The organism is Loigolactobacillus bifermentans DSM 20003, assembly GCF_001434575.1.
Taxonomy (GTDB): domain Bacteria; phylum Bacillota; class Bacilli; order Lactobacillales; family Lactobacillaceae; genus Loigolactobacillus; species Loigolactobacillus bifermentans.
Genome location: NZ_AZDA01000039.1, coordinates 1 through 51,311 on the forward strand (window position 1 = coordinate 1; position 51,311 = coordinate 51,311).

The following is a 51,311-nucleotide window of genomic DNA, read 5'->3' on the forward strand; positions in this document are numbered from 1 at the left end:
GGTCCAAAATTGTGCGGTATGCCGATATTAAACCTCGTATGAATAATTCGGGATTACGTATTTTATCGGGAGTTTGTTCGCGCACTAGAAGGAAGGACATTAATGTGTTAATGAAAGCAATTATGCCGCGTAAAGCGAAAAAAGAAAAAATGACAATGGCAGAACGGTCCAATACCTTACGTGCAGGTGTTTTAGGCTCAAATGATGGTATTTTAACGGTTGTTGGGGTGCTGTTCTCAGTTGCCGTTGCCACCACCAACCAATTTACGATTTTTATTGCAGGCCTGTCAGACCTACTTGCCTGCGCCTTTTCCATGGCATCTGGTGAGTACGCTTCTGTCAGTTCACAGAAAGATACTGAAAAGGCTGTTGTGGCTGAAGAAGAACGTTTATTGGCAACCAATTACGAACTTGAGCTAGACCGAGTGGTTGCTTATTATGAGGCCCGTGGGGTCACGTCAGAAACAGCCCATGAAATTGCCACTGAATTAATGGCACAAGATGCATTGGGTACTGTCGTTCGGGTCAAGTATGATTTGGAATTAGGTCATTATATGAGCCCTTGGCAGGCCGCTTTTTCTTCGATGTTTTCGGCTGCCGCTGGTGGGTTGTTTCCATTGATGGCTATGACCTTATTGCCAGTTGGTACGCAGTGGCCTGGCACAATTATTGCAGTGACCTTGTCGGTTGCGTTAACTGGGTATTTAAGTGCAAAACTAGGGGACGGCTTGGTCAAAACGGCCGTCATTCGGAATGTGTTGGTAGGGTTAGTCACCATGTTCATTCACTTTTATGTCGGGCAATTATTATAATGCAGCCAACAAAAAATCGTTTCAATCGCACTGAAAAGTGTGACTGAAACGATTTTTTTGTTTAATCAGCGATCATTTGGACCACAAGTTTGCCTTGGGTATGACCCGCTTCACTTAAACGATGGGCAATGTTTAAGCCTAGTTCTGAAAATGGCAACGTACGGCTTACCGTTACGGTTAAGTTGCCGTTAGCGACTAAGTCTGTGACCGTTGCGAGGTCCGTGGCGTTGGGCTTACTCCAGATTTGGCGCCCAGTTAATTGGTTTTGTTGTAGCCAAGCTTCAGGTAGTGGTTTGGTCAATGACATGATCCGACCACCCGACTTTAGGCAAGCTGCTAGTTCGTCTAAATCAGCGCTAGCAGCTAGGTCTAGGGCAGCATCATAATCATGGATCACATCGGCTAAACGAGTATCATGATAATCAATCACCGTGGTGGCGCCTAACTGTTTGAGAAAATCAGTACGATCAGGACTGCCGGTAACTGCAATGATTGCGCCGGTTTGGGCGGCTAACTGGACCGCCAAATGGCCAACACCGCCAGCGGCTGCGTTGATCAAAATGTGTTCGCCAGCTTGTAGTTTAAGGTGATCACGCAACGCTTGTAAGGCCGTGATGCCAGCCAATGGTAAGGCGGCTGCAGTGGTAAAGGACAATTGTGCCGGTTTATGAATAATGGTTTTACCGTGGGTCGTCAGCACTTCCGCATAAGTGCCTTCGCGAGTCGGTGGCAAAGTCCCCATCACAGCATCGCCAACTTTAAAAGCGGTCACATCGGTGCCAACCGCTTGTACCACACCTGCAAAATCACTGCCTAATGTGATTGGAAAGTGAAATGGATAGGACTCTTGGTGCCGGCCTTGACGTAACTGGCAGTCAAAGGGATTGATTGCTGTGGCATGTATGGCGATCTGCAGCTCATGAGCACCAACTTCAGGTACGGGTAGCGTGGCCGTTTCAAATTGTTTGGCATCCCCATAATGGTTGATAACGATTGCTTCCAAAAATAAAACCCCCTCTATCGCGCGTACAAGCAAGCGGTTGTACACAGTTCTCGTTTATTATAGCATTTTTGGCAAAATAGATAACTGAATTTTAGATTTGTGAAGAATTTGTGAAGGGAAAGTGAAAATGACACGAAATTGTATGCTTTTTCACAATTAAATTTACTGTTCTATTACATTAAGCGTTTTCTTATTGCCAACATTAGAAAATTATACTAAATTTAACTTATGGAATTCATAAGAAAGAGGGTATAAACATGACAACCGTAAGTTTAAACAAACAGTATTTACAATGTGTGGCATTTGTAATGGCAAGATTACAAACTTTCGATCAAAGTTTTCGAGATTATGAATTAAAGCATTATCAAATGGTTCAACAGCAAACTGATTCGCAAGCAAACTGGGAACGCAGTCGGCAAAACTACTTACAGCTGGTGACCCGCTTTGAAACCTTAGATTGTCCAGCCTGTTATGCCACCGTTCATGCGGCGTTAACGACTGCGTTAACCGAGTATGCGACGGTTACAGCGGAACTCATGCAAGTGGTCACAACGCCACAACAGACAACCTATCAGGCCATTGGGCAACGGCGTCAGGAAATTTTACAATCGATCTTAGCCTTAGTTTCGCAAAATCCAGCTGTCGCATCGGCTTCGTAAAAACTTAAGCTTTGAACCAGATGAAATAGGGGAATTCTTCACCGTTGGTTGTGATTTTCGCTTATAATAGATGCAATAAAGAATTCATAAAGGGTGAAAAACATGACGAACGAGCAAGATACAATTGAGCGGCGCATCGCCAGCTACTTACAATGGAACCTACCAGTAACAGTAGCCGTTGATGGCCAACGTTTGACCACAGACGGGTTGATGGTGAACGCACAAATTTATATTCCATTAAAGGCCTATTTCCGAGCACTGGATCAAAAACTAAACGCTGGTGGTTTCAATGTTTCAGGCACTTATTTAGGGGATCAATTTGAATTTACGTTAGGCACAAAAACCTTACGGATCAATGGCCAAGGCTTTCCCTTGGACCAAGCACCATTTGGAAGTAATCAAGAAATTTATGTGACAGCGGCTTTTGTTGCGGTATTGACTCGGCATACGTATGAATGGGCAGCCAGCGAGCGTGTCATTATGTTTTTGCCACTAGATGACGCTGAATTTGAAGTGTCGATTGCGGAGTTTTCACCATTTTCGGTGTTACCGCGTAAGTTTCTCAGTCAGGATCTGGGGGGCGATGGCGAAATTCCAAGTTTATTTTGGGCCAACGCACCTGAAGGAACGAAAAGCTTTGCCGTCTTCTTAGGCGACGAACATCCCATCAATGCGGGTTATAGTTATTGGAATGTGATTGGGATCCCTGAAGACTGGACGAGTGTCACCGCACAGGATGATCTAACGGCTTATACGCAACGGAAATACCGTGGTGTTGCGCCGATGCAAAGTTCTGGTTATCATGAATATTTATTTTATGTCTTTGCGTTAGATGCTGAAAAGGTGCCATTTACAGGCGCCATTAATTCAATTGATGATGCGAAAACAGCTTTAGGGCAGCATACATTGGATATTGGTTTGTATCCTGTTTTTGCGCAACTATAGCGGCCACTTTTGAATCCAAGTGGTAAAACCGTTATAATAGCCTTACTTTATTTGAAAGGTGCGGCAGTATGCAAATTATCCAGCAACTTTATGGTCCCTTCTTTAATTTAGACGCCTGGCGTGACGTGTTAACGTCAGGCGCTGACTGGGCAATTATCTTTTCGCTGATTCTCATGGAGTGTTTACTTTCCGTAGACAATGCCGTGGTATTAGCGGCCCAAACGCAAAGCTTACCAACCCTGCGACAACGTGAAAAAGCGCTGATTTATGGCCTATGGGGGTCGTATTTATTGCGCTTTTTGATGATTGGTTTAGGCACATTTTTGATTCATATTTGGGAAGTCAAAGTCATTGGTGCACTGTATTTAGCGTACCTTGTGTTTCACTTTTTCTATCAACGGTATCATAAATCACGTCAGCAAACGGATGAAAAGCCGAAAGGAACGGCGAAGTTCGGGCAAGTGGTTTGGCAGATCGTGTTTATGGATGCTATTTTTTCAGTGGATTCTGTACTTGCAGCGCTGGCGGTGTCCACAAAACCAATCATTGTTTTGATTGGTGGCTTGATTGGGATCCTCATGATGCGTGGGGTTGCAGAAGTCATTATGGCGCTGATGCAAAAAATTCCTGAACTGGAACCCATGGCCTACTATTTGATTGCCATCATTGCGGTGAAACTATTCTTAACGATTCCACAGATCGATATTGAAATTCCAGCCAGTTTGTTTGTGCTGATTTTGATTGCCGCCATCGGGATCACACTGGCGATCCATTTTTATCGTGCGAAGAAAAACGATTAGGTGAAATTTATGCAAGTAGCAGGTTTAAAACAAGCACTAAAATTAGAATATGTGTCACTACTGTGGATGGTCATTGAATTTAGTGTCGGCCTACAGGCTGGTTTAAAAGCCCATTCTATTTTGTTAGTGGCGTTTGGACTGGATAGCCTTTTGGAGATTTTTTCCGGTGGTGTGCTGATCTGGCGGTTGCACAAGCAACAACGGACGGTTGATGCGCAAGAAATTCAACGCGTTGAACAATTCGCGACCCGCTTAGTCGGTGGGGTACTATTGTTGCTAGCTGTTTACGTGGTGTTCACAGCAGGCTGGAATTTATGGCAGCACCAAGCAGCTGATTTAAGTTGGTCAGGCTTGACGTTATCCGTTTTGTCACTGATTTTAATGCCTCTTTTAGCCGTTGCCAAACGCCGCTTAGGCCGGCAGTTACATTCAGCGGCCTTAGTAGAAGATGGTATGTGTAATATTACCTGTGCGTATATGGCCGGCACGGTTCTGATCGGGGCACTGCTAACCGCCTTGTTTGGTTGGTGGTGGGCCGACTCAGTAGCAGCCTTGGTTTTGGTTTATTTTATTGTTCGTGAAGGCTTAGAAGGTTTACGGGGAGATGCTGATTAAATCAGTATCTTTTTTATTAGAAATTTCGTATACTATGCTTAACATAATAGTTTCATTTTGAAAGGATTTGATAATTTAAATGACAGCAACAGAAAATAACCCTGGTCAGCAGCCCAAGCCACAGCGAGTGTGGCAAGCAAGTTCAGCCGAATTGACCCAACAGTATCAAACAGATCTTGAACAAGGGCTTACCGAAAAGCAGGCTGCCGCCCGACTGAAACGCGATGGCTTTAATGAGTTAAAGGCTAAGCGCCAGTCAAATTTGATACGGTTTTTAAAACAGTTTAATAACAGTATCATTTATATTTTGGCGGCTGCTGCGTTGTTAACCTTAAGTTTACAACATTATTCGGACTCGGTCGTGATTGGGGCCGTTATTATCGCCAATGCGTTGATTGGTTTTTTTCAGGAGCGCCAGGCGGATAATGCGTTGGCTCAGATCTCACGGTTATTGGTCACTGAGAACTTTGTGATTCGTGACGGTGTGAAGCAGCATTTACCTGCACGACAGTTAGTGGTTGGCGATCTGGTCTTACTAGAAGCCGGCGATGCAGTGCCGGCAGATCTACGCTTGATTTCGGCTGACAGCTTAAAAATTCAAGAATCGATTTTAACTGGAGAAGCTGATTCAGTTGAAAAAATCGAAACAGCGTTGACAGCTGACGAGATTCCGTTGGCAGAACGGGCGAACTTAGCGTTTGCTTCGACGGCTGTGACCCAAGGTTCTGGTATCGGCGTGGTGATCGCCACGGCCACTGAAACAGAAATTGGCCAGATCCAGCAAAATGTCAGTCAGGTGAAGGAAAAACCGACGCCGTTGATGCAAAACTTGAATCAATTAGGGTTTGGGTTATCCGTAGCAATTGTGATTGCTGCTGTGTTGTTATTTGTTTTAGGGTTGATCACCCGAGTTTATAGTTTACCCACGTTGTTGATCGCAGTGATCACCATGGTGGTTGGCTCCATGCCAGAAGGGTTACCCGCTAGTACATCCATGGTCTTGGCCTTAGGCGTTCGTAAGATGACGGCTGAAAAGGCCATTGTTAAAACGCTGCCAGCAGTTGAAACCTTAGGGGCCGTGGACATTGTTAACACGGATAAAACTGGTACGTTGACAAAAAATGAAATGACTGTAACAGAGATCATGACGCCACAACAGGCTTATCAAGTCACCGGGGTTGGGTTTACCAAGGCCGGTGCACTTGATTTAAGTGGTGAATTGCAGGTCCAAGGGCAACCCGTAACCGGCACCGATGATGTAGATCTACAATGGTTACTGGAAATTGCCGGGCAAACCACCGATGCGATGTTGGTTGAAAATGACGGCCAATGGGAATTGAATGGTGAACCGACAGATGGTGCTTTAACGGGGTTGTATTACAAACTAAAAGGCCATCAGCCTGAAGTGCAGGAAATTGATTCTCTGCCATTTGATTCCGCGTGGCGTTACAGTGCCCGTTTAGTAGACCATGACAGTCAACGGTATTTATTTGCCAAAGGGGCACCCGCTACGTTGTTGAAACAAGCGACATTACCGGCTGATACTTGGGCCAAGCAAGAACAACAGTTGACGGAACAAGGCTTACGTGTGGTGGCATTTGGGTATCAGGCGGTTGCCAATGATGTGACCGATATTCAAACCGTGCCGATTGACGCCACCTTTAAGTTAGTCGGGTTAGTCGGGATGATCGACCCGCCGCGTGAAGAAGTGAAGCAGGCGATTGGTGACTTACGTCAGGCCGGGGTGCAAGTCAAAATGATTACCGGGGATCACCCTGTAACGGCCAGTGCCATTGCACGCCAACTGGATTTATCGACGGATATTCAGGCCATTACAGGGCCAGAGTTGGCAGCGTTAGATGATGCTGAATTGGCCAAAAAGATTGATCACTATAATGTGTTTGCCCGCACCACACCAACGGATAAGCTCCGAATCGTGCGCGCCCAACAAGCGCGCCGACACGTGGTGGCGATGACCGGTGATGGTGTTAACGATGCGGCAGCTTTAAAGCAGGCGGATATTGGTGTGGCCATGGGGATCAAAGGTACCGAAGTCGCTAAAGCCGCGGCCAATATGGTTTTAGCAGATGATGATTTCACCACCATTGTTAAAGCCGTTAAAGCCGGGCGCCATATTTTTGATAATATTCGGAAAACCATTCGGTTCTTGCTACCAACGAGTTTTGCGGAAGGCTTGATCGTGGTCCTAAGTATTTTATTGGGTCAAGAATTACCACTGTTCCCAACGCAGTTGCTCTGGATCAACATGGTATCGGCGTTAACGATTCAGTTTGCGTTTATTTTTGAGCCACCTGAACACGGTCTGATGCGCCGTGGACCACGGGATGTTCGGACCGGGTTGTTGCATAAACCTGATGTGATCGAAATTGGCTTGGTTTCTTTCCTAATTGCAGGGTTAGGTTTAATTGCTTTCCATTTCGGTGTAACCAATGGCCTCAGTGCAACGTTAGGCAGTACCATGACTTTAAACATTGTGATTTTTGGTAAGATTTTCTATTTGTTCAATTTACGAAATCAACAACCGTTGTTCTCAAAAGAGTTCTTCCAAAATAAAATGGCGTTTCTCATGATTGCCTTGTTGATCGTTTTACAATTGATCATTATCTATGTGCCGATTTTCCAAACGGTATTCCATACCACAACGATTGGCTTACTAGAAGGTTGGTTGATCCCAGTCGGTGCCGGTATCATTGTGGTGACGGTGGTGGCACTGTTTAAACGTTATTTGTATCACTTGTTGCATAAGAACCAAACCTTAATGTCTAAATAATGACGTTCAAAAGAAATCGGCAAGCCGGTTTCTTTTTTTTAAAAAACCAAAATAAGGGATACCTAAAAATATATTAAAATGATATAATAAAACCGACGCAGACGCCCCTACTTCTCTGGCAGAGGTAACAATAAATCTGAAAAGCGAGGCGGTACAATGCTTGCACCAAGTCAATTAGAACAGATTTTGCGGAAAACGTTAGATGAGCAAAAACGTAAAATCCTCCGGATCCACCAATTAACCCGTTTAACGTTTGAAGTACGCGAAACAACTGGCAGGTTTGTTTATCGGTTCGATTGCGACCGACAACTGATTAAACGCTATCGTGTTTTGCCGATTACCGAAATCTCAGGGATATCACGTTATCAAGCAAGCTTTCCTTATCATCAAGTCATAAAAAGTCGCTAAAAGCATCAATGCGTCTACGTCAAAAAAACGCTGTTCTCAGGAAGTGGGTGTCCTGAAAACAGCGTTTTTTGTGTGGAATCGCAATTGAAAAACGGGCTTAAAAAACAAAAATGTATTTTGCGACGGCTTCATTGACCAAAAAATCGCGTTTGTTTGCGTCAGTAAGACACATGGTTTCGGTGGTAGGATCGATACTTTGCAAGGTCAGTTGTTGCCCGAGATAAAGGCCCATGTGTTGAATATAAGTAACGGACTGCCGGGTTTCTAGATAGCTCTTTAGGGTATAAGTTTGGCCAATTTTGATTGTGGCTAAGGCGCGACTGCCATCGTCCAATAAAGCAGGTCCTGTTAACGCACCACCAAAGGGACTGACAGTTGGTTGTGATAAGTAAGCCATTAATTTATCAGTTAAAACGGGGCTTTCAAAATCAGATAATTGCCAGGCTTGCTCGGGAATCTCAGCTAAGTCAAACTTGAAGTCTTTTAAAAGCCACAGTTCACAAAGACGATAACGCTGCATAATCGCCTGAACTCGGCGCTGCCCTAGCGCGCTTAAAACGATACCGCCATAAGGTTTCTGGCAAACGAAACCAGCATCACGGTAGCTGGCAATGGCGGCACTAACAGAACCAGGCGCCACATTTAAAAATGTGGCAATTTGCTTATTGGTCGCGATTTTTCGGGTAAAACTACATTCATAAATGGTTTTAAGATATGTTTCAATTGTTTTGCGCAAAATGTTCCCACCTCAATTTTAAAAGTTATATCTGCCTAAAAACTATTTTAATATTTTAAATTATATTGTACAATGGTGTCGGTTCAAAAATATTGGACCACAAAATTACGAGGAGGCGTTTTGTTTGTCAGAAGATAAGAACAACTCACGCAAGCATCATTTGATCGAGTATGCCAATGGTCCTTCACTAGAAGAAATCAATGGCACAGTAGAGGTTCCAAAAGGAAAAGGGTTTTGGCGCACCTTATTTGCCTACTCAGGGCCCGGTGCATTGGTTGCCGTAGGGTACATGGATCCCGGCAATTGGTCGACATCAATTACCGGTGGGCAAAATTTCCAATACTTACTGATGTCCGTGATTTTAATGTCAAGTTTAATTGCAATGTTATTGCAGTACATGGCAGCTAAACTTGGCATTGTAAGTCAAATGGATCTGGCGCAAGCCATTCGTGCTCGGACCAGTAAATCATTGGGAATTGTCCTTTGGATTTTAACGGAATTAGCCATTATGGCGACAGATATTGCCGAAGTTATCGGTGCTGCCATTGCCTTATACTTGTTATTCCATATTCCATTAGTGATTGCCGTCTTCATTACTGTATTTGACGTTTTGTTATTGCTATTATTAACGAAGATTGGTTTTCGGAAGATCGAAGCAATTGTAGTCTGCTTGATTTTAGTGATTTTATTGGTATTCGTGTATCAAGTAGCGTTATCAAGCCCTAACTGGGGCAACATTGTTGGCAACTTGATCCCTGGTGCTAAAACTTTTGCTAGCTCACCAAAAATTGGTGGCGACACACCATTATCTGGTGCCTTAGGGATTATTGGGGCTACAGTGATGCCACATAATTTGTATTTACATTCTGCGGTTTCGCAAACACGTAAGTTAGATCATAGCAATGAGGAAGATGTGGCCACAGCCGTTCGGTTCTCAGCTTGGGATTCTAACATTCAGTTGAGTTTGGCCTTTGTTGTCAACTCCCTGTTATTGATCATGGGGGTTGCCGTTTTCAAAAGTGGTGCGGTAAAAGATCCTTCATTCTTCGGTTTATTCCAAGCATTATCTGATACATCGATGTTAAGCAACGGGATTTTGATCAGTGTGGCAAAATCTGGTATTTTATCCATCTTGTTTGCCGTTGCATTGTTGGCTTCTGGTCAAAACTCAACGATTACTGGAACTTTAACCGGACAAGTCATCATGGAAGGCTTCGTTCATATGCGGATGCCATTGTGGTTACGGCGGTTAGTCACCCGTTTGATCTCCGTTATTCCAGTGTTGATCTGTGTGTTAATGACCAGTGGTAAAAGTGCGATTCAAGAGCATGAGGCGTTGAATACGCTGATGAATAATTCGCAGGTCTTCTTAGCTTTTGCTTTGCCATTTTCGATGTTGCCATTGTTAATGATGACCGATAGTACCTTAGAAATGGGGAAACGCTTTAAGAATGCACTTTGGGTGAAAGTTTTAGGTTGGATTTCTGTGATCGGGTTAACTTACTTGAACATGATTGGGTTGCCAGCACAAGTTGAAAGTTTCTTCCCAGCGAGTATGAAGGGCACAGCCGATGTGATCGCGTATATCTTAGTCTTTGCCGTTTTGGCCTTATTGGCGTGGACGATCTATGATTTGTTTAAAGGGGATCAACGTTTAGCTGCCAAAGTACAAGCACATCAGGAGGCGGAAATAAATGAATAAAGATGATATGGATTTTAAACGGATCTTAGTTGGGGTCGATGATTCGGCCGATGCGCTGTTGGCCTTTAAATATGCGATTCATCGTGCTAAAACGGATCAGGCTGAGCTGGTGATCGTTTCAATTTTGGAAAACGATGAGATCAATGTTTATCAGGCTTTGAATAAAGATTTCGTGCATGGGAAGCGGGATGATCTTGAAAAGCATATTCTTGAATATCAACATGAGGCACAAGCGGCTGGGGTGCCGAAAGTGCGGACGCTGATCTCAGAAGGTGAACCAGGTGAAGTGATTGTTAAAGATGTGATTCCACATATTGAACCAGATTTATTGATCGTCGGTTCTGAAGCTAAAAAAGGCATTGCCAAGCGCTTTGGGAGCCAGGCCGCCTATATGGCAAAATATGCACCGATTCCAGTGCTAGTGATTCGGTAACATAAATGATGTGTGGGTGTCACATCAGCATAAAAGTGTGCACATGTTGCACACTTTTTGTTTTTCGATACATCTCGAAAGAAGTGATTTTAATGAATTATGGGATGCTAACGCTGACTTTTTTTAGTGTCAATTTAGACTTCTTTTTCATGCTGATTTTTCTACTTAAAAAATATCGACTGCATCAAGTGATGTTAGGGTATTTATTGGGTAATTTGATCTTATTAGTCGCCAGCTATTTGATTGGCCGCACCCTGACGCTATTTTTACCGGAGTGGTTACTAGGAGTTTTAGGCTTTTTGCCAATTTATTTAGCTTTTCACGATGACGACGATGACGATGCGCAGCAAGCCCATCATCGAACGCCAATTTTGGCGGTGATGGTCACTTATCTGTCGGTTTGTGCAGGGTGTAATCTCGCTATCTTTTTACCTGTTTTGGTAGGTGAAACAGGGTTACATTTCTTAATGACGTTAGGGTTTATCGGGGGATTAACCTTACTGGTCGTTATTTTAATCAATTTTATTGCTGAAATATCAGCTGTTACAAAGCTGATGACGCGTTATGGTGAAAGCTTAATGAAGATTTGCTATGTTTTGATTGGGCTGTACGTCTTTTGGGACAGTGGCCTGATCCGCCATTTGATTGCTTTAGTCTAAGCTCAGGCAGGTTGACAATAGTGGGTGATACAGCAAGTTTAGCAGAACGCTATAGCGGGTAGGCAATATGAAATGCCGATCAATGCTTTATTTCATAACATATCGCGCAGCTGATGGCTTGGGTGTCATGAAATAAAGGGTAACCAGATGTCAAGAAAATAAAAAAGCGACAAACCAGCATTTCTAAATTTGGAAATGCTGGTTTGTCGCCATGCTGAGCCTGGCGATTAGCCAGGCTTTTTCAGTGTTGTCCATTAACTGGTTTCCGTATCTGTGACCACTCGATTACGGCCGGCGCGCTTGGCCTGATAAAGATTGGCATCAGCCCGGGCAATCACGGCTTTGTTTTCCGCATCTTTGGCCGTGATTTTGGTAATGCCAGCTGAAACTGTGATTTGAATATTTTGGGTCGGTGTTTTTACGAAAAATTGTTTCAATTGCATGCGATAACCAGCAATGATTTGTTGGGCCTCGCGTTCGGTAGCGCCGCCAGCAATAATAATGCTAAATTCTTCCCCACCGGTGCGGTAAAGGGTGCAGGGAAAGGGAATCGTATCCAAATAACCCTCGCAATTTTGCACAAAGGCTTGCAACACATCATTCCCAATTAAATGGCCATAAGTATCATTGATCTGTTTAAAATGATCAATGTCGATCATGACTAAATGAACGGCCGGCACCTGACCTTTTAAAGAAAGATGATGGTAACGAGAAAAGTCGCTGGTAAATTTTTTGAGACTGCGGCTACCAGTTAACGCATCATGCTGGGTATCATAAACCAGTTCGTGGGTTTGCTGTTTGCGATAGCGCAAGAGATGATCATATGAATGTGCTAATAGCATGACGACGATAAAACAGCTCGTAACGCCGATTGTTTCATCCAGGGCATAGCCGTATGATAGCATATCAAACGACCAGAATATCACACTGGTGACGACTAAAGTGAGACAAAGGTGCCAGTTTTTCTGGTGGATCCAGTGCCGCCAGTATTGTAATAGGAGTAACAGACCTAACGTTCCCGCAAAGCCTAAGGCAGACCAGATGTTGAAATGCCAGTAAGGCCAAAACGAAAGAAAGGTCGCGCCTAGTAATACTTGTAAGCCTTTTGGATGATCCAATTTGGTGCTGATATAGATCAAAGCCCCATTTCGCAACGCATTTGCCGTCCAAGTATAGGTGGTCCCGAATAAACGCAACAGTCGAATAAATAAAATAATCAGGATCACATAACCCACAATTAACCAAATCGCGTCAATCTTATGTTTAAAAATCCGTTCCGCAAATTGTGGCCCCACATCCTCGAGAATCTCAAGGGAGGCAATAAAGCCGATCATGAAGAAAAAGGTCCAAAAAAAGGTATTTCCCAATAATGTCATATTGAAGTGCCTCTGTTAAAAGTTTATGAAACTCTCTTTAGCGTACCTTATTTTGAACGAATAAACGAGGAAAAATTGAGATTTTTTTGAAATCATTTAGGTGTTTTCTGGAAAATTATTTTCGGTTAAAACGCGGTTGGTTAAAACCTTAAAATGCTGTTGTTGTTCAGGCTTCGTCGGGTCATCATGCAGGGCCATTTCGGCTAATGCCCAATAGACCAAAGTTTCTGTAACCGCTAAGGGTTGTTTGGCAATGGTTAACGTGTACTGTTGACCTAAAAGTTGTTGTAAGTGTTCAAAACGCTGTTGATTGGCGACTTGGTAAAATTGTTGCTGCGTTTTGGGTTGGACCGCACGGTAGATCAGCAAGGGATTTGTGGCAGCAGCCTGCTGCATTTGCTGTTTTAATGATTGCATTTGTTGGGGTTCAAGGGGCATAAGACCACTTCCTTATATTTTTGTTAAGGCGAATCAGCACCGGTCAGGTTTAAGCTTATTTTATGGCACGCTATGCTAAAATAGCTCAATGAGAAAAGTAGGTGATCGTGTGCGTTTTCAACGTAAAGGCTATTTAAGTGAGCCAAATTTATTAATTTTATTACGCGTGGTGATCCTGATCGCAGGACTGGGGATTTTGATCGTAGGCCTGCACCAGTTTACCAATCGTCAAAAAATCACGATTACAGCGCCTGCCATTATACTACGGCAACAAGCAACGCCGAGTAGTAGCGCGGTGACCACGATCAATGGCACCAAAACTGTGACGAAAGTCGGCGAAAAGAATGGTTGGTACCATGTGATCGTCAGTGGTCATCGTGGATGGGTGCCGTCATGGCTGATCCACAGCAATTATAACGCAACCAGCACCAGCAATCATCTGGCTGAAGAAACCATCGTCATCGATGCGGGCCATGGCGGCAGTGATTCAGGCGCACTATCAACCAGCAATGCTATGGAAAAAACGTATACGTTAAAAATGGCATTGGCTCTCCAACAACAATTAAAAAATCAATATACTCGGGTGATCATGACGCGTAGTAGTGATCAAACCGTGGCCTTAGCCAGCCGGCCGGCACTTGCGAACAAAGATGGTGCCAATTTATTTATTAGTTTCCATTTTGATTCCACGGACACTGCCAATACGGCCTCAGGCTTTACCGCTTATTACTACCATTCGTTTAGTAAAAGTCTGGCAGCTACGTTGTCGAAAAGTTTAAACGCCTTAGCCCTAACGAACCGTGGGACTGCTTATGGCAACTTCCAAGTGATTCGGGACAGTACCATGCCAGCTGTGTTACTCGAAATGGGTTACATTAACAGTGATACCGATTTTACTTACATTCAATCGGCTAATTATCAAAAAGTGGTGGCCGAATTAGTCACGGATGGGCTAAAGACTTACACGAAATCATGAGATAACATGCAATTTTAAGCCAAACCCTTTATAATTAAAGTAGCAACAAGTTGTGAAAGGGGCTGACAACCATGTTACAAGAATATCATAATATTTTAGTACCAGTTGACGGGTCTAAGGAAGCTGAACTTGCCTTACACAAGGCCGTCGATGTCGCAAAGCGGAACGGGGCACATTTGGATGTGCTGGATGTTTTAGCCACGCAACAGTTTGAGGTCAGTTATTCAAGCTTTGTCGATGGGGACGTCATCTATAAAATGTCGGAAGATGTTAAGACTTATTTGGATCGGTTGGTCAAAGAGATTCGCGAAAAGCAAAACTTTACTGATGTTGCGATCCACATTCGTTTTGGAAATCCGAAAACCGTTATTGCCAGAGATTTCCCAGCAGAGCACAAGAACGATTTGATCATGATCGGGGCGACTGGCTTAAATGCCGTTGAACGGGTATTAGTGGGTTCAGTAGCATCCTATGTCAATCGGAATGCAATCACAGATGTGTTGGTGGTTAAAACCAACCTTCAAAATGAACAACTTCAGAAAAAAGCTTAACATAAACCGCAGGTAGGTTGACTACTTGCGGTTTATTGTTGTGGAGGCATGTATGGAAAAATTTAAGCGTTGGCGTCGGGGTTATTTGTGGCGCGCACTGGTCGGTGGTTGGTTGGCGGTATTGCTGATTGCTGCCGGCGTTTACGGGTTATTCAGTTGGACCCATCCTGAGATCAAAGGGCTGGATCACTTGTTACAACAAGCCTTTCGCAATATCACCCCAACAACGGGTTGGCCCTTGGTTTGGCAAATCTTACGCCATAATGAGCTTGCGGCATTGGTTGTGATTTTGGTGGGTTTGATCCCGTTGCCATTTTTATATTGGTATAATTTAACGTTAACAGCTGGGAGTATTGGGCTGGTGCTGTACTTAGCACAAATGCAACATCAAGCGCTGGGCCATTTGATTTTAACGGGTTTATTACCCCATGGCCTGATTGAGATTTCCTGTTTGGCCCTAGCAGGGGGCATTGCCAGTGAATTAAATTATTATATCCGCAGTCGCAGTGAAAATTGGCGACGTCACCAGAATGATTGGGTAGGACAGTTGCCATTACGGCCATTTTTAACGGCCCTAGGGCGCCAATATTTATTGATCGTCGTGCCAGGTTTAGTGATCGCGGCAGTGATTGAAGGCTTAATTACACCGGCATTGTTGAAATAGAAAGAGGATGAGGCGACATGCCATTGATCGATGCGCATTGTCACAGCGAAACAGCGCAGTTTGTACAGTATTTAAAACGACAGCGAGTCTACGCCACATTAAATTGTGGCACACCAGCTGAATTTGAACAAAATCAACATTGGGTTGAAAAGGCGCCCCACATTCAGTTATCAGCCGGCATTCATCCCTGGCAAGCTGATCAGCTGACGTTTGCCGAGATGCAACCGATTTTGGATCAAGTGGATATCATCGGTGAGATCGGTTTGGATAATGTTTGGACGAAAGTGCCTTTGACACAGCAACAACCGATTTTTACACAACAATTGGCTTATGCTGAAAAGCAACATAAACCGGTGATCATCCATACCAAAGGGCCTAATGAGCTCACGCTGCAAACCATGCGGGCTTATTTTAATACCTATTTGATTCATTGGTATGATGATCTAACGGGTTTAAAGCAATTGATTGATTTAGGCTGTTATTTCAGCATTGGACCGTCATTTAGCCAAGAGGCTGCGATTCAAACGTTGATTCAAAAGGTACCGTTAACGCAGGTGCTCATTGAATCAGATGGTCTTGGCGGGATGAGTTGGGCGCTAAATCAAGAATTAACGTTAAAGGCTTATACAGAACGGTTGCAAGCCGTCACCCAAGTCTTAGCGCAGCGCCATCATTTATCAGTGCCAGTGATGCAAAAGCAATTGATTCAAAATTTAACACGGTTTTGGCAAGGCCAACCAGGAAATGAAGGGGATTAAATGTTAAAAGTTGGTGTCCTTGGGTTAGGTGGTATCGCACAAAAGGCCTACTTACCCGTTTTTGCAGGGCTACAGGATCAAGTCGACTGGTATTTATGCACGCGCAATCAAGCTAAATTAGACCAGCTGCAACAACGTTACCACTTTCCGCACAGCACCACCAATGTGGCGCAACTGGTAGCAGAACCGTTGGATGCCGTGTTTATTCATACGCCAACTGCAACGCACGGTGCGTATGTGCGTCAATTTTTGGAAGCTGGTGTGCATGTTTACGTGGACAAACCTGTCAGTGAAGATTTTGCGGAAGTACAGGCCCTTTACGCATTGGCAGACCGAAAGCAGTTGTTGTTAACGGCAGGTTTTAATCGGCGGTTTGCACCATTAAACCAGCAATTACAGCAACAGGCATTTCAAAGTAATCAAATCATGGTTCAGAAAAATCGTCAAAACGATGTCGGGCCTGTCAAATACATGTTGTTTGATCTCATGACGCATGTGGTCGATACAGCGGTTTATTTGGCCGATCTCACCAGAACAGACCTGACACACGCCACCTATCAATGCAATGTCACCGCTGGTCAGTTACAACGGGCGCGAGTATTGCTTGACACGCCGCAACGAACCGTTTTGGCCAGTATGAATTTGCAAGCAGGCAGTAATACTGAAACGGCTACGTTACAAGGTCCTAGTGGTATTTGGCAAGTGCAGGATCTCGCTCGGTTAACACAGCAACAAGGGCCACAACAGCAGCAAACAGTCTTATCGGACTGGACGCCAACGTTGGAGCAGCGTGGCTTCGCGCCATTGATCAACGCCTTTTTAAAGGCGGTGGCTCACGGGACTGCTAATCCAGTGTCGCCAACCAGCAGTCTATTAACCCATCAAATTTGTACGCAGCTTTGGCAAAGCGCTGGTTCAGTCGATTAGGCGACCGACGCTTTTTGCTAGAAAAATAATGGCTTTTTGAAAAAAATTTGCATTATGGCCTACACAATCAGTATACTTTGTAAGGGCTTACTTATATTGGCATTATTTGATGATTATTGAAGCCCAAGAATACGAATTGCGCTGTAACGCGTAATTCTAGGAGGTGCCATGTGTCTTGCGGTGCGAATTAACGCCACAAGACTGGACATCCTCCGGAAATAAGATCTTTGCGTAGCAAAGGTACATTAGCGTATTTAGGAGGTAGCAGTAAGGAAATGGATACAAGTGTGATGACACAGGCATTAGGCGAATTGATTGGGACCTTTATTTTAGTGGTGTTAGGGGATGGCGTTGTCGCCGGGGTTTCCCTAAAGCGTTCGAAGGCAGAAGGCGCAGGTTGGATCGCCATTACGTTAGGTTGGGGCTTAGCGGTGACCTTAGGGGTTTATGCTTCAGCGTTTCTCGGCCCAGCACATTTAAACCCAGCGGTGACCATTGGCTTTGCAGTGATTGGCAAGTTCCCGTGGTCTAGCGTATTACCATTTGTGATTGCCCAATTGATCGGTGGCTTTTTAGGTGGGGTCTTTGTTTGGTTACAATATTATCCGCATTGGGCAGCAACCAAAGACGCGCCAGCAATTTTAGGTGTTTTCGCCACAGGACCTGCGATTCGCAAACCTTGGGCTAACTTTTTCAGTGAAGCTTTTGGCACGCTGATTTTAGTTTTTGGACTGTTAACATTTACTCGCGGTCAATGGACCGACGGGTTGAATCCCATTGGCGTTGGCATCTTGATCACCGCCATTGGGTTATCTTTAGGGGGCACCACCGGTTATGCCATTAACCCAGCCCGGGACTTAGGCCCACGGTTGGCCCACGCCTGGTTACCGATTGCGAATAAAGGCACTTCTGATTGGTCATACAGTTGGATCCCGGTTTTGGGACCAATTGTTGGTGGGATTATCGGTGCAGCATTGTTTACCTTGTTACCATAAGCATTAAAAAAAGAGCTTCGCATTGAAGCTCTTTTTTAATGGACATATTTGGCTAAAAACTGTTGCACCCGTAACGGGTAAACTTGTGGTTGTTTGCTGAAAGCCATAACATGCTTGGCCTTAGGCACGAACCAAATCGCTTTAGGTGCCTTAGTGGCATGGTAAAGTTGCTCACTCATTTTGTAAGGGACAAAGGTATCTTTTAACCCAGCAATGAAGAAAATCGGCGTTTTATTGCGTCGAACGGCTTTCAGGCCATCTGCTTCTTTAAAGGAATAGCCTGCTCGCAATTTTGTCACCAGGCTGGTAACTGGGACCAAAGGCCAACGCGGCAATCCATAAAGGGCTTTCGCCTGATGACTGATCTCAGCATCGGCTGTGGTAAAAGGTGAGTCTACCACCATGGCTTTAACTTGTGCAGGCACATTTTCACCACTGGCCATGACCACGCTGCTGGCCCCCATACTAATACCGAACATTACAATTTGGCTATGTGAGCCATTTTCGGCAATAATCTTGTTGACCCATTTTAAATCATCTAGTCGGTCCAACCAGCCAAAGCCCACGACGTTGCCTTGACTGTCGCCTTGGCCTCGTAAATCAGGGACCAACACGTTGTAACCCATTTGATGAAACATGGCGGCATAAGCGCCCATTTCGCTTTTATTACCGTTAAAGCCGTGAATCACCAGCGCCGTTTTTTGGGTGGTATGGGCTGCTGGAATGTAATTTGCCACGAGCTTTAATTTGCTATGGGCGGCAGTGATGTGCCAAGTTTCTTTGGCGACGTTTTGATACCAAAGTTTACCCGCATAAAGTGGATCGCTTTTTCGCAAAGGTTTTGTTTTTTTAATAAATGATTTTTGACCTGGCACAATGGCAACGTTATAAAAATAATTGCCAGTGAGGCCTAAAGCAATCGCAACGATCCCAACGATCAGCCAGAACCAGCGCCACAGTTTACGCATAAGCGCACCTCTTTCTGTTGAGACTATTTTGTGACTAAGCTTAGCATAAAAAAGAAGCGGACAACAATAGCCGCTTCGAATTATTTTGACACAGCTGCTTTGCGGCGCAGTGGCCGTGTGGCAGGTAATAGCAACACTAAGTTAAACACTTCCAAACAAGCAGTCATCATAAACACGCCGCGGTAGTCAAATAGGCTGGCAATGACAGAGCCGAGCATGGGCCCGCTGACACTGCCCAAGGCCTGAAAGGATTGGTTATAACTAAAAATACGACCGAATGCGTTTTGAGGGACGTAAAAGGCCATTAAGGCTTGGATCGCTGGTAATAACGCCGCATCGGAAATGCCTAATAACAACCGTAAGATCCCTAACTGCCACACGTTTTGAACAAAACTCATGGGAATGAAAATAATCACAGCACCGATCAGGCCGCCGATCAAAACACGCTCAGGCCCAACCCGGTCACTTAAACTGCCGAGTAGTGGTGATGCGATTAAGGTGACTAAGCCTGGCAAGGCCGCAATAATCCCACTAACCAGTGCCACGTTGCCTTGGTGATGGACCAACTCGCCAATTAACAAACTGATGATGGGGGTAACCGACATACTAGCGGCTTGAATCACCAAGGTGGTGATAAACAGGCCCCAGATCAAATGAGGGTAGCGCAATTGTTTGAAAACTTGTTTGGTGGGGACCAGTTCGTCTTTTTTAACAGGGGTAAAGGTTTCGTGAACACAAAATAAGGTCATTAAAAACGTTGCGAACATCATGACCCCAGTGACGAGAAAAGCAGAACGATAGCCGGCAGCCCCGGCTAAAACGCCGCCTAACAGTGGGCCCAGTAAGGTACCGACCACGTTACCGGTGGCCAATGTGCCTAAGGCTTTCCCACTTTTTTCATGCGGGACACTAGCGGCAACAATGGCGTTTGCATTGTTAATGTAGCCTGAAAAGACCCCTTGGATCACGCGAAAAACAATCAGCCAAGTGACGTTAGGCACTAACCCACAGGCGGTGATCGTCACCGTCATTCCCAGTGACGCACGGAGACACATGGGCTTCCGACCGTATTGATCGGCTAATTTTCCCCAATAAGGGGAGACGATGGCCTTGGCCAAGAAGGTAACGGCAAAAGCGGTGCCGCTTAATAAATTGAGCTGCCACTTGCCAAAATGACCTAAGGTTTGAATAAATAAAGGCAGAAAGGGCATGGTCATCGAAAAACCCATGCCTGTCATGAAATTTCCGAACCATAAATACCTTAAATTATGCTGCCAAGTGCTAGTTTGCTGCAATGTGATCACAACCTTTTCTAAAATAAAAAAGCATGGTTCTTAGGTCAAAATAGACTCAAGAACCACGCTTTCAGTCACTTTAAGTGAACGTTTATGAACCGTAATAGCCAAGTGCTAAACGGGCATACCGACTCATTTTTTCAGGTGTCCAAGCAGGCTCCCAAACGAGCTTGACTTGAACATCATCAATTTCCGGTAACTTACTGAGTGCTGTTTCAATCATATTTTGTAAGACCTGTGTAATGGGACAGCCCATTGTGGTTAAGGTCATGGTAACAGTTGCCACGCCATCTGTTAAGCTCAAACCGTAAATGAGGCCTAAATTGACCAGATCACAACCGAGTTCAGGATCAATGACACTTTCCAGTGCGGTGAGCATGCGGTCTTTTAAATCAGTGACCGGTTGGGCTGCTGTTTCAGTTTCTGTCATGGGATGGGCCTCCTTTACATGTCCAAATTTAAAATAGCGTTACTTGTTTTGGTCAGCTTGACCAAATAATTCGTCGGCACCTAACATGATACCGCCAGTGCTGGCTGAAGTGACCAAGTATTGGTAACGGGCTAAGTAGCCGAAGCGAACCTTTGGTTGGAAAGGTTTCAAATGTTTCCGGCGTTCAGCAAATTCTGCTTCTGTCACATTAACGTCTAACTTACGGTTGGTTAAGTCGATGGTAATTTCATCGCCATCTTCAATCAAGGCAATTTCACCACCAGCAGCGGCTTCAGGTGAGATGTGCCCCGCACAAATACCGTGGGTTGCACCTGAAAAGCGCCCATCTGTGATCAAGGCGACTGTGCGACCTAAGCCCCGGCCGATAATGTTGGAAGTTGGATTTAACATTTCTGGCATACCAGGGCCACCTTTAGGACCTTCATAGCGAATGACAACCACGTCACCAGCCTTAACAGTCCCATCATCGATACCAGCAACAGCCGCGTCATGTGAATCGAAGCAAATGGCTTTCCCGACAAACTTGTGAATGTCAGGGTCAACGCCGGCGACTTTGATCACAGAGCCTTCTTTAGCGATATTCCCGTAAAGAACAGACAAGCCACCTTCTGGTGAATAAGGATTGTCCAATGGCCGAATAACTTCAGGGTTCAACGTATGGGCACCAGCCACGTTTTCGCGAATGGTTTTCCCAGTGACGGTTGGCCGATCAGGATGCAAAATGCCACCTTTTTCGATCAATTCATTCATGATGGCAGGAATCCCACCGGCTTCGTGAACTTCTTCCATGGTGTATGAAGAAGAAGGCGCGATTTTAGCCAAATGTGGGGTCTTTTTAGCAATGGCGTTAATGTCTTCTTCCTTGTAAGGAATACCAGCTTCATGGGCAATGGCTAAGCCATGTAAAACGGTATTGGTTGAACCGCCCATGGCCATATCTAAGGCAAACGCATCGTCAAAGGCCTCTTTGGTCATAATATCCCGTGGTTTCAAGTTGTTCTTAACATTTTCCATGACCCGACGCGCAGCGGCACGAACTAAGTCGCGGCGTTCTTGAGAGATAGCCAAAGCAGTCCCGTTGTAAGGCAATGCCATCCCAATGGCTTCCATCAGGGAGTTCATAGAGTTTGCTGTGTACATCCCAGCACAAGAGCCACAACCAGGGCAAGCATGACGTTCTAATTCCAAGAAGTCTTCCTTGCTCATTTTGCCATCTTTAAACGCACCAACGGCTTCAAAGACGGTGGATAAGGTAGCGGCTTTCCCATTTGGATCTAAGCCGGCTTTCATTGGGCCGCCAGAAACGAAGGCAGCTGGGACATTGGTGCGAGCAGCAGCCATTAACATCCCAGGGGTGATCTTGTCACAGCTAGGCATGAATAAGACGCCGTCAAACCAATGGGCGTTGATCACAGTTTCAGCAGCGTCAGCGATGATTTCCCGGCTAGGTAAGGAATAGCGCATGCCAATGTGGCCCATGGCAATCCCATCATCAACGCCAATTGTATTGAATTCAAATGGGATCCCGCCTGCTTTACGGATTTCTTCTTTCGCGATTTCAGCGAGTTCCCGTAAATGGACGTGGCCTGGAATGATTTCAATATAGGAATTACAAATTGCGATAAACGGTTTTTTCATATCTTCAGGATCTTTTACACGGCCTGTGGCATACAGCAAACTACGGCCTGGCGCACGATCAGTACCGACGGTAATTTCGTCACTACGTTTTTGCATATCGTCGCCGCTGATTTCAAAATTCAACGTGTCACTCATTATACTCAACTCCCGTATTAAAAATATCTTCAAAAAAAGTAACTCAAGCTTTGATTAATTAGAAGATTATCACTTAACACTCATTTGTCAAATCGATTTTCTCATAAATAATCTCATTTTAGTGTTGACGAGGTGTTTTGTGCGTGGTACATTAGTCTCAACAATTCAATTCGAAACAAATGCTTTGACAAGGAGAAGTAGTTGTTATCAGTAGTTACACAGAGAGTCCTGTTAGCTGAGAGGGGCAGTACTGATGATGGCGAAAGTAGCCTTTGAGCTATCCGCTAAAATGTGATTTTTCTCAGAAACATCACAAGAGTAGGTAGGATTGGGAGCGCCCATTATCGCGCCAACGTATCAGCACTTTCTGGGATGAGCGGCGTCCTGCGCGACAGCTCGTTTGATCTTTTGTTTTTTGAAAGACCCTTCTGCCAGTTAGTGTCTTGTGCGCGGCAGAGGTAATCCTGGCAACAGCATTGCAAACTAAAGGTGGTAACACGCAACAGCGTCCTTAAGATCTTTCATTAGATCTTAGTGGGCGCTTTTTTGTTGTTTGCGTACCTATCTCTCAGCATGACTTTCGAATTTATAATTGCTTTTCTCTCTATAGAGGGAGAAAAGAAACGCTCTTTGATAATTGAATAAAGTCATCATGACAATGCAGATAACCTGAATTTTACTTGATCAATCATAGTGGAACAGTACCAGTGGTAGAAAGGATGATGAACCATGGAAATGACGTTTGAACGTTTAGTTTGTGCACATTGTGGCGCTGAAGTACCTTTTGGCAGTTTTTGTAGCGAGTGTGGCGAAAAGCTCTTTGAAGATAATGGGGCAGAACATTATCAAACTAGTTTCTGCGTCAATTGTGGCGCCATGACCCCGGATGCCAAATATTGTACCCGCTGCGGTTATGAAAAGAATTATCAACATTATTTTTAAAAAGTACTTGACAGTAAAATGTGAATTTTGTACTATTAGGGCATAGATTTATTAGAGAAATATTAAATTAAAGTGAAACGCGTTGATCGGAAAAGTATTGACCGCCTTCATTTATCCAGCGACTTCCGTTTGGTGAGAGAGAAGAAAATGAAACGGCCGAGAAAATCATCCGGGAGCGGTGAATCGAACTTAAAGTAGAATTCATTGGTTGCAACCATTATCTTGCTAGCGTATCGCGATTTTGAATCGCCGCACGTGAAGAGCTTTTAGCAGTGATGCTAAAACAAAGTAAGGTGGTACCACGTTTATTCAAACGTCCTTTGACATGATGACTTTCATGTTGAAGGACGTTTTTTTGTCGGTCATTGCCGACAAAATCAGGCTTTCAACAAAAAATTCAATTTTTTTCAAAAACAGGGTTGACAAATTCGAAAAACAAAGTAATATGAATTACATAAAATCTAATCAAATTTTAATCATTACAAACAAGTTAAGGAGATGAGACAATGCTAGCGAAACAGCCAAGTGAAATGCCCCAGAATGGTGCGGATCTTCTCGTTCAATCATTAGCAGATCAAGGTGTTGAGTTACTTTTTGGATATCCGGGTGGCGCTGTGCTCCCAGAATTCGATGCCCTTTACAAAGCGAAGTTTAATAACATATTAGTCCGTCACGAACAAGGCGCAGTTCATGCAGCTGAAGGCTACGCAAAGTCAACTGGTAAAACCGGGGTTGTTATTGTCACCAGTGGCCCAGGGGCAACCAATGCCATTACTGGGATCGCCGATGCCATGAGCGACTCAGTGCCAATGGTGGTCTTCACAGGTCAGGTTGGTATGAGTGTGATCGGGACCAACGCTTTCCAAGAAGCTGATGTCCTCAGCATGACTGCACCAGTAACGAAGAACAATTACCAAGTTCGTTCCGCTGCGGATGTACCGAAGATCGTTGCGGCAGCCTTCCAAGTTGCTCAATCTGGTCGTAAAGGCCCAGTTGTTGTCGATCTCCCTAAGAATGTGATGAATGAAACAGCAACGACTGAGATCATTGCCCAACGACCTGAACCACTTTCCATGATCAAGGCGAAGGAAAAGCGCGAGGCCATGGGGAAGTTAACCGACATGCTCATGGCCCTCGACAAGGCTAAAAAGCCATTGCTACTGGCGGGTGGCGGTGTAATCGCTGCTAAAGCAGGCGATGAGTTTAAAGCATTCGCCCGGAAACACCAAATTCCAGTGATCAGTACTTTACTTGGGATTGGCGCAATTCCGAGTCAAGATCCACTTTTCATGGGCATGGCCGGCATGCATGGCACCTACACCGCAAACATGGCGATTCACGAATGCGATTTACTGATTAATATCGGTTGTCGCTTTGAAGATCGACTTGCAACGAATCCCAAGCGCTTTGCACCAAATGCCCAGATCGCACATATTGATATTGATGCATCAGAAATTGGTAAGATCATTAAAACTGATTTCGGGATCATCGGCGATGCCAAAGCTGCTTTAAAGGAAATGTTACTGGCAGAACCAACGGCTACGAAGCATGCTGACTGGTTGACCCTTAATCAAGAACGACGGGCCAAACATCCTTATCATTATCGGACACAACCTGGTGCTTTAAAACCACAACAGATCATTGAAGAAGTTGGACGTTTAACAGCAGGTAAGGCGATTGTGACAACGGATGTCGGTCAGCATCAAATGTGGGCGGCGCAGTTCTATCCATTTACTTTCCCAGGCCAGTTGATCACCAGTGGCGGTCTTGGCACCATGGGATTTGGTTTACCGGCTTCGGTAGGGGCACGATTTGCAAATCCGGATCTTCCGGTTGTGTTATTCACCGGTGATGGTAGTTTACAAATGACCAGTGAGGAAATGGATGTGATTCACGGTTACGATCTCAATATTAAAATCATCCTATTAAATAACCATACGTTAGGGATGGTTCGTCAGTGGCAGGACTTGTTCTACGACAAGCGGCGTTCACAAACGATTTTCCATGAACAGCCTAATTTCCAAAAATTAGCTGATGCATATGGCATTCAATATTGTGCGCTTGATCCGGAACAGAATTGGCAGGCAGCTTTGAAGCAGGCCATGACCAGTGAGCATGCCGCCTTTATCGAAGTGCCAATTCCACAATTGGAAGCTGTGTCGCCAATGATCGCACCAGGTCAACCAAATGAGAATATGTTAGGGGTGGATTAAATGCGACGCGTGATTACCTGTATGATGAACAACAATCCGGGGGTGCTTAACCGGTTTACCAGTAGTTTAACGGCTCGCCAGGTCAACATTGATAGTATTTCGATTAGTCCGATTACAGATCGGCGGACTTCCCGCGTAACACTGGTTGTTTTGTTAAAGGGCCAGCAGGAAAGCCAACAATTGTTAGCACAGCTGGATAAACAGCTCGATGTTTTCGATTTGAAGGACATTACCGATACACACCATGTTGAACGTGAATTGGCCCTGATCAAAGTGAATGCGCCGGCGAATAAACGCGCCGAGTTGCTTGCGATGATCGCCCCATTCCGAGCTAGCATTATTGATGTTGGGTCATCGGATGTTGTGATTCAAATCACTGGGACACGTGAAAAAGTCAATGCATTATTAAGAATTACAGCCGATTATGGCGTCTTGCAACTGGTTAGAACTGGGGTTGCAGGCTTTACCCGGGCAGAGGATCAATAAACTTTCCCAAAAAAGTCTGAATTTCGTTACGGTACCATATTTCAAGTTCCGCCTATATAATAGGAAGAAACGTGAAATTTGATATAAATTGGTTTGGTTACATTAAATTTTAAAGGTGAAAGAGGTTTTTTATATGTCAGTTGATATGTTATACGATAAGGATGTTACAACTCATTATTTAGATGGTAAGAAATTTGCATTTATCGGTTACGGTGCCCAAGGCCATGCCCAAGCAAACAACCTACGTGATTCAGGTTACGATGTTATCATTGGTGTTCGTCAAGGTAAATCATTCGACGCTGCTAAGCGCGATGGCTTTGAAGTTTACTCAGTTGCCGATGCTGTTAAGCAAGCTGACGTTGTTCAAATCTTAACACCTGATGAAGTACAAGCAGACGTTTACAAAGAATCAATTGAACCTAACTTGAAAAAAGGCGCTACAATTGGCTTCTCACATGGTTTCAACGTTTACTATAAAGAAATCGTTCCTCCTGAAGATTCAGATGTTATCATGATGGCCCCTAAAGGTCCTGGTAACTTATGCCGTCGTACTTACAAAGAAGGCTTTGGTGTTCCAGCTCTTTATGGTTACTACCAAGATGCTTCAGGTCATGCTGAAGACAAGTCTAAAGAATTTGCTAAAGGGAACGGGGCAGCTCGTGCCGGCTTATTGAAGACAACCTTCAAAGAAGAAACTGACGAAGATTTATTCGGTGAACAAAACGTCTTAATGGGCGGGGTTACTTCTTTGATCGAAACTGGTTTCGAAGTTTTGACTGAAGCTGGTTACTCTCCACAATTGGCTTACTTCGAAGTTGATCATGAAATGAAATTGATCTGTGACTTGATCTACGAAGGTGGCTTCAAGAAGATGTATGAAGACTGCTCAAACACTTCTGAATATGGTTCATACATCCGTGGCCCACAAGTCATCGGCCCAGAATCTAAGAAGGCTATGGAAAAAGGCTTGAAAGAAATCCAAGACGGTACATTCGCTAAAGAATTTATGGATGACTACCGCAACGGCTTCAAGAAGCTTTATGCATACCGTGCTGAAATGGAACAATCACAATTACAAAAAGTCGGTGACGAATTACGCGCTAAAATGCCATTCGTTAACGATGCTGATAAATACAGCACGCCAGAAGCATAATTGTTCAGGGATGGAACAAGGTTGTCAGCCTCATTTCGGGCTTCAACCTTGTTTTTTTATTACAATATCAGTGTAGGAAGTAATCAAATTTTAATGCAAATAGGACAATCTGAAAGGATGGTGGCGAAATGGTAGTCACAGAAAATCAAAACTTATTGACTGAAACTGATGTACAAAAAGCAAACGAGGTGTTGGCCCCCATTATTCGCCACACGCCTTTGCAGTATGACGTTTATTTATCACAAAAATACAATTGTCAGGTTTATTTGAAACGTGAAGATCTACAAGCCGTTCGTTCCTTTAAAATTCGTGGGGCGTATTATGCCATTACCCAAACCACACCAGAACAACGTCAGCGCGGTGTCGTTTGTGCTTCTGCCGGCAACCATGCCCAAGGCGTTGCTTGGACGTGTCACAATCTAGGTGTTCATGCCACGATCTTTATGCCGGTGACCACACCGCAACAAAAAGTGGGGCAAGTGGCCTTCTTTGGTGGTGACGATGTGACCATTAAATTAACAGGGGACACGTTTGATGCCTCTGCTCAGGCTGCAACTGAATTTTGTGAAAAAGAAAATCAAACCTTTATTGCACCCTTCGATAATCTGAATACCATGGCCGGTCAAGGCACATTGGCCGTTGAAGTTTTTGACGACGCTAAAAAGCAAGCTTTAAAAGTGGACTACCTGTTAGCTGCAATCGGTGGCGGTGGTTTGATCAGCGGCATCTCGGCTTATAGCAAAGGCACCCATCCTGAAACAAAAGTGGTTGGGGTTGAACCGCAACATGCTGCATCGATGGCAGCAGCTTTTGCCAAAGGAGGCCCGGTGACCTTAGATGAAATGGACACGTTTGTCGATGGTGCGGCTGTTCGGACAGTTGGCGGCCTGACATATGCCAATGCGAAGGCCTATGTTGATGAACTAGCCGCCGTTCCAGAAGGCCAGGTTTGTCGGACGATCCTTGACTTGTATAGCAAGGAAGCCATTGTAGCAGAACCTGCTGGTGCTTTAAGCGTGGCCGCTTTGGAACAAATGCAAGCCGAATTGACTGGTAAAACGGTGGTCTGTGTCATCAGTGGCGGGAATAATGACATCAACCGAATGCAAGAAATCGAAGAACGCGCCTCGATTTTTGAAGGCGTGCAACATTACTTTGTGGTTGATTTCCCGCAACGGCCAGGGGCTTTGCGTGAATTTACCAATGAGGTGTTAGGCCCGAATGATGATATTACCAAGTTTGAATACACGAAGAAAGTCAATCGTGGTAGCGGCCCAGTTTTAATTGGGGTTCGTTTAAATGATAAAACAACGTTACCTGCATTGTTGGAACGTTTAACGAAATTTGATCCACACTATATCAACCTGGTTGAAAACCAAATGTTGTACACGATGTTAGTTTAGAAGAGGTGAATTTCATGACACAAACGATCCTATCGTTTCAGGATGTTTCTTTGGAACGTGGTCCAAAACGGAAAATTCTACACCACATTGATTGGACCATTCATACTGGTGAAAATTGGGCTATTTTAGGCCTAAATGGTGCTGGCAAAACCACAATGTTAAAACTGATCCATGGTGATTTATGGCCAACAACAGGTCGGTTAGAAGTTTTAGGTGGTGTTTTTGGTCACACCTCGATTCCAGAACTACAACGCAAAATTGGTTGGGTCAGCACGGCTTTGCAAGATTGGTTGCACCCTGGTGATCTTGTTGAAAAAATTGTTTTATCTGGAAAATTTGCCAGTATTGGTATTTACGAAGCTTATACCAAACAGGATCTTGATCAGGCCAAGGAATTGCTGACGGAACTAGGTGGTGCAAGCTTGATTGGCAAACCTTATTTGGTACTTTCTCAAGGCGAGCGCCAATTGGCCATGATTGCCCGTGCTTTAATGGCACAGCCAGCATTATTAGTGTTAGATGAACCGTGTAACGGACTGGATCTGTTTGCGCGTGAAGCGCTGTTGGAACGTGTGGGGAAAATCTCACAATTGCCCAATAGCCCGGCACTTTTGTTTGTATCGCATTATACAGAGGAACTCTTGCCGTGTTTCCAAAATATTCTGTTATTAAAAGCTGGGCGTATTTTCAAACAAGGTCAGCGTGAGCTTCTAAACGAGCAAACCTTGACTGATTTTTATGGGGCTCCGATTCAAACGGTCCATATTTCAGATCAACGCATCGCAGTCTATCCAAAACATTAGCAGGTAAAGCAGCGCCAAAAAATAGGCCCGACAGCAATGATGTCGAGCCTATTTGGCGTGTCATGATTATTTGTGATGCCGACTAAGGGCGAAACAGGTGCTTAAGGCGACACCAAGCATGGCGTCGAACTGGCGATCACTGAAAAGGCGGCGACTGGTTAAGGTTAAATGACTGCCAAACCCTGCTGCATAGCGGGTGCGGGGATGGCGACTGGTGACTGCTTTAACCCATCACTTGTGCAATGACATGCGGGTCAGAGGCCCAACGATAGGCAAGCTTGAGCAAAGCGTCTGTTTTAGCTGTTAGTGGGGCGTAGGCCTTAGCAGTGGTGTTGGTTTGCAAATTTTGATCGGCGATTTTGGCCCATTCAGTTTGAATTAAACCAGGCTCAACGATCACCACTTGAATGCCAAAGCTTTTAACTTCACTACGCAAGGTGTCACTAAGGCCTTCCAACGCATGTTTGGTGGCCACATACCAGCCACCAAGGGGTTGATAGATTTTACCAGCAATCGAGGTAACATTAATGATGCGACCACTGTGTTGTGCGCGCATGAGCGGTAATACGGCTTGAATCAACCGTGCGGTGCCAAATAAATTCACTTCAAACTGACGTTTTGCTGTGCTGATCGGCACGGTTTCAATGGCACCATAAGCGCCGTAGCCGGCATTATTGATCAGCACATCCAGACCCCCTGCTGGCGTTGAATGGTGGCCACAGCCTGCGCTAAGGTCTCTGGTTGCGTTAAATCCAGTACCAGCGGCCGAATGCCATATTTGGTCAGTGGTTGCAACCGCTCAAGCCGTCGTGCTGCAGCATAAACTAAATTGCCAGCTTGTTGTAACCGAATGGCAGTGGCACGACCAATACCAGATGAAGCGCCGGTAATGAGAATCACTTTTTTCATATTGAACAGCCTTCTTTCACTAATTAATCGATCACGATCTTTGTAGAACGGCTTAGCCGAAAATAAGCAACCGTATGGAAAATAATGCCGGCGAGCAAGAGCAACGCGCCAAGCCAGGTTGAAAATGGTGTCACTACTAAAGCAATGGCGTAAATGGCCACACTACGTAGCGGATCATCCTTGGTTTTTTGATGTAGCTTGGTATGCTTTGCCTGCTTAACGCGCAACGTTGCATGGCGGTTGACGTACGTATATAGGAGCTTAAAGGAAGCAGAAATCAATAAGGCTACCACATCATAAATGATAAAAGCCGTCTTCATGTCACTTTGATTGCCAGAAGCTAATGCCGACGCAATCAGATTCGTGGGATAATCCACCAGTGTAATGGGGAACAAAACCACTAAATTGACAAAGTTTAAGCCGCGGTCGATTTGCGCAATGGTATTGAAATAGTCATGGTGAAATAACCAAAGTGTGCCAACATAGAGAAATGAAATAATATAAGCAAATAAAATCGGCCATTGATGCAACACTGCGGTCCATAAATGACCAGTCCGATAAGCCGGTACGTGGAACTCTAAAACTAAAATTGTAATCAAAATGGCGAATACGCCATCACTAAAGGCTTGCAACCGACCTGGTTTCATAGCGAGACCTCCTAAGTTCTTTGATGTCTATTTTGCTCCGCAAAATCTTATTTCCGGAGGATGTCCATTCCTACGGGCGCAATCACCCTCGTAGGAAGCATGGCACCTCTAAGTACACTTCATATCTATTTTGCTAACGTAAACTCTTATTTCCGGAGGATGTCCATTCTGTCGGACGAAAACCGTCACGACAGAAGCATGGCGCCTCCTCCAGAAATAATCATTAACTTATTATCGCTTTTAAGCAGGCTTGTGCGCAACTATTTGGACAAAGAAAAAAACCATACGCTTGGCATGGCTTTTCGAAATAACGATTTACTGAACCGCTGTGTATTCAATTTCAATTAAAGCGCCGGCTGGTAACTTGGCGACTTCAACGCAAGAGCGTGCTGGCAAAATTGCATTGTCAGCAAAAAAGTCAGCGTACAATTGATTAACCAGCTGAAAGTCATTAACATCTTGTAAGAAAATCAGTGTTTTTACTACGTTAGCTGGGGTGAGATCGGCAGCTGCTAAAACAGCCTTGATATTTTTGAAAACTTGTTTTGCTTGGGCATCAATGGTTGTGCCAGCAAGTTTACCAGTGGTTGGATCGAGGCCAACTTGACCAGAACCATAAAGCGTATTGCCAGCTAAAACGGCCTGTGAATAAGGACCGAGTGCGGCAGGTGCTTGATCCGTTACAATTTTTTGAGACATATTGTCACTTCCAATAATGAGATTAGTCTTTATTTTAAGCGTCTTTTTAATGAAAGTAAATGCCATTAGATAACCTTTTTCGACGATTAGCAGGATTGACCCGTTAGGCATGGTTTAGTGGTAAAATAGAACCTAGAAGAGAGGTATTCCAAAATGAATAAAGACACCAAAAAAGTTGTCGCAGCTGCTGAAGCAAATGATAACCCAAAAAGTAGTAAATTTGCTGCCGGCGATCGCGTTGCAATTTCTAAATTAACTGGCTTACCTGATTGCGAAGGGGTCGTCATGAAGAAATACACGAATAGTGCATTGATCGAATTACATGAAGGCGATGCCATTACGGCGCAGATCATGGAGGAAATGAATGGTCGTTACGTTGTGAATTACGATCATTTAAAGAAGCTAAAGGCGGTTTGATCCGCTTCAAAAAATACGGCAAAAAATGTCGTATTTTTTTAGTCTTATCTCTTGTAACCGCTTACCAAATTTGCTATACTATGGTTGTGGTAAAGAAGAACTCAACCGTTACAAGGTAACAAGTCGTTCCACCGGAGTGTTGCTTGACGAAGGAGCATTCTGAAGTGTAAATATTTACAAGGACCACCGATTTAGAATTTAGGATATAGCGTGAAGCACTTGGATCTATGAATTGAAATGAATGGAAAGTGGTGCCAATGCAACAAGCGTGAAGCACAAACTTTTTAGATCAGCTGATCAAGTATTCACCATAGACGATTCTAACCAGAAAATTTTAGTGGAGGTGCAGGTCGTAATAGACGTGACACGAATTCCTCTAAGACAACCAATTACCAGCAAGTAAGCGTCATTTCGGATTCTCACTTTGATCTTGCATCAAACAGAATCACAGTAGATTTTAAATAACAAGCGTACGCTCAAGCTCAGGTAGCGTTGTCGTACAATTGAATAAGCAGTAAAGATTGAGGCGAAAAAGTATTACAAGTTTAAATCAACAGACCAAACGATTGGGTCTTCTACCACAACTAAAGTAGGTCACGAGTATCGATGAATAATCAAAACTCGTGGCCTATTTGTATGCTTGCATCAGTGGCGTTGTGTGGGGCTGGCCGTCAGCACGTAACTTGCGTATAATAGGCCTCAGATAGAGCCGTTAAAGTGGGGTTGGTTTTTTGAGACAGCAAACAATACATCGCCGGACAGGCTGGCGACTGACCGTGATCTTGCTGATTTTACTAGGGGTTATTTTAGTAACGTTGGCAGGCCTAGGCCGTCGTAATGCGCCGGCACTGAACAATATCGCAGCCATTCAAAATGGGGCACTTAAATTAACGGGCCGGCAGCCAAGTAGTTTAGAATTAAATGTGAAGCCCATGTCACAGTTGCCTGAGCTACCAACGGGTTGTGAAATCACGGATGTCGTGATGTTGATGCATTATCGTGGTGTAAAAATCGGCTTGGCGGAGTTGGCGAAGACGATTCCTTATGATGATGATCCAGAAGCTGGTTTCTGGGGGGATCCGTTTACAAATACCGGTTATACCATGTACCCACCTGGTTGGCGTAAAACATTTGAACAAAAATTAGGTGGTTTTCAGGATCTTTCCGGCAAATCAATTTCAGTTTTGAAAGCAACTTTGGTTGACAAGAAACCAGTTGTTGCTTGGGTCAATATGCATGGTTTTGCAGCACATGCGATTTTATTAATTGGTTATCAAGGTGATGATTTCATTTATAATGACCCGTATACGGGCAAAGGACAGCAAAAAATGACCACCGCTGAATTTTGGCGATTGGCCACTTCCCAAAATCACCGTGCTATGACGGATTAAAAAAGAGACTTCAGCCAAGACGTTGAGGTCTTTTTGTCTGTCAATAAATGCGAAGTTTAAATTGCACAACGCTGGTTTGACCGCTATACTTAATAACACTTGTGTGAAAGAAGGTGACTGTGATCGTCAAGGATGATCGGATTTTAGCTGTGTGTTTGTTGGCTGGTAAAATGATGATTGAAAGTGGTTCGGAAATGTATCGGGTGGAGGACACTATGCAGCGGATCGCTTACAACGCAGGTGCTGCTCATTGTGAGACATTTACGACGCCAACTGGTTTGCTCATGTCACTAGGGGAAAGTCGGGTTCAAATTTTACAAGTGACACATCGCACGATTAATTTAGAACAAGTGGAACGGATCAATGCGTTATCGCGCCGCTTTGCAGTGCATGAGATCAGTCTCGGGGCTTTTCACCAAGCGTTGCTGCAGCTAAATCGTGAGGCAGTGGTGTTTCCAGCTTGGTTACAATTGATCGCAGCTGCCGTGATCAGTAGCACCTTGATGATTTTGTATAACGGGGTTTGGTTTGATTTTCCCAGTACCGCCATCATTGGAACCGTGGGTTATGCTATTTTTTATTTCGGTAAACAACGTTGGCAAGTGAACTTTTTAAACGAATTTTTTGCATCCTTAGCAATCGGATTATTGGCCTGGGCGGCAGTGCGCTTGCATTTGGGCCAACGACTGGATTTGATTATTATTGGGGCAGTGATGCCCTTAGTACCAGGGGTACCGATCACCAATGCAGTACGCGATATTTTAGCAGGTCATTTGTTGTCGGGGTTAGCCCGCGGGTTGGAAGCGTTGCTCAGTGTCAGTGCTATTGGTATTGGGATCGCGTTAACATTTCGGCTGTTTTGAGCAGATAGGAAGTGAAGCATGCAGGAAGTTGGAACATTTTGTTTACAGATCGGATTTAGCTATTTAGCAACCGTTGCCTTTGGTATTTGTACAAATGTGCCGCGTCGTGCGTTGAATGCCTGCGGGTTGACTGGTGCGGCCGGTTGGATTGTTTATTGGGTGCTGTTTCAGTTTCACTTAGGCCGTATGTTACCCAATTTATTAGGTGCCTTTGTCATTGCCTTAGTAAGCCTCTTTTTTGCCAGACGTAATAAGATTCCCGTGATTATTTTTAATATTCCAGGGTTAGTTCCTTTAGTGCCCGGCGGCTTGGCCTATCAAGCGGTTCGGGCGTTTGTATTGGGGCAATACTTAAACGGTATTCAATATGCGATTCAAGTCGCCATGATTGCAGGGGCCCTAGCAATCGGGTTTATGTTGGCGCAATTTGTCGGCAATAGTCGGTTGTTACACTGGCACCGCTAAGCATTGAAAATAGTAATTGAAACGCTTACATAAAGATGGTATAACTGATTTGGAAGTAATTAAAAAGGTGGGCAGAAGCCATGTTATTTAATCGGACAATGGATTATTTAGTGGTCGGCGTTTATCAGTTAGCCGGCACACAACATACAGAACAGTGCGTGATGCACAATACCACAAAACGTGAGGCCAAACAACAAATGATACATTATTTGAACAATAAATTAACGGCGGCTTCGGGCTCGTTTCAAGATATTGTCTCCATTCAAGTTCAGAAGCAACGCTAAGGCCGTGATTCGCTTTTTCCTGTGAGAGTCGGTATAATGAAAGCGTACAGAACTTTATCTAAGAGACATCTAAAAGGTGGCGAATAAAATGGGAAAACAAGACAATAATACGCTTGATTTTGAAGTGCAAACCATGAATTTTCATCGTTTGTTGGTAGCGGTTGATGAAGATGATTCTACTTCTTCAATTCGGGCGTTTAACTATGCCGTTACAACGGCCAAAGCTTTCCATCTTCCATTGGCAATCGTAACAATCTTAGAAACTGCTGATTTAAATATTTATGATTCACTTTCACCTGAGTTTTTAGCGGATCGACGCCAGGAAGTATTGGCAAAAGTGAACCAATACGCACAAAAGGCCGTTGACTTTGGTGTTACAGAAGTGACACCATTGATCGGTGAAGGCAAGCCTGGGAATATAATTGTTAAAGAAATCATTCCGGATTGGCGCCCAGACTTGTTGATCGTCGGGTCTGAAACCAAAGAAAAAAGCCGACTTTTTATCGGATCACAGGCCAGTTATATGGCACAAAATGCGGCTTGTTCCGTGATCGTTGTGCGGGCGAATGATCAATTTTATTAATGAGATCAAAGTAGATCGCAAGGTCTACTTTTTTTATTGGCAAAGAAATCATTAAGGGATGGTAACGACATGCAATATCCAAATTATCACCTTGCAACTTTTGTAAGCCGGCCTAATCGGTTTATCGCATGGTGCGACCTAGCAGGCGAACAAGTGCAAGTTCACGTTAAGAATACCGGACGCAACCGTGAAATTTTACGGCCAGGGGTGCCCGTATCGTTAGTTCAGAGTGCCAACCCAAAGCGTAAAACCAAGTATGATCTGGTTGCGGCGAAGGTTGGTGAGCGGTGGATCAATATTGACAGTCAAGCACCGAATCATGTGGCCTTAGCCGGTTTAGAGCAGGGGATTATTCAGCTACCTGGCCTTCAAGACACCATTCAAATATTGCGCCCAGAAGTGGTTTTTAAGGATTCACGGTTTGATATTTATGGCGAAACAGCGGTCGAGAAGTTTTTTGTCGAGATCAAAGGGGTCACACTGGCCAATGGGGCGTTAGCCGCCTTTCCAGATGCACCAACTAGCCGTGCCTCAAAACATGTGACAACGTTAATGCAAGCTGCTCAGGCCGGCTACCGTAGTTATTTATGCTTTATTGTGCAATTGACAGGTATTGAAACCATGACCGTTTTTAAACAGCGTGATCCAGTGTTGTATCAAACGATTTTAACGGCGCAACAAAACAATGTTGGCGTGTTGGCCTACGGTTGCCATGTGACGCCAGGTGAACTAACGGTGCAATACCCGGTAGCCCTTGATTTAAAACAGTCGTTTATAGAACCGAAACTTGTTTGATGAATTTAATCAAGCCCTCATCTGTTTTTAAGTTAGTGGGAGAAAAAACTATAAAAAAATAAAGCCGATATTACCGGTGCTAGTGGCCTGAAAGGTAGTTGAGTCACCCTAAATTGATTTGACAAATCTCTGTGAGATTACTAAACTAATGATTAAAATTAGCTTACAAAATGAGTTGTTTTTAATTAAAACAAATAATCAAGGGGCGAGTAATATGTCAATCAATGCAAAGGATATTGATTTTAATAATTTAGGGTTTAACTACATGGATCTGCCTTATCGATTCCGTGCGTATTATCGCGATGGTCAGTGGCAAGACGAAGGTTTAACAGATGATCCTAACATCCATATTAGTGAAGGTTCAACCATCTTACATTATGGCCAAGGGGCTTTTGAAGGCTTAAAAGCTTATCGGACACAATCTGGTGAAATCAACTTATTCCGGCCAGACCAAAATGCGATCCGGATGACCCATTCATGCGATCGCCTGTTGATGCCTGAATACCCAGTTGACAAGTTTGTTGATGCTGTTAAACAAACAGTTGCTGCTAACAAAGATTTTGTGCCACCTTATGGGACAGGTGCGACGTTATACTTACGGCCATACATCGTGGGTGTTGGGGGCAATATTGGCGTCCATCCCGCTCAAGAATACATTTTCTCAATTTTTGCAATGCCAGTGGGGAACTACTTTAAGGGTGGTTTAACACCAACTGCATTTATTACTTCTGAATACGACCGTGCAGCCCATAAAGGGACTGGTGCGAATAAAGTCGGCGGGAACTACGCTGCCAGCTTATTCCCTGGTGATTACGCGCATCAAAATGGCTACAGTGACTGTATCTACCTTGACCCAATCTCACATCGTAAAGTTGAAGAAGTTGGTTCTGCTAACTTCTTTGGCATTACCAAGGATAACGTGTTCTTAACACCGAAATCACCTTCAATTTTACCTTCTGTTACCAAGTATTCCTTATTGTACTTAGCCAAAGAAAAGCTGGGCTTAGGGACTAAAGAAGGCGACGTCTTTATCGATCAATTCGATGAATTTACAGAAGCCGGCGCTTGTGGGACAGCTGCTGTTATCTCACCAATTGGGAGTATTACCCACGGTGATGACAAACATGTCTTCTATTCTGAAACAGAAGTTGGCCCTGTCACACGTAAATTGTATGACACCTTAACTGGAATTCAATTCGGTGAATTAGATGCCCCAGAAGGCTGGATCCAAAAAGTCGAAGCTTAATCAATCATTGTTTAAAAGCATTAAAGTACTGCAATCAGTGCTTTAATGCTTTTTTGGTATTTTCCGGTAATGAATACTATAATGGAGGTGAGACCAAAAAGAAAAGAGGAGGATCATCGTGGCAGAAGCAACGATTGCCTACGCCGATTTAAGTGAGCAGGCACAACAAGCGGCGATTGCAAACTTTATTCCGGCTTACATCGATCAGTTTCGGCGCGATAATTTGGAAGTTCTTGATGAAGATTATGCTTCAGGAGATATTCCAATGATTAATCACGTATTATATTCAGGGGCACGTTTTGACAAACAGGATTTAGTGACGTACTTAACAGAGCGGGTATTACCGCATTTTGATCACTTACTTGCGGTATTACCACAAACTTATTTGGCCAACGGCACACCACAGCAGCCTTGGCCGCAATGGTTTGAAGCCCAACGGTTACAATTAAATAATGGTCAATAAGGCCGATTACGGAAAAATCTGAGCTTAAGTTTCAGATTTTTTTTAGTTTCGGATTGCATTTTTAATTGTAATAGTTATAATGACAGTTAGGAGCTTCGATTTTATATCTAATATTTTGAGGAAGGATGATTTGTATGTTGCATCTCTACACGTCACCAAGCTGCGCTTCTTGCCGCAAGGCACGGGCTTGGCTAGTCGCGCATCAAATTGATTTTACCGAACGGAATATTTTAGCCCAACCGTTAACCACGGCAGAATTAAAACAAATTTTGCGTTTGACTGAAAATGGCACCGATGATATTATTGCCACACGTTCAAAGGCCTATCAGGCGTTAACGGTTGATTTAAATCAACTCCCATTAAAAGCAGTCATGACCTTATTACAACAAGATCCAACGCTGATCAAACGGCCATTGCTTGTGGATGAGACCCGATTAGAAGTTGGTTATAATGCAGAAGATATTCGCCAGTTTATGCCGCGTAAGCTCCGGCAACAAGAGCTCCGACGCGCTCAATACTTAACAGGCTTTGCGGATCTAGCGGAGTAATAAAAAAACAATCTGATTTCAGATTGTTTTTTTATAGGTCTTCATTTGGATGTTGCTCGTGATGAGCATGTCGCGGTTGTGGTTTTGAACGGTGATAAAATCGGTTCACAATGTGTAAACCCATCTCACAAAGTTTAAACCACAATAAGGCGAATAGGAAACCGCCTAAGGTGTCACTGGGGTAATGGTCACCGAGATAAACCCGTGCAGTTGCCATGCCAATGATCAATAGGGCACTCACTACGATTGCCAAAATATGCCAAATACGCTGCGGCAGCGGTCGAATTAAAACGAAATAAAGTAACAAAAGGCATAATGTGATGCCAAACGTGTGGCCGCTGGGAAAACTAAAGCCGGCTTCAGGAATGATCACCCGAATTTGTGGCCGCGGTCGCGCAATGAAACTTTTTAAAAAGTGATTGGCAATGGTGCCACTTGCCATCATGATCAAAACAGCGATTCCCATTCGCGTGCGACGATGCCACCACAACCAAATGGCGAGTAGCACGATATAAAAGCAGTCGAGGGTTGGCTGAAAGGCGACACTGAGTAAATGCCAGCCAAAGGTCGGCACCGGCTGAATCTGTTTTTGAACCACCGCGATAATTGGTCGGTCGATTTGTAATAATAGATTTTCCTGCCATTTGGCAAGTGCTGCTAAAATAGCCAGGAGCACCAGTGCAGCTAACGGCCAGCGTGGTAGCGGCTGCTTTTCTGGTAGTGCAGCTTGAAATCGTTGACGAAACATGTGAACACCTACTTTATAATTGCTAGCTTTTAGTATACTGAAACAAGATTAAAATTCTGTTAATTCCCAACAAAATAGGACCAACGCCGTAAGTGAAGTGCGGCGTTGATCCTATTTTGAGATTAGTCAGTTAGCAATTTTTCGAGTTCGTTGAGACGTGTTTCGAAAACTTGGAACGCTTTTTCCAAGTAAGCGGGTTGGGTCATATCGACACCAGCACCTTGCATAATGGTAATCGGATCTTTTGAACTACCGGATTTCAAATAGTTCAAATAAGCTTGCCGGTCGGTTGCGTTGCCGTTAACGATCTTGTCAGATAAGGTTGTTGCGGCAGCAAAACCAGTGGCATATTGATAAACGTAGTAATTATAGTAGAAATGCGGGATCCGTGACCATTCCAATGCAATTTCAGGATCATTGACCACAGCTGGTCCATAATAGCGCTGATTGAGCTCGGCGTAATAATCGGATAAGGATTGCGCGGTTAATGGCTGACCTTTTGCAGCTTCAGTGTGTAAGAAATGCTCAAACTCAGCAAACTGTGTTTGACGGAAAATGGTGCCTTTAAAGCCATCTAAATAATAATTTAAAATATAAGCACGTGTTTTCGGATCGGTTTGTTGCTTTAACAAATAGTCCGTTAATAGGTTTTCATTGGTCGTTGAAGCAATTTCAGCGACAAAAATCGCGTAATCGCCGTAAACGTAAGGTTGGTTGTGATGTGAGTAGTAGCTGTGAACAGAATGCCCCATTTCATGGACTAAGGTATATAAGTTGTTCAAATTATCTTGCCAGTTTAACAAAATAAAGGGGTTCGTATCGTACATGCCACCAGAATAGGCGCCACTGGTTTTGCCTTGGTTCTCCACCACGTCGATCCACCGGTTAGCGTAAGCTTCTTCGACGATGCTAGTGTATTCATGACCTAACACTGCAGTTGCGTTTAAAACTTCAGCCTTCGCTTCAGGATAAGTGTAGGTCAGGCTCGGTTTTCCGGTTAGCGGGGTATACATGTCATACATGTGTAATTCATCAACACCTAAAATCTTTTTCCGCAAAGCCACATAACGATGCAGTAGCGGCAGATTTTTGTTGACCAATTTGACCAAAGTTTCATAAACCGTTTCAGGAATCTGGTTGGCACCTAAAGCCGCTGCACGGGCGCTGTCGTAGTGATGGACTTGTGCTTGATAATTGTGCATTTTGACGTAATTTGATAAGGTAGCGGCCAGCGTATTACGGAATTGACCGTAAACTTTATATAACTGCTTAAAGGCGTTTTGGCGAACAGCCCGATCAGTGGATTCGATTAAACGACCGTAAACGCCTTGTGAAAGCTGGGTATCTTGGTCGCGTTCGTCTTTAATGACAGGGAAGGGCAGATCAACGTCATTGAGAATATTAAATGTGTCCGCCGAACCTTCAAAAATATCACTGGCGCCTGCCAGTAACTTTTCAGAAGCTTCGTCTAAAATATGGGCGCGAGTAGCCGTAAGGGTTTCTAAATAATGACGATAAACTTTTAAATTACTGTTTTCGTTTATAAATTGGTTCAGCTGTGCTTCAGGAATTGCTAAAATCGCTGGTTCAAAGAAGGCCAACTTCGCACCAACTTGTGCAAGTAGTGCGCTGGCCCGTTGGTTCAGGGCCTGGTAAGTCGTATTGTTGTTATCTTGATTGTGCTTCAAACTAGAATAAACGTAGACCTTTTCCAGCTTGCGATAAAGATCAAAGTATTGATCTAAGCCGTTGCTTAAATCGCGGGCTGAAGCACCTAAATCTTTTTGAATCGCTGGTAATTGGTCTGCTAAAGTCACAACCGCCTGATAATCTTGTTCCCAAGCGTCATCTGTTGGGTAGATTGTGGTGAGATCCCAAGTGAGTTCAGTTGGGACGTCCTCACGTTTTGGAAGTGTTTTAATTGCGCTCATCGTTAAAGTCTCCTTGTTGATCAGAGTGGGGCGATAATTGTCGTTTGCCCTAGCAACAGGATAGCACAAAAGTCAGGCAGTTGTATTGCGAATCGGCAACAAAAAAAGACACTCACCGAAGTGAGTGTCTTAAAAAGTGGTTGCTTACCACCAGTTGTTTGCTGCACGGAATGCAACGGCTGCGCTGATGCTACCGTAACGAGAAACGGCGTAATTAACCATCCCTTGTGTTTGGCTAGCAACTGAACCGTAGCCCCATGATTCTTTTGTTTGGCCTAAGCCATGGTAACCGTTTGGTGAAACGGCGTTTGCGTTACCACCAGATTCTGGCATAACGATTGTGTTCCACATAGCAGCTGTACCACCAGCAGCGATAAATTGAGAATAAGTAGAACCGCTAGCTGAAGCAGTTGAAGTTGTGCTTGCTGTTTGTGTTGATGCAGTACTTGAAGTAGCTGCAGTATTTGAAGTTGTGCTTGTTTGTGTTGTTTGAGTTGTAGCAGCTTGTTGTGCTTGTGCTTGGTTAGCTGTTGCTTGTGCTTGGCTAGCTTGTTGTGTAGCTGCTTGTGTACTTGTTGAAGTTGTTGTAGCGGCTTCAGCATCGTCACCAGTTGGGACGTTGTACTTTTGACCTGCAAAGATCAAATGAGTTGTTGTGTTAATGTGGTTTGCTTTTTCAATTGCATTAATTGATGAATGATATTTAGAAGCTAAACCAGATACCGTATCACCTGATTGGGCGGTAACGGTGGCGGCATGAGCTGCTTGAGCGCCACCAACTAAAATCCCGGCAGCCCCAGCTGTTGTCAATAATACCATTTTTGCACGCTTTGATAATACGATAATAAATCACTCCTATGTGAATTTTCCTTTTTATTTCTATCTAAACAATCTTTCGTTTAATCAACAGTGCCTATTATAGTAACTCACTGTAACAAACCAATACCAACAAGATTACAAAAGCCGAATAAATTGAAATCTTGTCATATAAATGTAACATTAAGTTATAAAAGATGAGAGAACCCCGTTAATATAGGCTTTAAAACTGAATAATGTTACGAAAAATCCAGCTATTTTTTGAATTTTTTTCGAAAAACATGCAAATTTCTTGATTTTTAACATTAAATAACAGCCTTTTTGTGATAATTTGTCGTTTTTTAACAGCAAAATGACAAACTACTTTGTTTGTAACAGGATGGTCCCTGCAGGTCGAATTTAGCTAGGCCACTTTTGTTTTTATTTTTCAAGTAAGCCTTGAATTGACAGGCTTTCATTCCGGTGTTACGGTTTGATAATATATACAGATTCGTGCTTGGCGCGTTACAAACGTCACCAGTACAGATCACACATGCTGGCTGGTCACGAAACGGACCGTAAAAGTACCTTCTTCGGAACTAGAACTTTACAATTGGCCAATCACAGGATAATAACTTAGAAAGTAGGTGTCGGTATTGAGTGTTTTAACGGTTGAGCATTTGCAACAGCAGTTTGTCGACAAGGTTTTATATGAAGATACTGGTTTTGCGCTTAATCAAGACGATCATATGGGAATTACTGGCCAAAATGGTGCGGGGAAGAGTACGTTGATCAAGATTATTACCGGGCAGATCCAGCCAGACGATGGCAAGATCACTTGGAAAAAGCATTTGAAAATTGGTTACTTGGATCAATACGCCCAGTTAACAGAACAGTTAACGATTTTTGATTTTCTTAAAACGGCTTTTCAAGAACTTTATGATTTAAACGCTGAAAATGAGCAGATTTACGCAGATTATGCTGAAAATCCAGATGATGATTTGTTGGCAAAAGCGGGTCATAATCAGGAGATTTTAGAGGCCCATGATTTTTATGGTGTGGAAACCTTGATTGAACAGGTGGCCACAGGGCTAGGGATTGACGCCATTGGGCTGGATCGGGATAGTGGTACGCTTTCTGGCGGGCAACGGTCAAAAGTGATTTTGGCAAAGCTATTGTTAGAAAAACCAGATGTTCTCCTATTAGATGAACCAACTAACTATTTGGACACCAATCATATTGAATGGTTAGAAGGCTACTTAAACGAATTTGAAGGGGCCTTTATCGTTATTTCTCATGATTATGAATTTTTAGGGCAGATCACCAACTGTATTTGTGACCTTGAATTTGGGAAGTTTACGAAGTATCGTGGTAGCCTGAAACAGGCTTTACGCCAAAAAGAGGCCAATAAAGAAACCTATTTAAAAGCGTATGCCACGCAACAAAAGAAAATCGAAAAAACCAAGGCTTATATTCGCAAATATAAGGCAGGTAGTCGTTCAACCATGGCCAAAAGTCGGGAAAAGCAGTTGGCACACATGGACGTGTTGACGCCACCAGGCAATTTGGCACAGGCCAACTTTATTTTTCCATATCAGCCCAGCGCAACCAAGATGCTGTTGGATGTTTCTGACTTAGTGGTCGGTTATGAAAAACCGTTGTTAGCGCCCTTCAACTTTTCGATTATGCAACCAGAAAAGGTCGTGGTCACCGGGTTCAATGGCATCGGAAAGTCAACTTTGATCAAGACCTTGTTAGGCTTGATCCCCAAAATCAGTGGGGCGTTTGAATTTTCTAACACGGTCAAAGTTGGTTACTTTAAGCAGGAACTGCTTTGGGAAAATGATCATCAAACCCCGTTAGAAATTGTTCAAGCAGCGGCACCTAAATTAACGCAAAAGATGGTTCGCCGTCAATTAGCCCGCGCTGGTATTGAGAAAGATAATGTCGATAAACCGGTGAAATTGCTAAGTGGGGGCGAGCAAACTAAAGTTAAACTTTGCTTGTTGATGCTATTCCCAGCCAATTTCTTGATTTTAGATGAGCCGACGAATCATTTAGACGATGATACCAAGAATATCTTGGCCCAGGCCTTGCAAGATTTTGAAGGCAGTGTTTTGTTAGTGACCCATGAACCAGGTTTTTATCGTGACTGGATCGATCGAGTTATTGATGTTGAAAAACTGAAGACAGATACGGGTCGCTGATTTTTAGCGACAGCGCGTTGACTTTAATGAACAGACTTGTTATATTGGAGCCAAGAAGCTTAGAAGCAACTAGTAACCGCAAACTGGTGTTTAGCGAATCAATGGTTGGTGTAAATTGATGATCAGTGGCGGTGAATCCATTGCAGAGCTTGATGGCGATGAGTCATCTCGGTGAGGCGATATACTCATTTAAGGTGGAGTCTTTCAAAGACTCAAAAATGGGTGGTACCGCGTTAAAACGTCCCGTAGCTTGTTATAGCAGGCTATGGGGCGTTTTTTGTGTCACCGAATATCATTCAAAAAATAAGGGAGTGTTGGCATTGATCAATCCAAAAACGATTCGTAAAGATCCAGAAGGCGTTAAAGCAAAATTAAAGACACGTGGGGTGGACCCTGCAGAAGTTGAAGAATATTTAAAGTTGGATGAAGCCAACCGTAATGCCATTGGCCAAGTTGAAGGCTATCGGAAACAAAAAAATGAATTAACAGAAGTCATTAGCAAGTCGAAGGATAAGCGGGACCCTGAAATTCAAGCCAAAATCAAACAGGTCAAGCAACTCAATGCTGATATTAAAACAGCTGATGAAGCACAAAAGGAATTGGCTGCTAAATGGCGTTATATTGCCATTCGCTTACCTAATTTACCAGATGATAGCTTACCAGTTGGGCCTGATGAGGATGCGGATGTTGAAGAACGACTTTGGGGCGACAAACCTGAATTTGACTTTAAGCCAAAAGCCCACTGGGAAATTGGTGAAGCATTAGGGATTCTCGACTTTGACCGAGCAGCTAAAGTTTCTGGTGCGCGGTTTGTCTACTATAAAGATGCAGGTGCACGGTTGGAACGGGCCTTGTATAATTTTATGTTAGACTTGCATACCCAAGAACAAGGCTATCATGAAATTATTCCGCCATACTTGGTAACGGCTAAAACCATGTTCGGGACAGGCCAATTTCCTAAGTTCACGGAAGATGTTTATACGGTTGAAGCCACAGGCATGACCTTAATTCCAACGGCAGAAGTGCCATTAACCAACTATTATAGTGGTGAAATTTTGGATGAAAAGGATCTGCCAACTTATTTCACAGCGTTGACCCCATCATTCCGTTCTGAAGCGGGGAGTGCAGGGCGTGATACCCGTGGTTTGATTCGGATGCACCAGTTTAACAAGGTTGAAATGGTGAAATTCAGTAAGCCAGAAGATTCTTATAAAGAATTGGAAAAAATGACGTTGGATGCGCAAGAAGTTTTGAAGCGCTTAGGCTTAGCCCATCACGTCATTGTGTTGTCAACCGGTGATACTGGTTTTTCTTCTGCTAAAACTTACGACTTGGAAGTTTGGATGCCAGAACAAAACCGTTACCGTGAAATCAGTTCTTGCTCGAACTGCTTGGACTTCCAGGCACGTCGCGCAATGATCCGTTACCGTAAGGCAGATGGCAGTGTTGATTATGTGCACACCTTGAATGGTTCAGGGGTTGCCGTTGGCCGGACGGTTGCTGCAATTTTGGAAAACTATCAACAAGCAGATGGCACAATCAAAGTACCAGACGCCTTGATTCCTTACATGGGTGGTCAAACCGTGATCAAATAAATCATCAATAAAGCACGTCACAATCGCTTGAGAAGCAATTTAACCGTTATTTGATTGTTAAAATGGTATGCTCAAGGTACTGGTTGTGGCGTGCTTTTTTTATGCGCTGACAATGAATTCTAATCAGACTTTAAGCAGACAGGCTGCAAGGGATGCGTTAGAATGAGGGCATCATCAAATTTGTTCAGAGTAGGGGTTAGTTACTTTGAGTGCAAACTATAAAAGTGTTTTCGATATTATCGGTCCAGTTATGATTGGACCGTCAAGTTCACATACAGCTGGTGCAGTGGCTATTGGTCAAGCTGCCCGGCAAGTTTTTCACGAACCTGTTTTAGGGATTGAGGTGCATTATTATGAGTCATTTGCGCAAACGCATCTCGGCCATGGTACGGACTACGCCATTATTAGTGGGGTACTCGGATTTGACCCAGCAGATGCACGTGTACCGGAAGCGGTCACCATTGCGCGCCAGCAAGGAATTCAGGTGCATTTTATTGAAGAGACCGGCGTTAGTCCGGTGGGCCATCCTAATACGGCCATCGTGCAATTGAAAAATGCCAAACGTCAGATTCGTCTCACTGGTTGCTCAATTGGTGGCGGTACGATTGAAGTGCGACAAGTTCAGTTTGACGGTTTTAACATTAAGCCACCTGGCAGTTTGCCGCTAGTCCTTGCACGGATGACACCGTCGCTTGCCACGCAATTTGTACAACGGCTCGGACAATTTACAGGGATCAATCATCGCCACCAATATACGGCTGGTACGCAAACATTATTTGAATATTCGTTGAATCAGCGGTTGCGCGTTACGGAACAACGACAATTGCAGCAACTGGTACCAGATTTGATTTATTTATAGGGGATGACAAAATGTACCAAACGATTGCGGAACTGGTAACGGCGGCGACAACACAGCAACGACGTTTATCAGACGTGATGATTGCTCAAGAAATGGCTGCAACGAACCAAACCTACGATGAGGTGTGGTCGACGATGGAACGCCAGCTGGCCGTCATGGCCGATGCCGTTAAACGTGGTAGTGAAGGGGAAGGGGTTTATTCCCAAACAGGCTTAACCGGTGGCGAGGCAGTTAAGCTAAAACATTATCGCGAGCAGCATCAAAGTTTGGCTGGCGACACGATTTTAGCAGCCGTGCAAAATGCCATCGCGACTAATGAAGTGAACGCTGCGATGGGTGTGATTTGTGCCACCCCAACAGCAGGCTCATCCGGTACATTGCCAGGCGTGCTTTTTATGTTAAAAGAACGACTGGATCTTGATCACAATGCAATGGTGCGCTTTTTATTCACCGCCGGCGCTTTTGGGATGATCATTGCCAACAATGCCATGATTGCAGGTGCAACAGGTGGCTGTCAGGCCGAAGTCGGCAGCGCATCAGGGATGGCCGCAGCCGCGGCTGTTGAAGCCGCGGGTGGGACGCCGGAACAATCTGCTGAGGCCTTGGCAATGGCGTTAAGTAACCTATTAGGCTTGGTGTGTGATCCAATCGCTGGCTTGGTGGAGCTGCCTTGTGTGAAACGAAATGCCGTGGGTGCAGGCAACGCGCTAATTGCTGCCGACATGGCCTTGGCGGGCTGTACGAATAAGATCCCCGCTGATGAAGTCGTCGGTGCCATGAAAGCGATTGGTGAGAATTTACCAAGCACATTGCGTGAAACTGGTCTTGGCGGGCTAGCCGCAACCCCGACTGGGATTAAAATGAAAATGAAGATTTTTGGGAAACAAATGGATCTAGATTCTTAAACATTCCTTGATTTCCTAAAAGTTAAGTTGATGTTACGGCGTTCATGCATTAAAATTGGGTCAAATGGTAAAAAAGAGTAGCTAGCAATTTGCTAGTAACTAGCAGAAACGGAGATGGAGATCACGAGTCAAGCAGATGACCAACAACAAAAGGACGGTGCCATCAACTTGGATGATATCGTGGCATCACGTTCAGAATCAGAAAAACAATTAGCTGACTTGGAAGCCCAAATTAAGTCCACCCGGACACAATTGCGGCAACAATTAACGGCTGAACGTGGCGCGCTACTGGATCGGATCAATACGGTTTCACCGCGCATTGATCGATTGAAGGAGCAAGAGGTTCAAGAAACAAAGCGACTTGAAGAGTTAAAAAAAGAAGTCGTTGATCAAACAACAATCCAATATCAAAATGTGCAAAAACAATTTGATACCGCGCAGACCCAACTCGTTGCTGTTCAAAAGCAACAAGCAGATGTCAAGCACTCTTTAGAAGAGTATGAAAAACAAACTGATGAAGCCAACAAAACCATGGCGGGTTATCAAGAAGAAGAAGCTGGCATGGTGAACCGCATTAAACAAGAAACTGATATTAGTGCGATCTTAAAATTGGCTGAGGAACAAAAGAGCCATGTGCAAGTCTTAAATAGTAAAAAGGCTGATTTAAAACGGCAACTCGATGTGATTGATGTTAAAATCAGCAATGCTAAGGACCGGTTGACCACTTTACCAAAAGATGAAGATGGTATTAAGCAAAAGCAAGCCGTTTTGGCAGAACAAATTAAGAACTTACAAGCGCAAATCAAAGCGAAACAAGAAGCACGCGAACGTGAACGCACGAATTCTGCTGCAAAATTAACGCAGATCAAGCAGGACTTAGCGGATAATCAAACACGTTATGCGACTTTGGCTGACCAGTTGAAAACCGCTAAGGCAAAATTGAAAGATTATTTTGATGTGACACAAAGTGTGGCACCAGTCACTTTTAACGCCGATCAGCGTTACGTCACGATGTACCCTGATTTAACACCACAATACTTACAACAACACGCCGCTGAATTAAAAGCAGTGAAGGCTGCTTTTGAAAAGCAAAAGCTGATCCCAACGGTGGTGACAACGGACTACGACGACTACTTAAGCATGACTTGGCAACGGGCTAAGAAAGACGGCTTAGTGGTGGAAGGGGCACGTTTATTAAACTTGTACCAATCTTTACAAGAAACTGAAAAGCCTGGCGTTGTTAAGGAAGACTTTATTCCACAAAATGACGATTGGGAATACAGTAAAGATGAGGCCACCCATTCTGAAACGGTTCGTGATCAGGACAAGCAACCTGTTATGCAGGTAAAGTGGCGGCCAAATGAAACACTATGGTACATTTTGTACTTTAGCCAAGGCAATGTGATCAAACGGGATGTCTTTGATTTGAAAGGCCGTTTGTCTGCAACACAATACCTTGATCCAAACAATGCTAAAAAAGTAGTCAGCGAAAACTTCTACCGCACAAATGGTAGCTTAGTATTGGTTAAGGAATATAATGACGATAACAAAGAAACCATTCAATTATTAAATGAATCAGGTGTCTTATTAGAAGTCTTCTCTGCTGAAAATGAATTGTTAGCTTGGTGGTTACGCAACATGGTCATTGGTAACGAACCATTGACCATCTTGACACCAATTTCAGCACCTTACTTCACCTACTTAAGCCAAAACCACGCTGATCAAGTGCAATTAATGGCCTTATTAGCGGATGGTGACGAAGAACAAGCTGCTTTTAGAGATGTTTTGACAGGCCGGACAGCACTTGTCGGTGTGTTAGCTGCAAATAAGAAGCAGGAAAATGAATTAACCACACAAAGCCAAGTGTCATTACAAGTATCCCGGTATGAAACATTATTAAGCTAAGCTGAATTTAAAAATAATCAACTTATAACGCGAGGTTTGAGTTGGTTATTTTTTTAGATCGAACAGGTACAGGCGCTAACTATTTTTCAACCATAAAAAGTTTCCAGAAAATAGTGTCAACTGTTTTTCGAATTTGTCATAAAATAGCAGCGTTATTGATGCTTGATTTTATTTTGAGATTATCGTGCAAGTAACTGTGCGGTGATCTTTTTTGATTTGGGATAACGTTTATTGGCCGCATCACGAGCTGCTCTCTCAGATACGCCTAGCGTCACAAGATAATCTCGGTAGTTCATACGCCGCCACGGATGTGTGATAGCGGGAACGCTAGACCCGCGTCGTGTTTCAGGGACGACCTGTTCATCAAATAAAGTGGATCGGAATTCATATTTAGGCACGCGAAAAAGCTGATAAACGTGATCGTCATCTGTCGTCAAATAAAGTTTGCCGCTGAAACTTTTAATGACAAGTACCTTAGTATGTGGTTGAAGAAAAATAAATTCGGTGCCACTGATCGGTAAGTAACGCTTGTTTTCAAACTTAATACAATGCCCGTGATCAACACTTCTTTCGTTAGCGATGATTAAAACTTTATCGATTTCACGTAAAGTTAATTGCTTATCAAAAACTGACATGTTATTTTTGATGTTAGAGGCAAATCGTTTATTGAAACGTTCGAGAAAGCTTTTAAGAAATTGATTCGCCTCGGAAATTGTTTTGATCTGGTTCAAGCGTAATTCACTTTGGAGACGGATCCTGAAGCGTTTCTATAAGTCGCTCCACGCGGCCTTTAGCTTGAGGGACGCTCGTAACTGATAGTTGTGTACCCAGTGTTTTACAAGTGTAACCAAATCGTGTAAGAGGGTTCTCAGTAGAGGGGGAACTCTCTTTTCTATTGCTTTCAAATACAGTTCGTCTGTCTGTTAGAATTTCGGCTGGTGCGCCGTAGTTACGGAGAATCTGTGCAAGAACGTGGTAGTAGCCCTTAAGCGTTTCTTCCATCGCAAACCTCGCACCAACAATAATCCCTGAATAATCATAACTATAAAAAGTTTCCAGAAAATAGTTGACACTTTTCCGAAAAGCGCGTATATTATTGGAGTTGTCTTATTTCAGAGATAACAAAAATGATAAAAGTTCTTGACACGAAAACGTCTGATTGATATACTAATAAAGTTGTCAATTAAACGAAATGAATTGAAAAACAAATACTTTGTTGATTAGTTCAAAAAGTTCTTGACAAGGATATAACTTATCTGATACAATTAAAAAGCTGTTTATCAGCTTTGGTAGACCTTTGAAAACTGAACAAAGTTTCGAC

The 51,311-nt window shown here is 43.9% G+C and carries 51 protein-coding genes, 1 pseudogene and 2 other annotated features; of the genes and pseudogenes, 37 read left to right on the plus strand and 15 right to left on the minus strand.

Annotation, left to right across the window (positions count from 1 at the left end):
• The first annotated feature begins 110 nt into the window (after positions 1 to 110).
• Complete coding sequence (locus FC07_RS05500) at positions 111 to 812, plus strand: VIT1/CCC1 transporter family protein (RefSeq protein WP_057904174.1); 702 nt, start codon at positions 111 to 113, stop codon at positions 810 to 812.
• A gap of 61 nt (positions 813 to 873) precedes the next feature.
• On the opposite strand, the gene FC07_RS05505 is transcribed toward FC07_RS05500, so the two are convergent.
• Positions 874 to 1,815, minus strand: coding sequence for an NADP-dependent oxidoreductase (locus FC07_RS05505; RefSeq protein ID WP_057904127.1), 942 nt, complete (start codon positions 1,813 to 1,815; stop codon positions 874 to 876).
• Between the two features lie 257 nt (positions 1,816 to 2,072).
• Here FC07_RS05505 and FC07_RS05510 point away from each other — a divergent pair, with 257 nt between their 5' ends.
• From FC07_RS05510 to FC07_RS05535, 6 genes are all read left to right on the plus strand, one after another.
• Positions 2,073 to 2,474 (plus strand): hypothetical protein, encoded by a 402-nt coding sequence (locus FC07_RS05510; RefSeq protein ID WP_057904128.1) that lies wholly within the window; start codon positions 2,073 to 2,075, stop codon positions 2,472 to 2,474.
• A gap of 102 nt (positions 2,475 to 2,576) precedes the next feature.
• The gene (locus FC07_RS05515; RefSeq protein WP_057904129.1) at positions 2,577 to 3,419 is read left to right on the plus strand and encodes a stalk domain-containing protein; all 843 of its coding nucleotides are present in this window, start codon (positions 2,577 to 2,579) and stop codon (positions 3,417 to 3,419) included.
• Positions 3,420 to 3,487: 68 nt separating this feature from the next.
• On the plus strand, positions 3,488 to 4,219 hold the full coding sequence (locus tag FC07_RS05520) for a TerC family protein (protein WP_057904130.1): 732 nt from the start codon (positions 3,488 to 3,490) through the stop codon (positions 4,217 to 4,219).
• A 9-nt stretch (positions 4,220 to 4,228) separates the two neighbouring features.
• Positions 4,229 to 4,834 carry a cation efflux transmembrane domain-containing protein gene (locus tag FC07_RS05525; RefSeq protein ID WP_057904131.1) on the plus strand — a complete coding sequence of 202 codons (606 nt, stop codon included), beginning with the start codon at positions 4,229 to 4,231 and terminating at the stop codon, positions 4,832 to 4,834.
• A 79-nt stretch (positions 4,835 to 4,913) separates the two neighbouring features.
• Positions 4,914 to 7,625: an HAD-IC family P-type ATPase gene (locus FC07_RS05530; RefSeq protein ID WP_057904132.1), complete on the plus strand. Its 2,712-nt coding sequence runs from the start codon at positions 4,914 to 4,916 to the stop codon at positions 7,623 to 7,625.
• Positions 7,626 to 7,781: 156 nt separating this feature from the next.
• Positions 7,782 to 8,033 carry a hypothetical protein gene (locus FC07_RS05535; protein ID WP_057904133.1) on the plus strand — a complete coding sequence of 84 codons (252 nt, stop codon included), beginning with the start codon at positions 7,782 to 7,784 and terminating at the stop codon, positions 8,031 to 8,033.
• A 97-nt stretch (positions 8,034 to 8,130) separates the two neighbouring features.
• Here FC07_RS05535 and FC07_RS05540 read toward each other — a convergent pair whose 3' ends face one another.
• Positions 8,131 to 8,769, minus strand: coding sequence for a metal-dependent transcriptional regulator (locus tag FC07_RS05540; protein ID WP_057904134.1), 639 nt, complete (start codon positions 8,767 to 8,769; stop codon positions 8,131 to 8,133).
• Positions 8,770 to 8,893: 124 nt separating this feature from the next.
• On the opposite strand from FC07_RS05540, the gene FC07_RS05545 reads away from it, so the two are divergent.
• The 3 genes from FC07_RS05545 to FC07_RS05555 all read left to right on the plus strand — a co-directional run bounded on the left by FC07_RS05545 (position 8,894) and on the right by FC07_RS05555 (position 11,563).
• The gene (locus FC07_RS05545; protein WP_057904135.1) at positions 8,894 to 10,471 is read left to right on the plus strand and encodes an Nramp family divalent metal transporter; all 1,578 of its coding nucleotides are present in this window, start codon (positions 8,894 to 8,896) and stop codon (positions 10,469 to 10,471) included.
• Between the two features lie 7 nt (positions 10,472 to 10,478).
• Positions 10,479 to 10,904 carry a universal stress protein gene (locus FC07_RS05550; RefSeq protein WP_057904175.1) on the plus strand — a complete coding sequence of 142 codons (426 nt, stop codon included), beginning with the start codon at positions 10,479 to 10,481 and terminating at the stop codon, positions 10,902 to 10,904.
• A 92-nt stretch (positions 10,905 to 10,996) separates the two neighbouring features.
• Complete coding sequence (locus FC07_RS05555; RefSeq protein WP_057904136.1) at positions 10,997 to 11,563, plus strand: cadmium resistance transporter; 567 nt, start codon at positions 10,997 to 10,999, stop codon at positions 11,561 to 11,563.
• A gap of 254 nt (positions 11,564 to 11,817) precedes the next feature.
• Here the strand turns inward: FC07_RS05555 and FC07_RS05560 are convergent, their stop codons facing one another.
• Both FC07_RS05560 and FC07_RS05565 read right to left on the minus strand, forming a co-directional pair.
• Positions 11,818 to 12,939: a GGDEF domain-containing protein gene (locus tag FC07_RS05560; RefSeq protein ID WP_057904137.1), complete on the minus strand. Its 1,122-nt coding sequence runs from the start codon at positions 12,937 to 12,939 to the stop codon at positions 11,818 to 11,820.
• Between the two features lie 96 nt (positions 12,940 to 13,035).
• Positions 13,036 to 13,377 carry a hypothetical protein gene (locus FC07_RS05565; RefSeq protein WP_057904138.1) on the minus strand — a complete coding sequence of 114 codons (342 nt, stop codon included), beginning with the start codon at positions 13,375 to 13,377 and terminating at the stop codon, positions 13,036 to 13,038.
• Between the two features lie 109 nt (positions 13,378 to 13,486).
• Between FC07_RS05565 and FC07_RS05570 the strand changes: the two genes are divergently transcribed.
• From FC07_RS05570 to FC07_RS05595, 6 genes are all read left to right on the plus strand, one after another.
• The gene (locus FC07_RS05570; protein WP_235807465.1) at positions 13,487 to 14,353 is read left to right on the plus strand and encodes an N-acetylmuramoyl-L-alanine amidase; all 867 of its coding nucleotides are present in this window, start codon (positions 13,487 to 13,489) and stop codon (positions 14,351 to 14,353) included.
• Between the two features lie 71 nt (positions 14,354 to 14,424).
• Complete coding sequence (locus FC07_RS05575; protein WP_057904140.1) at positions 14,425 to 14,904, plus strand: universal stress protein; 480 nt, start codon at positions 14,425 to 14,427, stop codon at positions 14,902 to 14,904.
• A 52-nt stretch (positions 14,905 to 14,956) separates the two neighbouring features.
• The gene (locus FC07_RS05580) at positions 14,957 to 15,568 is read left to right on the plus strand and encodes a stage II sporulation protein M (protein WP_057904141.1); all 612 of its coding nucleotides are present in this window, start codon (positions 14,957 to 14,959) and stop codon (positions 15,566 to 15,568) included.
• Positions 15,569 to 15,585: 17 nt separating this feature from the next.
• Positions 15,586 to 16,326 carry a TatD family hydrolase gene (locus FC07_RS05585; RefSeq protein ID WP_057904142.1) on the plus strand — a complete coding sequence of 247 codons (741 nt, stop codon included), beginning with the start codon at positions 15,586 to 15,588 and terminating at the stop codon, positions 16,324 to 16,326.
• Entirely contained in the window at positions 16,327 to 17,253 is a 927-nt protein-coding gene (locus FC07_RS05590) for a Gfo/Idh/MocA family protein (protein WP_057904143.1), read from the plus strand. It abuts the gene before it with no gap.
• Positions 17,254 to 17,540: 287 nt separating this feature from the next.
• The gene (locus tag FC07_RS05595; RefSeq protein WP_155797879.1) at positions 17,541 to 18,248 is read left to right on the plus strand and encodes an MIP/aquaporin family protein; all 708 of its coding nucleotides are present in this window, start codon (positions 17,541 to 17,543) and stop codon (positions 18,246 to 18,248) included.
• 35 nt (positions 18,249 to 18,283) lie between these two features.
• Here FC07_RS05595 and FC07_RS05600 read toward each other — a convergent pair whose 3' ends face one another.
• From FC07_RS05600 to ilvD, 4 genes are all read right to left on the minus strand, one after another.
• Positions 18,284 to 19,216, minus strand: coding sequence for an alpha/beta hydrolase (locus FC07_RS05600; RefSeq protein WP_057904145.1), 933 nt, complete (start codon positions 19,214 to 19,216; stop codon positions 18,284 to 18,286).
• Positions 19,217 to 19,296: 80 nt separating this feature from the next.
• Positions 19,297 to 20,511, minus strand: a complete 1,215-nt coding sequence (locus FC07_RS05605) for an MFS transporter (RefSeq protein WP_057904146.1) — start codon at positions 20,509 to 20,511, stop codon at positions 19,297 to 19,299.
• Positions 20,512 to 20,602: 91 nt separating this feature from the next.
• Positions 20,603 to 20,941, minus strand: coding sequence for a metal-sulfur cluster assembly factor (locus tag FC07_RS05610; RefSeq protein ID WP_057904147.1), 339 nt, complete (start codon positions 20,939 to 20,941; stop codon positions 20,603 to 20,605).
• Between the two features lie 39 nt (positions 20,942 to 20,980).
• Positions 20,981 to 22,735, minus strand: a complete 1,755-nt coding sequence (gene ilvD, locus FC07_RS05615; protein WP_057904148.1) for a dihydroxy-acid dehydratase — start codon at positions 22,733 to 22,735, stop codon at positions 20,981 to 20,983.
• A gap of 729 nt (positions 22,736 to 23,464) precedes the next feature.
• On the opposite strand from ilvD, the gene FC07_RS05620 reads away from it, so the two are divergent.
• The 6 genes from FC07_RS05620 to FC07_RS05645 all read left to right on the plus strand — a co-directional run bounded on the left by FC07_RS05620 (position 23,465) and on the right by FC07_RS05645 (position 29,735).
• Complete coding sequence (locus FC07_RS05620) at positions 23,465 to 23,677, plus strand: double zinc ribbon domain-containing protein (RefSeq protein WP_057904149.1); 213 nt, start codon at positions 23,465 to 23,467, stop codon at positions 23,675 to 23,677.
• A gap of 73 nt (positions 23,678 to 23,750) precedes the next feature.
• Positions 23,751 to 24,001: a binding site (T-box leader), on the plus strand.
• Positions 24,002 to 24,183: 182 nt separating this feature from the next.
• A complete protein-coding gene (gene ilvB, locus FC07_RS05625) occupies positions 24,184 to 25,890 on the plus strand; it encodes a biosynthetic-type acetolactate synthase large subunit (protein ID WP_057904150.1) in 1,707 nt (568 codons plus the stop codon).
• Entirely contained in the window at positions 25,891 to 26,376 is a 486-nt protein-coding gene (gene ilvN / locus FC07_RS05630) for an acetolactate synthase small subunit (RefSeq protein ID WP_057904151.1), read from the plus strand.
• A 133-nt stretch (positions 26,377 to 26,509) separates the two neighbouring features.
• Positions 26,510 to 27,529, plus strand: coding sequence for a ketol-acid reductoisomerase (gene ilvC, locus FC07_RS05635; RefSeq protein ID WP_057904152.1), 1,020 nt, complete (start codon positions 26,510 to 26,512; stop codon positions 27,527 to 27,529).
• A gap of 128 nt (positions 27,530 to 27,657) precedes the next feature.
• On the plus strand, positions 27,658 to 28,932 hold the full coding sequence (gene ilvA, locus FC07_RS05640; protein ID WP_057904153.1) for a threonine ammonia-lyase IlvA: 1,275 nt from the start codon (positions 27,658 to 27,660) through the stop codon (positions 28,930 to 28,932).
• A 14-nt stretch (positions 28,933 to 28,946) separates the two neighbouring features.
• Positions 28,947 to 29,735, plus strand: a complete 789-nt coding sequence (locus tag FC07_RS05645) for an ABC transporter ATP-binding protein (RefSeq protein WP_057904154.1) — start codon at positions 28,947 to 28,949, stop codon at positions 29,733 to 29,735.
• A 223-nt stretch (positions 29,736 to 29,958) separates the two neighbouring features.
• Here FC07_RS05645 and FC07_RS05650 read toward each other — a convergent pair.
• The 3 genes and pseudogenes from FC07_RS05650 to FC07_RS05660 all read right to left on the minus strand — a co-directional run bounded on the left by FC07_RS05650 (position 29,959) and on the right by FC07_RS05660 (position 31,990).
• Positions 29,959 to 30,644, minus strand: a pseudogene (locus FC07_RS05650) (oxidoreductase).
• A 23-nt stretch (positions 30,645 to 30,667) separates the two neighbouring features.
• A complete protein-coding gene (locus FC07_RS05655; protein ID WP_057904155.1) occupies positions 30,668 to 31,291 on the minus strand; it encodes a TMEM175 family protein in 624 nt (207 codons plus the stop codon).
• A gap of 315 nt (positions 31,292 to 31,606) precedes the next feature.
• Positions 31,607 to 31,990 (minus strand): Rid family detoxifying hydrolase, encoded by a 384-nt coding sequence (locus FC07_RS05660; protein ID WP_057904156.1) that lies wholly within the window; start codon positions 31,988 to 31,990, stop codon positions 31,607 to 31,609.
• Positions 31,991 to 32,143: 153 nt separating this feature from the next.
• On the opposite strand from FC07_RS05660, the gene FC07_RS05665 reads away from it, so the two are divergent.
• The 10 genes from FC07_RS05665 (at position 32,144) to spx (ending at position 39,045) form a co-directional block, all read left to right on the plus strand.
• Positions 32,144 to 32,407 carry a hypothetical protein gene (locus FC07_RS05665; RefSeq protein WP_057904157.1) on the plus strand — a complete coding sequence of 88 codons (264 nt, stop codon included), beginning with the start codon at positions 32,144 to 32,146 and terminating at the stop codon, positions 32,405 to 32,407.
• A 731-nt stretch (positions 32,408 to 33,138) separates the two neighbouring features.
• The gene (locus FC07_RS05670; RefSeq protein WP_235807466.1) at positions 33,139 to 33,798 is read left to right on the plus strand and encodes a C39 family peptidase; all 660 of its coding nucleotides are present in this window, start codon (positions 33,139 to 33,141) and stop codon (positions 33,796 to 33,798) included.
• A 119-nt stretch (positions 33,799 to 33,917) separates the two neighbouring features.
• Positions 33,918 to 34,661: a threonine/serine exporter family protein gene (locus FC07_RS05675; protein WP_420814194.1), complete on the plus strand. Its 744-nt coding sequence runs from the start codon at positions 33,918 to 33,920 to the stop codon at positions 34,659 to 34,661.
• Between the two features lie 18 nt (positions 34,662 to 34,679).
• The gene (locus tag FC07_RS05680) at positions 34,680 to 35,126 is read left to right on the plus strand and encodes a threonine/serine exporter family protein (protein ID WP_057904158.1); all 447 of its coding nucleotides are present in this window, start codon (positions 34,680 to 34,682) and stop codon (positions 35,124 to 35,126) included.
• Positions 35,127 to 35,206: 80 nt separating this feature from the next.
• Complete coding sequence (locus tag FC07_RS05685; protein WP_057904159.1) at positions 35,207 to 35,410, plus strand: hypothetical protein; 204 nt, start codon at positions 35,207 to 35,209, stop codon at positions 35,408 to 35,410.
• A gap of 88 nt (positions 35,411 to 35,498) precedes the next feature.
• On the plus strand, positions 35,499 to 35,993 hold the full coding sequence (locus FC07_RS05690; protein ID WP_057904160.1) for a universal stress protein: 495 nt from the start codon (positions 35,499 to 35,501) through the stop codon (positions 35,991 to 35,993).
• A gap of 69 nt (positions 35,994 to 36,062) precedes the next feature.
• Complete coding sequence (sfsA, locus tag FC07_RS05695; protein ID WP_057904161.1) at positions 36,063 to 36,788, plus strand: DNA/RNA nuclease SfsA; 726 nt, start codon at positions 36,063 to 36,065, stop codon at positions 36,786 to 36,788.
• Positions 36,789 to 37,002: 214 nt separating this feature from the next.
• Positions 37,003 to 38,034: a branched-chain amino acid aminotransferase gene (locus FC07_RS05700; RefSeq protein ID WP_057904178.1), complete on the plus strand. Its 1,032-nt coding sequence runs from the start codon at positions 37,003 to 37,005 to the stop codon at positions 38,032 to 38,034.
• A 118-nt stretch (positions 38,035 to 38,152) separates the two neighbouring features.
• Positions 38,153 to 38,497: a hypothetical protein gene (locus FC07_RS05705; protein ID WP_057904162.1), complete on the plus strand. Its 345-nt coding sequence runs from the start codon at positions 38,153 to 38,155 to the stop codon at positions 38,495 to 38,497.
• Positions 38,498 to 38,631: 134 nt separating this feature from the next.
• On the plus strand, positions 38,632 to 39,045 hold the full coding sequence (spx, locus tag FC07_RS05710; RefSeq protein ID WP_057904163.1) for a transcriptional regulator Spx: 414 nt from the start codon (positions 38,632 to 38,634) through the stop codon (positions 39,043 to 39,045).
• 31 nt (positions 39,046 to 39,076) lie between these two features.
• On the opposite strand, the gene FC07_RS05715 is transcribed toward spx, so the two are convergent.
• From FC07_RS05715 to FC07_RS05725, 3 genes are all read right to left on the minus strand, one after another.
• A complete protein-coding gene (locus FC07_RS05715) occupies positions 39,077 to 39,793 on the minus strand; it encodes a phosphatase PAP2 family protein (RefSeq protein ID WP_057904164.1) in 717 nt (238 codons plus the stop codon).
• Positions 39,794 to 39,915: 122 nt separating this feature from the next.
• A complete protein-coding gene (gene pepF, locus FC07_RS05720) occupies positions 39,916 to 41,724 on the minus strand; it encodes an oligoendopeptidase F (protein WP_057904165.1) in 1,809 nt (602 codons plus the stop codon).
• Positions 41,725 to 41,868: 144 nt separating this feature from the next.
• Positions 41,869 to 42,543 (minus strand): LysM peptidoglycan-binding domain-containing protein, encoded by a 675-nt coding sequence (locus FC07_RS05725; protein WP_057904166.1) that lies wholly within the window; start codon positions 42,541 to 42,543, stop codon positions 41,869 to 41,871.
• A gap of 632 nt (positions 42,544 to 43,175) precedes the next feature.
• On the opposite strand from FC07_RS05725, the gene FC07_RS05730 reads away from it, so the two are divergent.
• From FC07_RS05730 to FC07_RS05750, 5 genes are all read left to right on the plus strand, one after another.
• Positions 43,176 to 44,726: an ABC-F family ATP-binding cassette domain-containing protein gene (locus FC07_RS05730; protein ID WP_057904167.1), complete on the plus strand. Its 1,551-nt coding sequence runs from the start codon at positions 43,176 to 43,178 to the stop codon at positions 44,724 to 44,726.
• Between the two features lie 51 nt (positions 44,727 to 44,777).
• Positions 44,778 to 44,975: a binding site (T-box leader), on the plus strand.
• Positions 44,976 to 45,046: 71 nt separating this feature from the next.
• Complete coding sequence (gene serS, locus FC07_RS05735; protein WP_057904168.1) at positions 45,047 to 46,321, plus strand: serine--tRNA ligase; 1,275 nt, start codon at positions 45,047 to 45,049, stop codon at positions 46,319 to 46,321.
• A gap of 205 nt (positions 46,322 to 46,526) precedes the next feature.
• Positions 46,527 to 47,180, plus strand: a complete 654-nt coding sequence (locus FC07_RS05740) for a serine dehydratase beta chain (RefSeq protein ID WP_057904169.1) — start codon at positions 46,527 to 46,529, stop codon at positions 47,178 to 47,180.
• An 11-nt stretch (positions 47,181 to 47,191) separates the two neighbouring features.
• Complete coding sequence (gene sdaAA / locus FC07_RS05745) at positions 47,192 to 48,085, plus strand: L-serine ammonia-lyase, iron-sulfur-dependent, subunit alpha (RefSeq protein WP_057904170.1); 894 nt, start codon at positions 47,192 to 47,194, stop codon at positions 48,083 to 48,085.
• Positions 48,086 to 48,199: 114 nt separating this feature from the next.
• Complete coding sequence (locus FC07_RS05750) at positions 48,200 to 49,990, plus strand: coiled-coil domain-containing protein (protein WP_057904171.1); 1,791 nt, start codon at positions 48,200 to 48,202, stop codon at positions 49,988 to 49,990.
• 179 nt (positions 49,991 to 50,169) lie between these two features.
• Here the strand turns inward: FC07_RS05750 and FC07_RS16170 are convergent, their stop codons facing one another.
• The gene (locus FC07_RS16170) at positions 50,170 to 50,721 is read right to left on the minus strand and encodes a hypothetical protein (protein ID WP_057904172.1); all 552 of its coding nucleotides are present in this window, start codon (positions 50,719 to 50,721) and stop codon (positions 50,170 to 50,172) included.
• Positions 50,722 to 51,311: the final 590 nt, after the last annotated feature.

Coding starts and splice junctions, on each gene's coding strand:
- FC07_RS05500 (WP_057904174.1), top strand. CDS start 111: ATGAAAGCAATTATGCCGCGTAAAGCGAAAAAAGAAAAAATGACAATG.
- FC07_RS05510 (WP_057904128.1), top strand. CDS start 2,073: ATGACAACCGTAAGTTTAAACAAACAGTATTTACAATGTGTGGCATTT.
- FC07_RS05515 (WP_057904129.1), top strand. CDS start 2,577: ATGACGAACGAGCAAGATACAATTGAGCGGCGCATCGCCAGCTACTTA.
- FC07_RS05520 (WP_057904130.1), top strand. CDS start 3,488: ATGCAAATTATCCAGCAACTTTATGGTCCCTTCTTTAATTTAGACGCC.
- FC07_RS05525 (WP_057904131.1), top strand. CDS start 4,229: ATGCAAGTAGCAGGTTTAAAACAAGCACTAAAATTAGAATATGTGTCA.
- FC07_RS05530 (WP_057904132.1), top strand. CDS start 4,914: ATGACAGCAACAGAAAATAACCCTGGTCAGCAGCCCAAGCCACAGCGA.
- FC07_RS05535 (WP_057904133.1), top strand. CDS start 7,782: ATGCTTGCACCAAGTCAATTAGAACAGATTTTGCGGAAAACGTTAGAT.
- FC07_RS05550 (WP_057904175.1), top strand. CDS start 10,479: ATGGATTTTAAACGGATCTTAGTTGGGGTCGATGATTCGGCCGATGCG.
- FC07_RS05555 (WP_057904136.1), top strand. CDS start 10,997: ATGAATTATGGGATGCTAACGCTGACTTTTTTTAGTGTCAATTTAGAC.
- FC07_RS05560 (WP_057904137.1), bottom strand. CDS start 12,939: ATGACATTATTGGGAAATACCTTTTTTTGGACCTTTTTCTTCATGATC.
- FC07_RS05565 (WP_057904138.1), bottom strand. CDS start 13,377: ATGCCCCTTGAACCCCAACAAATGCAATCATTAAAACAGCAAATGCAG.
- FC07_RS05575 (WP_057904140.1), top strand. CDS start 14,425: ATGTTACAAGAATATCATAATATTTTAGTACCAGTTGACGGGTCTAAG.
- FC07_RS05580 (WP_057904141.1), top strand. CDS start 14,957: ATGGAAAAATTTAAGCGTTGGCGTCGGGGTTATTTGTGGCGCGCACTG.
- FC07_RS05585 (WP_057904142.1), top strand. CDS start 15,586: ATGCCATTGATCGATGCGCATTGTCACAGCGAAACAGCGCAGTTTGTA.
- FC07_RS05590 (WP_057904143.1), top strand. CDS start 16,327: ATGTTAAAAGTTGGTGTCCTTGGGTTAGGTGGTATCGCACAAAAGGCC.
- FC07_RS05600 (WP_057904145.1), bottom strand. CDS start 19,216: ATGCGTAAACTGTGGCGCTGGTTCTGGCTGATCGTTGGGATCGTTGCG.
- FC07_RS05610 (WP_057904147.1), bottom strand. CDS start 20,941: ATGACAGAAACTGAAACAGCAGCCCAACCGGTCACTGATTTAAAAGAC.
- ilvD (WP_057904148.1), bottom strand. CDS start 22,735: ATGAGTGACACGTTGAATTTTGAAATCAGCGGCGACGATATGCAAAAA.
- FC07_RS05620 (WP_057904149.1), top strand. CDS start 23,465: ATGGAAATGACGTTTGAACGTTTAGTTTGTGCACATTGTGGCGCTGAA.
- ilvB (WP_057904150.1), top strand. CDS start 24,184: ATGCTAGCGAAACAGCCAAGTGAAATGCCCCAGAATGGTGCGGATCTT.
- ilvN (WP_057904151.1), top strand. CDS start 25,891: ATGCGACGCGTGATTACCTGTATGATGAACAACAATCCGGGGGTGCTT.
- ilvC (WP_057904152.1), top strand. CDS start 26,510: ATGTCAGTTGATATGTTATACGATAAGGATGTTACAACTCATTATTTA.
- ilvA (WP_057904153.1), top strand. CDS start 27,658: ATGGTAGTCACAGAAAATCAAAACTTATTGACTGAAACTGATGTACAA.
- FC07_RS05645 (WP_057904154.1), top strand. CDS start 28,947: ATGACACAAACGATCCTATCGTTTCAGGATGTTTCTTTGGAACGTGGT.
- FC07_RS05655 (WP_057904155.1), bottom strand. CDS start 31,291: ATGAAACCAGGTCGGTTGCAAGCCTTTAGTGATGGCGTATTCGCCATT.
- FC07_RS05660 (WP_057904156.1), bottom strand. CDS start 31,990: ATGTCTCAAAAAATTGTAACGGATCAAGCACCTGCCGCACTCGGTCCT.
- FC07_RS05665 (WP_057904157.1), top strand. CDS start 32,144: ATGAATAAAGACACCAAAAAAGTTGTCGCAGCTGCTGAAGCAAATGAT.
- FC07_RS05680 (WP_057904158.1), top strand. CDS start 34,680: ATGCAGGAAGTTGGAACATTTTGTTTACAGATCGGATTTAGCTATTTA.
- FC07_RS05685 (WP_057904159.1), top strand. CDS start 35,207: ATGTTATTTAATCGGACAATGGATTATTTAGTGGTCGGCGTTTATCAG.
- FC07_RS05690 (WP_057904160.1), top strand. CDS start 35,499: ATGGGAAAACAAGACAATAATACGCTTGATTTTGAAGTGCAAACCATG.
- sfsA (WP_057904161.1), top strand. CDS start 36,063: ATGCAATATCCAAATTATCACCTTGCAACTTTTGTAAGCCGGCCTAAT.
- FC07_RS05700 (WP_057904178.1), top strand. CDS start 37,003: ATGTCAATCAATGCAAAGGATATTGATTTTAATAATTTAGGGTTTAAC.
- spx (WP_057904163.1), top strand. CDS start 38,632: ATGTTGCATCTCTACACGTCACCAAGCTGCGCTTCTTGCCGCAAGGCA.
- FC07_RS05715 (WP_057904164.1), bottom strand. CDS start 39,793: ATGTTTCGTCAACGATTTCAAGCTGCACTACCAGAAAAGCAGCCGCTA.
- pepF (WP_057904165.1), bottom strand. CDS start 41,724: ATGAGCGCAATTAAAACACTTCCAAAACGTGAGGACGTCCCAACTGAA.
- FC07_RS05725 (WP_057904166.1), bottom strand. CDS start 42,543: ATGGTATTATTGACAACAGCTGGGGCTGCCGGGATTTTAGTTGGTGGC.
- sdaAA (WP_057904170.1), top strand. CDS start 47,192: ATGTACCAAACGATTGCGGAACTGGTAACGGCGGCGACAACACAGCAA.
- FC07_RS05750 (WP_057904171.1), top strand. CDS start 48,200: ATGGAGATCACGAGTCAAGCAGATGACCAACAACAAAAGGACGGTGCC.